The 57,671-nt window shown below is 71.3% G+C and carries 46 protein-coding genes and 1 pseudogene (1 of these 47 running past the window's edge); 25 read left to right on the top strand and 22 right to left on the bottom strand.

The genetic code is table 11. The features are described from left to right. The 4 genes from ABTY40_RS28000 to ABTY40_RS27985 all read left to right on the top strand — a co-directional run. Positions 1-380, top strand: partial view of an ABC transporter ATP-binding protein gene (locus ABTY40_RS28000; RefSeq protein WP_352062048.1) — the 3' portion only. The gene continues 1,423 nt to the left of window position 1, outside the view; 380 of the gene's 1,803 nt are visible here — the last part of the coding sequence; its start codon lies off the left edge, out of view; its stop codon occupies positions 378-380. Next, positions 371-1,630: an ATP-grasp domain-containing protein gene (locus ABTY40_RS27995; RefSeq protein WP_352062047.1), complete on the top strand. Its 1,260-nt coding sequence runs from the start codon at positions 371-373 to the stop codon at positions 1,628-1,630. The genes ABTY40_RS28000 and ABTY40_RS27995 overlap by 10 nt, the downstream gene beginning before the upstream one ends. A gap of 10 nt (positions 1,631-1,640) precedes the next feature. After that, positions 1,641-3,248: a PhpK family radical SAM P-methyltransferase gene (locus tag ABTY40_RS27990; RefSeq protein WP_352062046.1), complete on the top strand. Its 1,608-nt coding sequence runs from the start codon at positions 1,641-1,643 to the stop codon at positions 3,246-3,248. Positions 3,249-3,355: 107 nt separating this feature from the next. Continuing rightward, positions 3,356-4,084, top strand: coding sequence for a thioesterase II family protein (locus tag ABTY40_RS27985; RefSeq protein ID WP_352062045.1), 729 nt, complete (start codon positions 3,356-3,358; stop codon positions 4,082-4,084). On the opposite strand, the gene ABTY40_RS27980 is transcribed toward ABTY40_RS27985, so the two are convergent. Beyond that, a complete protein-coding gene (locus ABTY40_RS27980; protein WP_352062044.1) occupies positions 4,079-5,206 on the bottom strand; it encodes an aminotransferase class I/II-fold pyridoxal phosphate-dependent enzyme in 1,128 nt (375 codons plus the stop codon). The two genes, ABTY40_RS27985 and ABTY40_RS27980, sit on opposite strands and share 6 nt — an antisense overlap. Continuing rightward, positions 5,203-6,261 carry a fatty acid desaturase family protein gene (locus tag ABTY40_RS27975; protein ID WP_352062043.1) on the bottom strand — a complete coding sequence of 353 codons (1,059 nt, stop codon included), beginning with the start codon at positions 6,259-6,261 and terminating at the stop codon, positions 5,203-5,205. The genes ABTY40_RS27980 and ABTY40_RS27975 overlap by 4 nt, the downstream gene beginning before the upstream one ends. 461 nt (positions 6,262-6,722) lie before the next feature. Between ABTY40_RS27975 and ABTY40_RS27970 the strand changes: the two genes are divergently transcribed. The 6 genes from ABTY40_RS27970 to ABTY40_RS27945 all read left to right on the top strand — a co-directional run bounded on the left by ABTY40_RS27970 (position 6,723) and on the right by ABTY40_RS27945 (position 13,308). Beyond that, positions 6,723-7,070, top strand: coding sequence for a hypothetical protein (locus tag ABTY40_RS27970; RefSeq protein WP_352062042.1), 348 nt, complete (start codon positions 6,723-6,725; stop codon positions 7,068-7,070). Further along, positions 7,063-8,523: a pyridoxal phosphate-dependent decarboxylase family protein gene (locus ABTY40_RS27965; RefSeq protein WP_352062041.1), complete on the top strand. Its 1,461-nt coding sequence runs from the start codon at positions 7,063-7,065 to the stop codon at positions 8,521-8,523. Before ABTY40_RS27970 ends, ABTY40_RS27965 begins: the two co-directional genes overlap by 8 nt. A 15-nt stretch (positions 8,524-8,538) precedes the next feature. Continuing rightward, on the top strand, positions 8,539-8,856 hold the full coding sequence (locus ABTY40_RS27960) for a Dabb family protein (RefSeq protein WP_352062040.1): 318 nt from the start codon (positions 8,539-8,541) through the stop codon (positions 8,854-8,856). Positions 8,857-8,862: 6 nt separating this feature from the next. Next, entirely contained in the window at positions 8,863-9,777 is a 915-nt protein-coding gene (locus ABTY40_RS27955) for a phytanoyl-CoA dioxygenase family protein (RefSeq protein ID WP_352062039.1), read from the top strand. Between the two features lie 79 nt (positions 9,778-9,856). Further along, the gene (gene hppD / locus ABTY40_RS27950; RefSeq protein ID WP_352062038.1) at positions 9,857-10,870 is read left to right on the top strand and encodes a 4-hydroxyphenylpyruvate dioxygenase; all 1,014 of its coding nucleotides are present in this window, start codon (positions 9,857-9,859) and stop codon (positions 10,868-10,870) included. Further along, positions 10,867-13,308: an aminotransferase class I/II-fold pyridoxal phosphate-dependent enzyme gene (locus tag ABTY40_RS27945; protein WP_352062037.1), complete on the top strand. Its 2,442-nt coding sequence runs from the start codon at positions 10,867-10,869 to the stop codon at positions 13,306-13,308. Before hppD ends, ABTY40_RS27945 begins: the two co-directional genes overlap by 4 nt. A 10-nt stretch (positions 13,309-13,318) precedes the next feature. On the opposite strand, the gene ABTY40_RS27940 is transcribed toward ABTY40_RS27945, so the two are convergent. Continuing rightward, positions 13,319-13,753 carry a DUF6892 domain-containing protein gene (locus ABTY40_RS27940; RefSeq protein WP_352062036.1) on the bottom strand — a complete coding sequence of 145 codons (435 nt, stop codon included), beginning with the start codon at positions 13,751-13,753 and terminating at the stop codon, positions 13,319-13,321. Positions 13,754-13,985: 232 nt separating this feature from the next. Here ABTY40_RS27940 and ABTY40_RS27935 point away from each other — a divergent pair, with 232 nt between their 5' ends. Further along, positions 13,986-15,098, top strand: a complete 1,113-nt coding sequence (locus ABTY40_RS27935) for a DUF5954 family protein (RefSeq protein WP_352062035.1) — start codon at positions 13,986-13,988, stop codon at positions 15,096-15,098. Between the two features lie 148 nt (positions 15,099-15,246). Here ABTY40_RS27935 and ABTY40_RS27930 read toward each other — a convergent pair whose 3' ends face one another. From ABTY40_RS27930 to ABTY40_RS27905, 6 genes are all read right to left on the bottom strand, one after another. Beyond that, positions 15,247-15,819, bottom strand: a complete 573-nt coding sequence (locus tag ABTY40_RS27930) for a hypothetical protein (protein WP_352062034.1) — start codon at positions 15,817-15,819, stop codon at positions 15,247-15,249. 214 nt (positions 15,820-16,033) lie between these two features. Further along, positions 16,034-16,408: a VOC family protein gene (locus ABTY40_RS27925; RefSeq protein ID WP_352062033.1), complete on the bottom strand. Its 375-nt coding sequence runs from the start codon at positions 16,406-16,408 to the stop codon at positions 16,034-16,036. A gap of 509 nt (positions 16,409-16,917) precedes the next feature. Further along, positions 16,918-17,388, bottom strand: a complete 471-nt coding sequence (locus ABTY40_RS27920) for an ATP-binding protein (RefSeq protein WP_502990693.1) — start codon at positions 17,386-17,388, stop codon at positions 16,918-16,920. Between the two features lie 743 nt (positions 17,389-18,131). Beyond that, positions 18,132-18,617 (bottom strand): hypothetical protein, encoded by a 486-nt coding sequence (locus tag ABTY40_RS27915; protein ID WP_352062032.1) that lies wholly within the window; start codon positions 18,615-18,617, stop codon positions 18,132-18,134. Between the two features lie 41 nt (positions 18,618-18,658). Next, positions 18,659-19,159, bottom strand: coding sequence for a GNAT family N-acetyltransferase (locus ABTY40_RS27910; protein ID WP_502990692.1), 501 nt, complete (start codon positions 19,157-19,159; stop codon positions 18,659-18,661). Then, entirely contained in the window at positions 19,156-19,518 is a 363-nt protein-coding gene (locus tag ABTY40_RS27905) for an ArsR/SmtB family transcription factor (RefSeq protein ID WP_352062031.1), read from the bottom strand. Before ABTY40_RS27905 ends, ABTY40_RS27910 begins: the two co-directional genes overlap by 4 nt. A gap of 561 nt (positions 19,519-20,079) precedes the next feature. Between ABTY40_RS27905 and ABTY40_RS27900 the strand changes: the two genes are divergently transcribed. From ABTY40_RS27900 to ABTY40_RS27890, 3 genes are all read left to right on the top strand, one after another. Beyond that, positions 20,080-21,465: an NAD(P)-binding domain-containing protein gene (locus tag ABTY40_RS27900; RefSeq protein WP_352062030.1), complete on the top strand. Its 1,386-nt coding sequence runs from the start codon at positions 20,080-20,082 to the stop codon at positions 21,463-21,465. A 360-nt stretch (positions 21,466-21,825) separates the two neighbouring features. Then, positions 21,826-21,996: a 50S ribosomal protein L32 gene (gene rpmF, locus ABTY40_RS27895; protein WP_345278307.1), complete on the top strand. Its 171-nt coding sequence runs from the start codon at positions 21,826-21,828 to the stop codon at positions 21,994-21,996. Positions 21,997-22,003: 7 nt separating this feature from the next. Next, positions 22,004-23,164 carry a GTP-binding protein gene (locus ABTY40_RS27890; protein WP_352062029.1) on the top strand — a complete coding sequence of 387 codons (1,161 nt, stop codon included), beginning with the start codon at positions 22,004-22,006 and terminating at the stop codon, positions 23,162-23,164. 261 nt (positions 23,165-23,425) lie between these two features. Here the strand turns inward: ABTY40_RS27890 and ABTY40_RS27880 are convergent, their stop codons facing one another. Continuing rightward, positions 23,426-24,292, bottom strand: coding sequence for a GNAT family N-acetyltransferase (locus tag ABTY40_RS27880; RefSeq protein WP_352062028.1), 867 nt, complete (start codon positions 24,290-24,292; stop codon positions 23,426-23,428). Between the two features lie 605 nt (positions 24,293-24,897). Here ABTY40_RS27880 and ABTY40_RS27875 point away from each other — a divergent pair. Beyond that, positions 24,898-25,305 carry an FKBP-type peptidyl-prolyl cis-trans isomerase gene (locus tag ABTY40_RS27875; protein ID WP_352062027.1) on the top strand — a complete coding sequence of 136 codons (408 nt, stop codon included), beginning with the start codon at positions 24,898-24,900 and terminating at the stop codon, positions 25,303-25,305. Between the two features lie 80 nt (positions 25,306-25,385). Here the strand turns inward: ABTY40_RS27875 and ABTY40_RS27870 are convergent, their stop codons facing one another. Together ABTY40_RS27870 and ABTY40_RS27865 are read right to left on the bottom strand one after the other, a co-directional pair. Then, the gene (locus tag ABTY40_RS27870) at positions 25,386-25,589 is read right to left on the bottom strand and encodes a hypothetical protein (protein WP_352062026.1); all 204 of its coding nucleotides are present in this window, start codon (positions 25,587-25,589) and stop codon (positions 25,386-25,388) included. 167 nt (positions 25,590-25,756) lie between these two features. Further along, positions 25,757-28,924 (bottom strand): amidohydrolase family protein, encoded by a 3,168-nt coding sequence (locus ABTY40_RS27865; protein ID WP_352062025.1) that lies wholly within the window; start codon positions 28,922-28,924, stop codon positions 25,757-25,759. Between the two features lie 471 nt (positions 28,925-29,395). On the opposite strand from ABTY40_RS27865, the gene ABTY40_RS27860 reads away from it, so the two are divergent. The 3 genes from ABTY40_RS27860 to ABTY40_RS27850 all read left to right on the top strand — a co-directional run bounded on the left by ABTY40_RS27860 (position 29,396) and on the right by ABTY40_RS27850 (position 31,729). Continuing rightward, the gene (locus ABTY40_RS27860) at positions 29,396-29,974 is read left to right on the top strand and encodes a GNAT family N-acetyltransferase (RefSeq protein ID WP_352062024.1); all 579 of its coding nucleotides are present in this window, start codon (positions 29,396-29,398) and stop codon (positions 29,972-29,974) included. A gap of 208 nt (positions 29,975-30,182) precedes the next feature. Then, a complete protein-coding gene (locus tag ABTY40_RS27855; RefSeq protein WP_352062023.1) occupies positions 30,183-30,278 on the top strand; it encodes a putative leader peptide in 96 nt (31 codons plus the stop codon). A gap of 53 nt (positions 30,279-30,331) precedes the next feature. Beyond that, positions 30,332-31,729, top strand: coding sequence for a sulfatase family protein (locus ABTY40_RS27850; RefSeq protein ID WP_352062022.1), 1,398 nt, complete (start codon positions 30,332-30,334; stop codon positions 31,727-31,729). An 82-nt stretch (positions 31,730-31,811) separates the two neighbouring features. Here ABTY40_RS27850 and ABTY40_RS30955 read toward each other — a convergent pair. The 5 genes and pseudogenes from ABTY40_RS30955 to ABTY40_RS27830 all read right to left on the bottom strand — a co-directional run. Further along, positions 31,812-31,958: pseudogene (locus ABTY40_RS30955) on the bottom strand (DUF8825 domain-containing protein); the annotation flags it as partial. Positions 31,959-32,824: 866 nt separating this feature from the next. After that, positions 32,825-33,670: an ABC transporter ATP-binding protein gene (locus tag ABTY40_RS27845; protein ID WP_352062021.1), complete on the bottom strand. Its 846-nt coding sequence runs from the start codon at positions 33,668-33,670 to the stop codon at positions 32,825-32,827. Further along, positions 33,667-35,481 (bottom strand): dipeptide/oligopeptide/nickel ABC transporter permease/ATP-binding protein, encoded by a 1,815-nt coding sequence (locus ABTY40_RS27840; RefSeq protein ID WP_352062020.1) that lies wholly within the window; start codon positions 35,479-35,481, stop codon positions 33,667-33,669. The genes ABTY40_RS27845 and ABTY40_RS27840 overlap by 4 nt, the downstream gene beginning before the upstream one ends. Then, complete coding sequence (locus tag ABTY40_RS27835) at positions 35,478-36,419, bottom strand: ABC transporter permease (protein WP_352062019.1); 942 nt, start codon at positions 36,417-36,419, stop codon at positions 35,478-35,480. The genes ABTY40_RS27840 and ABTY40_RS27835 overlap by 4 nt, the downstream gene beginning before the upstream one ends. Before the next feature lie 77 nt (positions 36,420-36,496). Next, the gene (locus ABTY40_RS27830; RefSeq protein ID WP_352062018.1) at positions 36,497-38,026 is read right to left on the bottom strand and encodes an ABC transporter substrate-binding protein; all 1,530 of its coding nucleotides are present in this window, start codon (positions 38,024-38,026) and stop codon (positions 36,497-36,499) included. Between the two features lie 245 nt (positions 38,027-38,271). Between ABTY40_RS27830 and ABTY40_RS27825 the strand changes: the two genes are divergently transcribed. After that, positions 38,272-38,931: a TetR/AcrR family transcriptional regulator gene (locus ABTY40_RS27825; protein WP_352062017.1), complete on the top strand. Its 660-nt coding sequence runs from the start codon at positions 38,272-38,274 to the stop codon at positions 38,929-38,931. On the opposite strand, the gene ABTY40_RS27820 is transcribed toward ABTY40_RS27825, so the two are convergent. Then, positions 38,921-39,823, bottom strand: coding sequence for an SGNH/GDSL hydrolase family protein (locus ABTY40_RS27820; RefSeq protein WP_352062016.1), 903 nt, complete (start codon positions 39,821-39,823; stop codon positions 38,921-38,923). The two genes, ABTY40_RS27825 and ABTY40_RS27820, sit on opposite strands and share 11 nt — an antisense overlap. Before the next feature lie 354 nt (positions 39,824-40,177). Here ABTY40_RS27820 and ABTY40_RS27815 point away from each other — a divergent pair, with 354 nt between their 5' ends. After that, positions 40,178-42,490, top strand: a complete 2,313-nt coding sequence (locus tag ABTY40_RS27815; protein WP_352062015.1) for a glycoside hydrolase family 3 C-terminal domain-containing protein — start codon at positions 40,178-40,180, stop codon at positions 42,488-42,490. Then, entirely contained in the window at positions 42,487-43,704 is a 1,218-nt protein-coding gene (locus tag ABTY40_RS27810) for a serine hydrolase domain-containing protein (protein ID WP_352062014.1), read from the top strand. The genes ABTY40_RS27815 and ABTY40_RS27810 overlap by 4 nt, the downstream gene beginning before the upstream one ends. A 94-nt stretch (positions 43,705-43,798) precedes the next feature. Here ABTY40_RS27810 and ABTY40_RS27805 read toward each other — a convergent pair whose 3' ends face one another. Together ABTY40_RS27805 and ABTY40_RS27800 are read right to left on the bottom strand one after the other, a co-directional pair. Next, positions 43,799-44,377 carry a TetR/AcrR family transcriptional regulator gene (locus tag ABTY40_RS27805; protein ID WP_352062013.1) on the bottom strand — a complete coding sequence of 193 codons (579 nt, stop codon included), beginning with the start codon at positions 44,375-44,377 and terminating at the stop codon, positions 43,799-43,801. 10 nt (positions 44,378-44,387) lie between these two features. Beyond that, complete coding sequence (locus tag ABTY40_RS27800) at positions 44,388-45,689, bottom strand: glycoside hydrolase family 1 protein (protein WP_352062012.1); 1,302 nt, start codon at positions 45,687-45,689, stop codon at positions 44,388-44,390. Positions 45,690-45,962: 273 nt separating this feature from the next. Between ABTY40_RS27800 and ABTY40_RS27795 the strand changes: the two genes are divergently transcribed. The 3 genes from ABTY40_RS27795 to ABTY40_RS27785 all read left to right on the top strand — a co-directional run bounded on the left by ABTY40_RS27795 (position 45,963) and on the right by ABTY40_RS27785 (position 53,162). After that, entirely contained in the window at positions 45,963-47,606 is a 1,644-nt protein-coding gene (locus ABTY40_RS27795; RefSeq protein ID WP_352062011.1) for a family 20 glycosylhydrolase, read from the top strand. 911 nt (positions 47,607-48,517) lie between these two features. Beyond that, a complete protein-coding gene (locus tag ABTY40_RS27790; RefSeq protein ID WP_352062010.1) occupies positions 48,518-50,167 on the top strand; it encodes a phospholipase A2 in 1,650 nt (549 codons plus the stop codon). Between the two features lie 208 nt (positions 50,168-50,375). Next, positions 50,376-53,162 carry a S8 family peptidase gene (locus tag ABTY40_RS27785; RefSeq protein ID WP_352062009.1) on the top strand — a complete coding sequence of 929 codons (2,787 nt, stop codon included), beginning with the start codon at positions 50,376-50,378 and terminating at the stop codon, positions 53,160-53,162. A gap of 167 nt (positions 53,163-53,329) precedes the next feature. Here ABTY40_RS27785 and ABTY40_RS27780 read toward each other — a convergent pair whose 3' ends face one another. Together ABTY40_RS27780 and ABTY40_RS27775 are read right to left on the bottom strand one after the other, a co-directional pair. Continuing rightward, the gene (locus tag ABTY40_RS27780) at positions 53,330-54,220 is read right to left on the bottom strand and encodes a hypothetical protein (RefSeq protein WP_352062008.1); all 891 of its coding nucleotides are present in this window, start codon (positions 54,218-54,220) and stop codon (positions 53,330-53,332) included. Between the two features lie 240 nt (positions 54,221-54,460). After that, positions 54,461-55,264: an NAD-dependent epimerase/dehydratase family protein gene (locus ABTY40_RS27775; RefSeq protein WP_352062007.1), complete on the bottom strand. Its 804-nt coding sequence runs from the start codon at positions 55,262-55,264 to the stop codon at positions 54,461-54,463. 1,014 nt (positions 55,265-56,278) lie between these two features. Here ABTY40_RS27775 and ABTY40_RS27770 point away from each other — a divergent pair. Further along, positions 56,279-57,202, top strand: coding sequence for a hypothetical protein (locus tag ABTY40_RS27770; RefSeq protein ID WP_352062006.1), 924 nt, complete (start codon positions 56,279-56,281; stop codon positions 57,200-57,202). Positions 57,203-57,671 lie beyond the last annotated feature (469 nt).

The raw sequence follows: 57,671 nt of genomic DNA, 5'->3' as shown, positions 1-57,671 counted from the left end.
ACACCGTCATCGGCTCCGGCGGCATGGGCCTCACCCCGGCCCAGTCCCAGCAGCTCGCCATCGCCCGCCTCGTGGTCGCCGACCCGGAGGTCCTCGTCCTCGACGAGGCGACCTCCCTGCTCGACCCCACCTCGGCCCGCGACCTGGAACGCTCCCTGAACGCCCTCCTGGAGGGCCGGACCGTGATCACCATCGCGCACCGCCTGCACACCGCGTACGACGCCGACCGCATCGCCGTCATCGACGACGGCCGCGTCGTGGAGCTCGGCTCCCACACCGAACTGATCGCGAACGACGGCTCTTACGCGCGGCTCTGGCGGTCGTGGCACGGCGGGGCCCCAGAAGCGCCGGCCGGCAGGGAAGGGGAGCGATGCTCGTAGTGCCGTACACCGTCGGCCCCGCGAGCCCCGTGCAGATAGCGGAGGCGTGCGAAGGGCGAACCGACCTCGTCTTCCTCGTGGACGCCCACGACCCCCAGGCCGCCCCGCTCGTCCCCCTCCTGGAGGAACTGGCGCCGGTGGTGGTGCACGACGGGAACGCCTCGCGGGTGATCGAGGCGCTCGCGCCGCTGGGCCCGCGCGGCGTGGCGACCTTCGCCGAACCCACTCTGCGGATCGGCGCGGCCGTCGCCGGGGCCTTCGGCCTCCCGCACCACAACGAGGAGACCTGCGGTCTGCTCACCAGCAAGCTGCGGCAGCGCGAGCGGCTGAACGCCGCCGGAGTCGGCCACGTCCCCACGGCCGCGTTCCTGCTCGACGACCCGGCGGCGGTGACCCTGCCGCCGGGGTTCCGCTTCCCGGCGATCGTCAAGCCGGAAGAGGGCGTGGCCAGCAGGGACACGGTGTACGTGGCGTCGGAGGGCGACCTGCCCGCCCGGCTCCGCGAACTGCCGGCCGGCCGGACCTACGTCTGCGAGGCGTACATACCGGGCGCCGACCTCCACGGCACCGACTGGCTCGCCGACTACGTGTCCGTCGAGTCCGCCGTGTCCGGGGGCGCGGTCGGACACCTCGGGGTGAGCGGGCGGCTGCCGCTGGTGGCGCCGTTCCGGGAGGGCGGCCTCGTCTTCCCGGTGCCTCCGGAGGAGAAGACCGCGGCGGCGATCACCGACCTGGCCGAACGGGCCATCGCCGCCCTCGGCATCACCACCGGCCTCGTACACACCGAGATCAAGATGTCCCCCGACGGCCCGCAGGTCATCGAGGTGAACGGGCGCCTGGGCGGCACCATGTCCCGGCTGATCCCGCGCGCCCTCGGACTCGACCCGGTCCGCCTCGCCGTCGACCTCGCCCTGGGCGCCCCGCTGCCGTCCGGCTTCGGCACACCGAGCCGGGTGGCGATGCTGGTCTACGTCCAGGCGCCCATGGAGGCCACGGCACTGGCGGCGACGCCCCCCGCCGCCCGCCTCCGGGCCCTGCCCGGAGTGTTCGGGGTGGACGTCCTCGCCAGGAGCGGCCGGCCCGTCGACTGGCGGAGCGGGTCGCTGGGACGGATCTGCGACGTCTGGATCGACGCCCCGTCACCCGAGCGGCTGCGGGAGCGGTACCGGGCCGTCCTCGACGTCCTCGACAGCGGCCTCGCGTGGAGCCGCGCCACCGCACCGACTCGGGACGACCAACCAGCGGACTAAGGAGACGACCATGGTGGACTGCCTGATCATCGGGCACAACGAAGGGCACTTCCCCAGCGACGTCCAGATGGTGGAGCGCATGGGCGTCGAGTCCGGAGCCTTCCGCGACCTCGCCCTGAGCTACGTGCAGTGGGACGGGACGCCCACGCGCGCGCTGGACGTCTTCAACCGCCTGAACGTCCCCGACGCCCACGGGGACCGGAGGCGCTACCACAACTTCGAGATGCTCTGGCCGGCCGTCTCCTACCTCGGCTCCTTCCTGAGCCGGCACGGCTTCTCCTTCGACTACGTCAACCTCTTCCAGCAGGAGAAGGAGGACCTCAGGCGGAAACTGGAGGACAAACCCCTCACGGTGGCCGTCACGACCACGCTCTACGTCACCGCCGGACCCGTCATGGAAGTCGTCAGGACCGTCCGCGAACAGTGCCCCGAGACGACCATCGTCGTCGGCGGCCCCTTCGTCCAGAACTACCGCAAGCAGCTGGAGAAGAAGGACCTCAACGCCCTCTTCACCATGATCGGCGCGGACATCTACGTGGACAGCAACGAAGGCGAACTCACCCTCGCCCGCGTCCTGTCGGAACTGCGCGAGGGCCGCCCCCCGAGCAACGTGCCCAACGTCATCCACCGCGACGGCGACGAGTTCGTCTTCAACGCCACCGAACTCGAATCGAACCCCCTCGACGCGAACCCCGTCGACTACGGCGCGTTCTCCTCCTCGCTCGGCAGCTTCGTCTCGCTGCGCACCGCCAAGTCGTGCCCGTACTCCTGCGCCTTCTGCGGCTTCCCCGCCCGCGCCGGCAAGTACGTGTACCTCTCGCCCCAGCAGGTGGAGGCGGAACTGGACCGGATCAAGGAGTCCGGCGAGGTCACCAACCTCACCTTCCTCGACGACACGTTCAACGTGCCCAAGGGCCGCTTCAAGAAGCTCCTGCGCATGATGATCGACAAGCAGTACGGCTTCCGCTGGAACTGCTTCTACCGCAGCGACCACGGCGACCAGGAGGTCATCGACCTCATGGCGGAGGCCGGGTGCGAGGGCGTCTTCCTCGGCATCGAGTCCGGCTCGGACCGCATCCTGGAGTCGATGAACAAGACCGCGCGGCGCGCCGACTACCTCGCGGCCATACCCGCCCTGAAGAAGAACGGCATCGTCACCCACGCCAACCTCATCGTCGGCTTCCCCGGCGAGACCGAGGAGACCGTCGCCGAGACGCGGAGCCTGCTGGAGGAGGCCCGGCCCGACTTCTTCCGGGCGCAGCTCTGGTACGCCGACCCGATCACCCCGGTCTGGGAGAAGCGCGAGGAACTCGGCATCCAGGGCTCCATGTTCACCTGGTCGCACCACACGATGGACGCGAAGACCGCGATCGGCATCGTGGACGACCTCTTCGCGACGGTCCGCGAACCCCACTGGCTGCCGCAGACCGGCTTCGAGCTGTGGAGCGTCTTCTACCTGATGCGCCGCGGCATGACGCTCGACCAGGTCAAGGGCGCCGTCGGCGCGTTCAACTCCGCCGTGGCCGAGAACATAGGCCGCGGCAAGCCCGCCGAGATCAGCCCCGGCGCGCTCGCCCGGCTCCGTGAGGCGTACCGGTTCACCGAGGCGGGCGCCTGACGGCGACCCGGTCCACCGGTCACGCCGTCCCGAGAGCGGTCCGGTGCCCCTCCGCACGGAAGGGGCACCGGACCTCCGTCCTCACCCCCCCCGCAGAAGGCGCCTTGATGTTCACCACCTTCCGCCGCCCGCTCCGGCACCAGGACCGCCTCATCTGCTTCCCCTTCGCCGGGGGAGGAGAGAGCCACTACCGGGACTGGGCCGGGCGCGTCCCGGACGCCGACGTCGTCGCGGCCCGGCTCGCCGGCCGGGAGAGCCGCTTCACGGAGCCGCCCCGGACCGACTTCACCACCCTGCTCGACGAGTGCGTCGCGGCCGTCGAACCGTACCTCGGCGCCCGGACCACGCTGTTCGGCCACAGCTTCGGCGGGCTGCTGGCCTTCGAGGTCGCGCGGCGCCTGGAGGCCCGGGGGAGGGGGCCGGCGCTCGTCATCGTCTCGGGCTGCGACGCGCCCCGCACGATCGTCTCCGCGCCTCCGGGGGACCTCGGTGACGCCGCGCTGCTCGCCGCCCTCGGCCGGCACGGCGCGGTCCCCGGCGAGTCGGCGGCGAACAGGGAGCTGCTGGAGCTGACGCTGCCGGCGTTCCGCGCCGACCTCCAGGCCAAGGCGAGCTACCGCGTCGACCCGGCGGACCGGCCGCTGGGCCGGCCGGTCCGCCTCTACTACGGCACCGAGGAGCCGTTCGACCCGGACCAGGCGCGCGAGGGGTGGGCCGAGGTGGTGTCGGGGCCCGTCACCATGCGCGGGTTCCCCGGCGGGCACTTCTTCGTGAACAGCGCCCGCCGGCAGGTCCTGGAGGCCATCGCCTCGGACATGGCCCGGGCCCGGCTATGACCGGTAGCGCCGGGCCAGGTGGTCGTCCAGCCGCTCCAGGGCCTCGGGGAGGACGGTCCGGCCCAGGCCGATGCGGAAGCGCCGGTCGTCGAGGTCGAAGACGCTGTCGGGGAGCAGCAGCACGCTCTGCTCCAGGGCGAGGTCCCGCACGAAGTCCTCGACGGGGACGGGCAGGAGGAGCTTCGGGAAGCCCATGGGGGTGGCGCGGGGCGGCTCCCAGGCGAGCGCGTCCGGGTGCCGCCGGACGAACGCGTCGGCGAGCGCCAGGTTGTCGAGGATGATCCGCCGGCTGCGGGCGACCAGCCGCTCCCGCGCCCGCAGCGCGATGAGCGCCAGGATCTCCGACGGCGCCGAGGCGCAGACCGTGGTGTAGTCCTTGATGCCCCGCGCGGCCCGGGTCAGCGCCTTGTCCCGGGTGGCCATCCAGCCGACGCGCAGCCCCGCGAGCGCGTACGCCTTGGACAGCACCCCGATGCTGACGGTGTGGTCGCCGAGGTCGCTGGCCGCGGGCAGGGTGGTGCCGGGCTCGAACTCCAGGTAGCGGTAGACCTCGTCGGAGACGACGGTGACGCCGGCTTCCGCGGCCAGCGCGATCAGGGCCTCGAACTCGGCGCGGCTCGGCAGCGCGCCGGTCGGGTTGTGGGGGAAGTTGACGAACAGCGCGCGGGTGGTGGGCCGGAGCGCGGCCCGAACCGCGTCGAGATCCAGGCGCCAGCCGTGGTCGGCGTCCAGCCGGACCGTGGTGAACTCGGCGCCCAGGGCGGGGATGACCCGGTGCAGCCCCTCGAACGCCGGCCAGACGACCACGGCGTGGTCGCCGGGCCCCAGCAGGGCGTTGGTGACGAGGAACAGCGCCTCCACGGCGCCGCCGCCGCACACGGTGACGTGGTCGGCCTCGGTCCGCGTGTACTGGCCGGCGATCGCCTCGCGCAGCAGCGGATGCCCGACGGGGTCCGTGTAGCCCAGCTCCAGTCCCTCCCACAGGGCCAGGGCCTCGGGGTCGGCGAGGTCCAGGAGGTCGCGCATGCGGTAGCTGTCGACGTCCGAGGCGCAGGCCACGTACGTGACGGAGGACTCCCACTGACCGAAGAATTGCTCGATCTTGCAGCTCTGCGGAATCACCGCGCCTGGCCTCCTGCGTCGTCGGAACCTGCGGGACCCGGCGTGGCGGCCGCCGGGCGTGCCGGGGCGCTCGCGGGGCCGTCGGCGGGCAGCAGCTCGTAGATCCGCCGCATCCCGCCCAGCACGCCGTCGAGCCGGGGGAGCGCCGCGTACACCGGATCACGGCGCAGGATCGCGTCCACCTGGCGCAGCCGCCACATCGGGGTCCGCGGGAAGAGGTGGTGCACCAGGTGGAAGCCCTCGCCGTCCGCCTCTCCGAGCAGGAAGCGGGACACGAGACCGTACACGCGGTTCCAGGTCAGGTAGATGTCCACCCGCGGCGCGGTCTCGATCAGCGGGAAGTGCTCCATGAGTTCGGCCACGGCCCCGATCCAGACCTGCGTCGTGACCAGCGGCACGAACCACAGCGCGAGCAGCCACGGCCACCAGCCGCCGAGCACGGCCCACGCCACCACCGCGACCAGCAGCGCCACCCGCGTCCACCGCTCGGACGGGCGCTCGTCCTTCGTCACGATCCGGTGCCGCAGCAGGTAGAGCACGTACGAGGCGGTGGCCCGGGGCCCCACGACCGACCGCAGGTACCGGCGCAGGGACGCCCGCCCGAGGTCGTCGCCGCACAGCCCGTTGTCCCGGTACTGCCGGTAGTCGGGGTCGAGTTCGGGATCCCCGAGCCGGCCGTGGTGGTCGCCGAGGTGCGAGGCCCGGTAGCCCGTGAAGCTCTGGAGCACCGGATACCCGCCGAAGAGCGCCCCGATGACGTCGCCCGCGCGGTGGTGTGCCATGAACGCGCGGTGCACGGCCATGTGCAGCACTCCGGCGACGGCCCGCTGCCGGCCGCCGATGAAGAAGACGGCGACGACGTAGACCGGGACGGCCGCCCCCAGCGGAAGGTGGTGGAAGGCGAGCACCGAGGCCGTGCACCAGGCGGCGATCCAGAACCAGTGCTCGATCACTTCGAGTGGCCCGTGCCAGTTGTCCAGACGCGACACGGCCCGGACTTCGGCGAGGATCTCCGGCGAGAAACGGAATCTTTCGTTGCGGTGAGCTGTGGACACAGTCGTAGTCCTCCCCGGCGGGACCTTTCCATGGTGCCATGTGCCCGTCAAGGGCACCTCGGCTCGGCCTGAAGTGGTGCTCCGCCTGCGGTGGTCGAGGTCATCGGCGTGATACGGGGCGCATGCCGGGACGAGGCGGGTGGCACGGCTCCGGCACCGGCCCTGCACGGATGGCGAAACGTCTACAGATACTTCGCGAAATGGGCGCACCGGCGTCGTTGAGAGAGGTGTGCGACTCCTCGTCGAGTTTGACGGACTCTTGCTCGGAGCAGTGTTCGGACTGTAACTTTATGATCGCATGTCGTTTCGTGATCGACCCGTCACTGAATACACGGTAGCCGTCGCCCCCTCCAGGCCGGAATATCCCGGCAGCAGGCTCCACGGGCGGAACCGCATAGCTCCCGCCCCGGCATCTCGCTCCGCTCTCCGCTGTCCCAATCGACTGAGGATGGTTGTTCCGCATGGTCACGGTCATCGAGAACTGGCTGTTGAAACCCGAATTCGCCGAGCAAGCCCTCGAACTGATGCAGGAGATGGACGACATCGTGGGCCCCAACGCCCACGACGACTCGGGATGGTGCGAACACGGGCGCTTCTACCAGTTGCAGAGCCGGCCCGCGGAAGTCTGGATGATGTACACCTGGCGCTCCCGGGAGGCGCACGAGGTCTTCATCAAGAAGGAAGAAGAACTCCTCACGGAGTTCTACGAGCGATACTGCGCGCGGCCCCGGCAGATCGTCTACTTCACGGAACTCCCGGTCGACGTGGAAGCGCTCGCCGACCGGGCCGCCGATTCCCCCCGTGGCTGACGCCGTGCAGGACTGGTCACCCGCCGAGTTCGAAAAGCACGGCGCCGAGGTCCTGGCCGCGATACGCGAGCATTTCGAGCAGATCCGACAGGTTCCCGTCAGCCGCCCTTACGACACGCGGGTTCTGCTCGAAGAGTTCGAAGGCCCGATGCCGGACGACGGCGAGGAATTCACGACGATTCTCGCGGAGACGCGCGAGAAGGTCGTGCCGAACCTGGTGCAGTGGAATCACCCGTCTTTCTTCGGATACTTCCCCACCTGCGCCAGCTTCCCGGGCGTCCTGGCCGAGACCGTCACCGCCGCGCTCAATGTCAACACCATGCTCTGGAAGACGAGCCCCGCCGGCTCCGCCGTCGAGACCGTCGTGCTGCGCTGGCTGGCCGACCTCGCCGGGTACGACACGGACGCCGACGGCCTGCTGCTGGGCGGGGCGTCCCTGGCGACCCTGTTCGCCCTCGGCGCCGCACGCGACGCCGCGCTGGGCCCGGAGGTCCGCGAGCACGGCCTCGGCTCCGCGGGACGGCTCCGCGTCTACGCGAGCGACCAGGCCCACAGCTCGGTCGAGAAGTCCGTGATCGCCCTCGGATTCGGCGCCCGCAACCTGGTGCGCGTCCCCTCCGACGCGCACTACCGCATGCGGCCCGACGAGCTGGACGCCGCCCTGCGGCGCGACCTGGCCGCCGGAGCGAAGCCGGTGGCCGTCGTGGCGACCGTGGGCACGACCTCCACCGGCGCCGCCGACGACCTCGCGGCCCTCGCCCGCGTCACCGAACGCCACGGCGTCTGGCTCCACGTCGACGCCGCCTACGGGGGCTTCTACCGCGCCTGCCCGAGCCTGCGCGACCGCGTCGAGGACGTCCGGGTCGGCGACTCCCTCGTCGTGAACCCGCAGAAGACCCTCCTCGTCCCCCTGGACTCGACCGCCCTCTTCTGCCGCCGGAAGGGAGCCCTCGCGGAATCGTTCCGCCTCGTGCCCGACTACCTCACCTCCGAACGGCCCGCCGCATTCGACTACATGGACCTCTCCCCCCAACTCGGCCGGGGATTTCGCGCGTTGAAAGCCTGGTGGGTCCTGCGCACCTTCGGCCGCAACGGACTGACCGCCCACCTCGAACGCTCCGTCGAGATGGCCGGCGCCCTGCGCGAGAGCGCCGCCGCGCACGAGGACTGGACCGTCGTCGGCACGACGCCCTACCCTCTCGTCTGCCTGCGGTACACACCGAAGCGGGACGGCGAACCGCTGCCCAGGGACGCGCGCGACCAGCTCAACGCGGCCATCGCCCGCGCCGTCAACGAGAGCGGCCGGGCCTTCGTCTCCCACTCGGTGCTGAGAGACGGCTACGTGATCCGCGTCGCCGTGGGAAACGCCCGTACGACACCGGCGGACGTACGAGCACTGTGGCGGCTCCTCACGACGACGGCCGAAGCCCAGTACGCCGAGCAGCGGTTCTGACGGAGGGAACGGCACATGATCCAGCACATCGTCCTCCTCCGGCTCCGCCCGCCGCACACCCCGGACGAACCGGCGCTCCAGGAACTCGAACGGGACACCCACCGCCTCGGGGACGCCGTACCGGCCATCAAGGAGATGAGGTTCGGCAGGAACGTGACGCGGCGGGCCGACGCCCACGACTACGCGCTCGTCGCCCTCTTCGTGGACGAGGCCGCGCTGGCGGACTATCTGGACCACCCCGCCCACCGCGAGGTGTCCGCACGGTGGGCCGCCGTCAGCGACCGCGCCGTCGCCGACCTGTACGAGACCCCGTCCCCCCACGCGGAGGAGTAGGCTCCCTTGGACGACCAGTCCTTCCCTCTGACCGACGCCGACCGCGCCCTGCTGCCCGACGCGACGGACCTCGCGTTCTACGACGAGCACGGATGGTGGCTCTCGCCGAAGCTCCTCACCGACGACGAGATCGACACCCTCCTCGACGCCAGCGAACGCTTCTACGCCGGACACCGAGACCGGCGGCTGCCGCGCCGGCCGAAGCGCCTCTCCTACTGGGTGCCGGACATGGGCGACGTCCAGCGCCACAACGACTACATCCACTACGAGGACGCCACCATCGGCGCCCTCCTCCGCAAACCCCTGATCGGCGCCGTCGCGGCGCGCCTGGCCCGGACCGACGCCATCCGCATCTTCCAGGCGACGCTCATCTACAAACCGCCGCGCCGCGCCGAGACGAGCAACGTCGTCCCCTGGCACTTCGACCGCGACTACTGGGCCACCTCGACCAGCGACAACATGCTCACTGCGTTCATCCCGCTGCACGACTGCACCGTCGAGATGGGCACGATCGAGATAATCGACGGCTCCCACCGCTGGAAGGAACGCGACCGCGACGCCGTCACCTCCCGGCACTTCGCCGAGATCCGCCAGGAAGCCGACGCGGCGCTCCAGGCGACCGCCGCCCACAACGGCGCCGCGATCACGCGGGTCCCCGTCGAGATCCCCCGCGGCCACATGAGCTTCCACCACTGCCGCGTCTACCACGGCAGCGACACGAACCGCTCGCCGCTCCCACGACGCGCGATCTCCCTCCACCTCCAGGACCGTGCCAACGCCTACCGCACATGGATGCTCCCCGACGGGACGACCGCCGAGTACAACCACGACGTGCTGGTCCGGCGCACCCCGGACGGCCGGCCCGACTACGCCGACCCGGAGTTCTGCCCGACGATCTGGCGCGACCCCCACGCCGGCTGACCCGAGCGCGGCCGGCGCCCCCTCCCGCCACGGTCCGCCGAGCCCCCGGAACACCGGCTCCGAAAGGATGACAACCACCGTGCACGACATCGCCTACCTGGAGTTCTCCGCGACCGACCACACCTCGGCGGTGGACTACCTCACCCGGTCGTTCGGCTTCACCGAGGCGGCCTCCTGCGAGGAGCCCCACCGCTCGTCGACGCTGCTGCGCCAGGGCGATGTCCGGATCGTCGTCACCTCGGGCCCGGCCACCGAGCCCTACCTCGCCGCGCACGGCGACGGCATCTCCGACATCGCCTTCTCCTGCGCCGACATACCCGCCGCCCTGGCCCGGGCCGAGGCCGCCGGCGCCCGCCGGCTCGGACCGGCGACCCTCTCCGGCTTCGGCGACGTCCGCCACACCCTGGTCCCGCGCGGCCCGCACACGGACGCCCACCCCGGCCTCCCGGACGACCGCCCCTGGGTCACCGCCCCGTCCCGTCCCGGACCGGCGACCGAAGGCTTCGTCCGCGAACTGGACCACCTCGCGGTCCTCGTCCCGCACGGCACGCTCCACGACACCGTCCGCTTCTACGAGGACGCCTACGACCTCAAGCAGTACAGCAGCGAATACGTGGAGGTCGGCGCCCAGGCGATGGACTCGGTCGTCGTGCGCAGCGGCTCCGGCAAGGTGACCTTCACGATCATCGAACCCGACGCGACCCGCCAGAGCGGCCAGGTCGACGGCTTCCTCAGCCGCAACGCCGGCGCCGGCGTCCAGCACCCGGCGTTCCTCGTCGACGACGTCGTCACCGCGGTCCGCGCCCTCCGCGCCCGCGGCGTCCGCTTCCTCACCACCCCCGACGCCTACTACCAGGCCCTGACCGAGCGCGTCGGCCACCTCCAGGAGACCATCGACGACCTCCGCGACACCCACGTCCTCGCCGACCGCGACGAATGGGGCTACCTGCTCCAGCTGTTCACCGAATCACCCTACGAGCGGAACACCATGTTCTTCGAACTCATCCAGCGCCGCGGAGCCCAGGGCTTCGGCGCCGGCAACATCAAGGCGCTCTACGAGTCGGTCGAGCGCGAACGGGTGAGCGGAGCATGACCGGAACGGCACCCGAGCGGCCCGTCCGCACCCTCGCCGACGACGAACGGCTCGCCCGCGCACGCCTCGCCCCGGACGTCTGGGACTGGATCGCCGGCGGAGCGGGGGAGGAGCGCACCCTCGCCGCCAACACCGAGGCGTTCGACCACCTCCGCCTGCTGCCCCGCGTGCTGACGGGAGCCCAGGCCCCCCACCCCGCGACGAAGGTGCTCGGCACGCCCTGGAGCGCCCCGGTGGGCGTCGCGCCCATGGCGTACCACACCCTCGCCGACCCGGCCGGCGAGCTCGCCACCGTGAGCGCCGCCGGCGACGTCGGCCTCCCCGTCGTGGTCAGCACCTTCGCCGGGCGGACCTTCGAGGAACTGGCCGCCGAGGCGCGGGCCCCCCTCTGGCTCCAGACCTACTGCTTCCGCGACCGGTCCGTCACCCGCGACCTCGTGGCCCGCGCCGAGGCAGCCGGCTTCGAGGCCCTGATGCTCACCGCCGACGCCCCCCGGCTCGGCCGGCGCCTGCGCGACCTGCGCAACGGATTCCGGCTGCCCCCGGGCATCGTCCCCGCGAACCTGCCGGAGGCGGACTACTCCTCGCCCGGCGCGCACGCCGCGACCGAGTTCGACCCCGCGCTCGACTGGACGGTCGTCGACTGGCTCCGCTCGATCACCCGGCTCCCCGTCCTCGTCAAGGGCCTGCTGGCCCCCGGCGACGCCCTCCGCGCCCTCGACGCCGGCGCCGACGGCATCGTGGTCTCCAACCACGGCGGCCGGCAACTCGACGGCGTCCCCGCCGCGATCGAGGCCCTGCCCCCGATCGCGGACGCCGTGGCCGGCCGCTGCGCGCTGCTCCTCGACGGCGGCGTACGCCGCGGCACCGACGTCCTGGCCGCGCTCGCCTCCGGCGCCGACGCCGTCCTGATCGGGCGTCCGGTCCTGTACGGCTTGGCCGTCGACGGCGAAGCGGGCGTACGCCACGTTCTGCGGACCCTGTGCGACGACCTCCGGGACGCCATGGCACTGGCCGGGGCGGCCACCGTCGCGGACGTCACCGCGGACCTGCTCGCCCCGCCCCCGCGCCGGCGGCCGGTGCGCGGCGCCGACACGCCCCCGCCGTCGCCGCGCCTGCCGTCCCCGCCGGACGGCCGGATGCGCAAGGAGGACCTGCACGCCAGTCTGGCCGACCCGGTGCTGGACACGATGACCTTCCTCAACGAGATCACGGCGCGCTACCCCGACGCCGTCTCCTTCGCCCCGGGCCGCCCCTTCGAGGGCTTCTTCTCCGTCGAGGACGTGCACGGCCACCTCGACCGCTACCTGGACCACCTGAGCGGCCAGGGCAGGACGCCCGATGAGATCCGCACCTTCCTGTACCAGTACGGCGCCGCGGCCGGCCAGATCCGCGACATCGTCGCGGACTCGCTCCGCGCCGACGAAGGCATCGGCGTCGCTCCCGAGGCCGTCGTCGTCACCGCCGGCTGCCAGGAGGCCATGCTCATCACGCTACGGGCGCTGTTCCGCGACCGCGAGGACGTCCTGCTCGTCTCGACCCCGGCCTACGTCGGCATCACCGGAGCCGCCCGACTGCTCGACATCCCGGTCACGGGGATCGAGGAGGACCCCGTCACCGGACTGTCCTGCGCCGCCGTCGAGGCCGCCGTCCACGCCGAACGCGCGCGCGGCAGACGCCCGAAGGCCCTGTACGTCGTCCCGGACCACTCGAACCCGTCGGGCAAGACGATCGACGCGCCGACCCGGCGCGAGCTGCTGGCCCTGGCGCAGCGCCTCGACCTCCTGATCCTGGAGGACAGCCCGTACCGCGGGGTGAGCCCCGGCGAGCGCGTCCCCACCCTCAAGGCCCTCGACCGGGACCGCCGCGTCGTCCACCTGGGCTCGTACGCGAAGACCGCCTTCCCCGGCGCCCGGGTCGGCTTCGCGGTGGCCGACCAGACGGTCGTCTCCGCCGACGGCACCACCACGCTGCTGGCCGACGAACTCGCCAAGGTCAAGAGCATGGTGACCGTGAACACCTCGACCCTGAGCCAGGCGGTCGTCGCCGGCATGCTCCTCGCCGCCGACGGAGAGCTCTCCCAGGCGAACGCGCCCGCGGCCCGTCACTACGGCGACGCGCTGAAGACCCTCCTGTCGTCCCTGGAGGAACACTTCCCGGCCGCCCGGCGGAGCGCGCACAGCGTGCACTGGAACGCCCCGACCGGCGGCTTCTTCCTTGCCGTCCACGTCCCGTTCACGGCCGACGAGCAGGCCCTCGCCCGCTCGGCGCAGGACTTCGGCGTCATCTGGACGCCCATGGCGTACTTCCATCCCGCCGGCGGCGGAGAGCACACCATGCGCCTCTCCTTCAGTCTCCTGGCGCCGGACGACATCCGTGCCGGCGTCGGACGACTGGCCGCCTTCATCGCGGCGGAGACGGCGCGCACTCCGGGCTGACCGCCGGGCCTCAGTCGGTGTCGATGCCGCGGGCGGCGAAGACCTCCGCCGCGTCCGGAACGGCCAGGACGCCGTCCTCGACGAAGGTGACCTCCCGCAGGTGGGGCAGCAGGTCGAGGTCGTCGAGCGACCGCACGTCGAAGAGGTCGTCCTCGCCGTCCCAGGCCGGGGCGCAGTGCCGGAACACCTCCGCCCCGGCGTCGAAGCACAGCTCCTCGACGCCGGCGAGCAGTCCGGCCGGAATCTCCAGCGCCTCGAAATGGGCCCGGGCCTCCGGCAGCACCTCCGCGTGGAGGCCGTTCTCCAGCACATAGGAGACGGGGTCACCGATCCCGCGCTCCGCCAGCCGCGCGGGCAGGTCGAAGACCGGAAGGACGGGCTCGGGGCCGTACATGAGCTCCTCGATGACGAGCAGCTTGAGATTGAAGTCGCGGAACTGGCTCATGGTGCATGAGTACCACGGCGGTACGACAACACTTCCGGGCGGGCGTCCGGCGACGACGAGGCCACACCCCGCCCACTCCCTGGCCCACCTCCCTGGAAAGCGAGGCGAACGACGACCCGGCCCCCGGCCACCGCGGGCTGTCACGGCGCCCGGGGGCTTTCGCCGACAAAAGCCGAGGCGGAGATCCGGTGAAACGGCCATGCGAGTGCCCAAGGGCCGTCACGATGGTGACGTGAGCGAACAGGACGCGGGGCCGGGCAACTGGCCTGTGCTGGTGAGGATTCCGACAGAGCCGGTAGAGGCCGCGATGGAGGCCGATGCCGCCGACGCGGCGGCACGCCACAGCGCCCTGGCCATACGCGGCCCACTCTTCGGCGTCGCCTCACGGCACCGGGAGCAGGACGGCGGACGGCGGTGGCGGGTCGTCGTCGAGATCACCCACGGCTGTCCGCAGCAGGCCCGCGACGCCCTGAACTCCCTCCTCTGGTTCCGGGCCAAGGACATGGCGAAGACCCGCCAGGAACGCCGCGCGCTGCTGGCGGCGGTGGCCCGCCTGGAGAAGGAACCCGTGGACGAGCTCACCGTGCTCGGCACCCGCTACCGCGTGGTGCGGGCCGAGGAGTACGCGGCCCTCGACGACCGCGGCCGCATCGAAAAGCCGCGACCCACCGACCCCGAGCCCCTCACCCCCGACTGGCACCCCGGCGCCGGCGCCCGCGGTCCACGGGTCGACGACGGCCTCGTCCTGGACCCGGACGCACCCCTGTCCCCGCTGCAGGCGGTGGAACGCGTCGCCCTGCGCCCCCTGGCCTACAGCGGCACGCGCTTCCCCGCCCCCGTCCTCGCCGATTCCGCGCGTGCCGTCGTCAGCCATCCGGACGTCCTGCTGATGCCGGCGGCGTTCCTCATCGTCGAGCGCTCCGGCGACGGCCCCTGGTCGCCGGGCAGCGGGCTGCAAGCCACCGCCCACGACGCACGCCGCACCCTGGACTTCGCCCTGACCTGGATGGAACCACGCACCCGCGGCCTGATCCCCTACGACGCCGACCCCACTGTCGACGCCCGCCACCCGCCGGCCGGCACCACCGACGAGGCAGCCACCGAACTCGAAGAACTGGCCGAAGCCGCAGACAGACTGCGCGCCGGCCGCTGCGACGAGGTCGAGGCACACGGCACCATCTACCGGATCGCCCGCTCCCGACGCCTGCTGCGCTGGGGTCCCGACGGACCGGAGGGCCCTCGCCCGTCCGACATCAACACCTGTGCTCCCGCGGTGTTCCACCCGCGCCTCGACGAGGACGGCACCATCCGCTCCGACCGGCCCGCGGGTGACGAACCCGCCTGAGACGACAGGGTGCGGCGGGCGCCTACAGCGCCTGACGCGAACCCGAACCCATCGTCTCGCACAGGAACAACTCGAACGGGCGCAGGGAGAGGCGCCGCAGCGAACCCCGAGGACATGAGACAGCGGCCCGACGGCTCGGTCCGACCCTTCAGCCGGCGGGCGTCCGGCTCCGTGGGGGAGCGGTGGACAGCAGAGCCCAGATCCTGCGTCCTTCGTCCGAGGCGTCGACGCCGCAGCTCACCGCTGCGCCGATCCCGGCGAGCGCGGTCAGCACGCTCTGGTCGGGCTCGGCCTCGGTGTGGCTGAGGACCACGACGAGGAGCATGCCGTCCTGGTCAGCCAGGTGGACACTGACACGCTTGCCCGCGTCCTTGACGGCCGCGTCGACGAGAAGCCGTACGGTCTCCTCCAGACACCCGTCCTGGGGATGGCTGTACTCCCACCCGCGTACGGCCTGGGTGACATGCCGGGCCGCCTTACCGGCCGCCCACGAGTCAGCGTTCAAAACCCAGTTGCTGACGCGCCGGTTCCTCACCGCCATGCGAGGCCGGCGGGCCTCGAGAGGCGCCTGGCCGGGGCCGGGCAGGGGGAGCGCGGTGCCGCCGTACTTCGTCTTCGGCTCGGGCCGTGGGGCCTCGACCGGCTTCTTCTGCGGAGGCGGCGTCCGAGGCGGATAACTCGGCGGGACCTTCGGTCCCTTGTTCTCCGTCGGATCGTTCAACGGAACCTCCTCGCGCACTGTGGATGCCCCTACCCATCGTGACAGCAGTCCAGAGCCCACGTTTACCACTTCGCTTCATTCGCCCCAGCCCGCCGGACCTCCCCGCCCAGGCACTTGACGGTTCGGGACCCGACGGCTGACGGGTAGGCCCGGGTACGTCACTGTCCCAGGGCGCGGCCGGGTACCGCGTTCCGGGTACCCGGCCGGACACCGGTTACAGGTACTGGCGCGTGATGAGCTCGATCAGGTGACCGGCGGGGTCCTTGAAGTAGACCCCGCGGCCACCGTGCTCGTTGTTGATCTCACCTGAGCGTCGCATCTGCGGATCGGCCCAGTGCTCGATGCCGCGATCACACAGACGCCCGTAGGTTCGGTCGAACGCTTCGTCGTCCATCAGGAACGCGTAATGCTGCGTCTGGATCTCCATCGGCGGCTCTGCGAACTGCAGCAGCACACCGTCGGGGAGCTGGATGTTGGCGAACGGGCCCCAGGACGGCGCTTCTGAGATCTCCAGGAGCTCGCGGTAGAAAAGAGCCGACTCGTTGCGGTCTTTCGCCGCGATGATGGTGTGGTTGAACGTGACGGTCATGAGGATGGCCTCGCTGGTGGTTCGACACGGCGGGAAATGGGCTCGGGACGGGCGAGCGCTGGGGGTCCGCGTGACGAACGGGGGTGCCTTCTTCGCACCCGCCGAGGGATCAGCCCTCCACCGGGTGGCCGATCCGTGTATGGCGCAGGGCCGTTCCGGTGTTCACGACAACAATCCTACATGCGGGGCGCGGTGCGAGCCGTCGAATGACGGCCGGTGCTGGACCGCGCCCCGCAGCCCCGGTCCCACCCGCCGCCCGTACCGCTGTTCCGCCCCGGCGACCTCGTACCCCTCCTGTCCCACCCCACGATCGAGTGGGGCGCGGTCGGCCCACCGGGAAGGGCCTCACTATGAGGCTCTGAGAGTTCGGACAACCCGTGGCCGTGGCGATGACACTCGCGAGCACCCCGCGAGCTGAACCACCTCGGCGCACGGAACGCGAGGCGCGCACCGCTCGAGCCCCGAGGTGCCGGCGCTGATCCCCCTGCCGAGGCGCTCGGGCCAGGACCTCACGGGCCGGTTTCGTCTCCGAGCGGGTCGGTCAGGGCCACGGTGGCGGTGATCCGTTTGCCGACCGGTTCGCGGTGGATGGCGAAGCTGCGGCAGAGGGCCATGACGATTTCGAGACCGTGCTGGCCGACCCGTGCCGGATCGGCCGGGCGGGGGAGAGGCAGGTCCGGTTCGGTGTCCCAGACCGTCACCGCCACCGCCTGGCTGTGCACCTTCAGGGTGAGCAGGAAGGGGCCGGGGGCGTGCCTGCGGACGTTGGTGACCAGCTCGCTCACCACCAGCTGCACAACGTCCACCGCGTCGGCGGACACCTCCAGGCCGTGAACCGTCTGGACCTCCGTCAGGAACGAACGGGCCAGGGTCCGGGACACAGCGATCTCCTCGCTGCCCTCGAAGGCAGCGGAGACCGACACCGGCACCGGGTACTCCGCGAGCGTCCGAGAACCCTCGTCGCGTTCAAGCATGTTCATCCCGACCGCCTCACGTGCGAAGCACCCCCCAATAACGCACCCCGCATACCCCCGAATCGGCATCACATACCCCGCGCGGCACCAGCAACCCCATGAAGCCCGGTACTTCACCGGGCAACCCGAGGTCTCGGGGGCTCGGCGCCTGGTACGCCGACGTCCTCACCCCCCTTTCCCCGCCGGTCCGGACCGGGACGCCACACAGCTACTCCTCGGCCCACCACCGGGAGTTCGCCCGCCTCGCCGCTGCCTGCCGTCGGCGTGGCGGCCGCGGTGGTGGAGGCGCTGGCGAGGTCCACCCGGCCCCAGGTCGTCACCGTCACCCGGCTCCGTCGGCCCACCCGGTCGCAACGCCTCTCATCGCACTGCCCGTTGCGCTCTCACCCACGCAAGGGGCAACCCTCCCGGCGCCCGGCTCGGGCCGGAACCGTGGAGGGCATGCAGACACCCACCAGCTCGCAGTGCGTCTTCTGCTCGATCACTGCGGGCACCGCCCGGTCCGTCGTCGTCCGGGAGTGGCCCGACGCTCTCGCAATCCGTTCCCGCTCCGAAGGCGTGAACGACGGGCACGTCCTTGTTGGAACTGGGCATCGGCGTCTACGACCGGAACAACGACCTGATACGCCGGATCACCCTGGTTAATGCACGTGTGACCAAGCAGGCGAACGGAACGGAATACGACTGCCTCGGTGTCACGTACGGCCCCGCGCGGACGGAATGACCGTGCGTCACCGAGCTGGAGGGGATCACCGCCGACCCGGCCGGGGGCCTTGTTCCGCGTCTCGGCGCTGACCTTCCTTGCCGCAGCGGTGACCGCTTCGCGGAAGTGACCGCTCTGCCACAGCGCCCGCGCCCTGCCAGACCCACGGATGCATCGTCGGGGCGCTGAGCCGCGGAGCGTCGTCCCCCAGACGTTCGCGGATCACGGCATCCCGCTGGAGTGCCACGTCGGCGCGCTGAGCGGCCTCCCGGTGCCGACACCAGCGGTTGACCTCCTCGTTGCGGTCGCGGGGGACCTCGGTCTTCCAGCGCGGCAGCACCCGGCCGAGGATCTGCTCCACCACGTGGGCACTCGTGACGACAACCCGTTGTGATCCCCTGTTGGGCAGGCTGCTGCCGAAGAGCATCACGCCGGGCGGGTCCGGCGGCCGGTACCGCTCGGTCGGTTCCAGGGAACGGGTGAGCTCGCGGCGCCCCGAGTCGATGTCGACAGTCGTCTCGCCATCAGCCACACACCCGCCGACACTGAAACCCGCCCGGCCAGGACGGGCCTTCAGCGGACGGCGGGGCTGCGGCGCTCGACGAGTACGACGTCCCGCCACACGCCGTGGTGCCGGCCGATGCGCTCGCGGGTGCCGATGATTCGGAAGCCGGCCCGCTCGTGGACGGAGAGGCTGGCGGTGTTCTCCGGGAAGATGCCGGACTGGATGGTCCAGATCCCGGCCGCCTCGGTCGAGTCGATGAGCGCCTTCAGAAGGGCGGAGGCGACGCCCCGCCCGCGGGCTTCGGGGTGGACGTAGACGGAGTGTTCGACCACACCGGCATACGCGCACCGGTCGGAGACCTTGGTGGTGGCGACCCAGCCCAGGACCCGGCCGGCCTCGTCCACGGCGGCGAAGCGGTGCGCGGGCAGCTTGGCCGTGTCGAACTGCTCCCAGGTCGGAGCAGCGGTTTCGAAGGTGGCGTTGCCCTCGTCGATCCCGGCCTGGTAGATCGCGATCACTTCGCGGGCGTGCGCCGCGGTGAGTGGCACCACCAGGGCCGAGATGGTCACGCGGCGGCCGCCTTGGTGAGCAGCTGCCCCATCGCCGCGAGGACGGCGGGCTCGACCCGGTAGTACACCCAGGTGCCACGCCGCTCGGAGGAGAGCAGCCCGGCCTCCTTCAGCTTCTTCAGGTGATGGGAGACCGTGGGCTGGGAGACGCCGACGTCGGAGATGTCGCAGACACACGCTTCCCCGCCCTCGTGCGAGGCGACTGCGGAGAACAGCCGCAGGCGCACCGGGTCGCCGAGTGCCTTGAACATCTTCGCCGTCCGCTCGGCCTCGTCCGCGGTCAGCGGGCGTTCGGTGAGCGGTGGGCAGCACGGTTCGACGTCGGGCTGGAGCAGCGGCAGCACCTTCGCATTCGACATACGTCTATGTTGACACGTCGAACCAGGGGTCAGGAGGGCGAGGAGGCGTGGGCGGCGTGGTTACGGGGCGCTCTGGCGGGCGGCCGCGCGGTTCGCGGTCGATGTCTCGCCGGACCGACCGCCGACGACAGGCACGCGCTGTCACTCCAGCCGGCGTGCGGGAGGCGTGGGCGGGCGAGGACGGTGTTCTCCCGGCGTCCGGGTGGCCCGCGTCGTCGAGGGCTCCGGACGGCGGAGCGAGGGGATCGAGGTCGTGCCGGTAACCGGTGGGCGGGATGATCGCGCCCGTCTCCTCCGCCCGTGCCGCCGACCCGTGTGAGGCCGGGGCCGTCGACGCGGGTGAGCGTCGGGCGCCGGTCCGGTCGTCCGGCGACGAGGCGGCGCGGCAGCGGTCGCCGTCCGCGGTGCGCGGTACGGCGAACCCGGACGGGCCTCCTCGAAGACGGTCGAGGCGCTGCCCGCCCAGATTCGATGAATGTCTATGTTGACGTTTATCGATATCTCTTGCCATGCTGCAGGTGGCAGGAGATCGACAGACGTCGAAATACAAGGGGACTCGTCATGAACGCCACCACCACCGACACCGAGCAGCTGCCCGTCGTGGTCATCGGAGCCGGCCCGGCCGGCCTCGCCGCCGCCGCCCACCTGGTCGACCGGGGTCTGGAGCCGCTCGTCCTGGAGGCCGGCACGCAGGCGGGTGCGGCGGTGCGCGAGTGGGCGCACGTGCGGCTGTTCTCCACCTGGGGCGAGGTCACCGACCCGGCCGCCGAAAAGCTCCTCGCCCCCACCGGCTGGCAGAAGCCCGACGCGACCACCTACCCCACGGGCGGCGAATGGGCCGAGCAGTACCTCCAACCCCTCGCCGACGCCCTCGGCGACAAGGTCCGCCTCGGAGCGACAATCACCGGAGTCTCCCGCTCGGGCCGGGACCGGATCGTCGACGCCGACCGCCAGGCCCAGCCCTTCGTCGTCCACGTCACCTACGCCGACGGCCGCGAAGAGAGGCTGTTCGCCCGCGCGGTGGTCGACGCCTCCGGGACCTGGGCCACCCCGAGCCCGGCCGGCGCCTCCGGCCTGCCGGCCCTCGGCGAGAAGGCCGCCGCCGACCGGACCTCGTACCGCGTCCCCGACCTCACCGACCTGGCCACCCGCGCCCGGTACGCCGGCAAGCGCACCGCCGTCATCGGCTCCGGCGCCTCCGCCTTCACCGCGCTCGCCACCCTCGCGGACCTGGCCAAGTCCGAGGGCGGAGCGGGAACGAAGGCGGTGTGGATCTTGCGCCGCGGCATCTCCGGCTCCACCTTCGGCGGCGGCACCGCCGACCAGCTGCCCGCCCGCGGCGCCCTCGGCCTCGCCGCCAAGGCCGCCGTCGACCAGGGCCACGCCGAGGCGGTCACCGGTTTCCGCACGGAGGCCATCGAACGCGACGCCGACGGCCGCCTGGTCCTGGTCGCGGAGGACGGCCGCCGCCTCGACCCGGTCGACGAGGTCATCGTCCTCACCGGCTTCCGCCCCGACCTGTCCTTCCTCGACGAGCTCCGCCTCGGCCTCGACGAGCGCCTCCAGGCCCCGGTCGAGCTGGCCCCGCTGATCGACCCGAACCAGCACTCCTGCGGCACCGTCCACCCGCACGGTGTGAAGGAGCTGTCGCACCCGGAGGAGGGTGTCTATCTGGTCGGCATGAAGTCCTACGGCCGCGCCCCGACCTTCCTCGCCCTCACCGGATACGAGCAGGTCCGCTCCGTGGTCGCCGCGATCGCCGGCGATCGCGAATCCGCCGAGCGCGTCGAACTCGTCCTCCCCGAGACCGGGGTCTGCGGCGGCGCCGGCCTCTTCGACCAGCCCCACGCAGACGAGGCAACCGACACCGGCGGTGGCTGCTGCGCCCCGGCCCCGGCGCTGATCCAGCTCGGCACCGGGGACCCGGCGCCGTCCTGTGGCTCGTGACCGAACAGCACCCGCATGAGCGGGGCCGCGACCGGGGGCCGGCCGCGGCCGCGCTCGCGCGCGGAAGCCGCAGCGCCGCAGGCTCGCCGCGGGACCGGGACAGGATGCCGTACTCCGAGGGTGACGACTGCCCGCAGGGCGGCCGAACCGACATTGCCCTCGCGTGCGCCCGGGGGTCCCGGGTGTTCGTTGTCGGGTCCGTGGCCACCAGGGTTGGGTGATCAGGGCCGCCGAACTGCCGATGGACCGGGCGCCCCGGAGTGGGGGGCGACCCGATGGTCAACCACAAGGGCAAAATTGAGAATGGCAACCATTTTCATATAGCCTCTGGGGGAACACACCGGACCGAGGAGTCTCACGATGGCCGTCCCCAAGCGGAAGATGTCCCGCAGCAACACCCGCCACCGCCGCGCCCAGTGGAAGGCGACCACGCCCCAGCTGGTGCCGGTCACCATCGACGGGGCCGTGTACCAGGTCCCGCAGCGTCTGGTGAAGGCGTACGAGCGCGGCCTCATCCAGCCGGAGGGCTGAGCCCCTCATGGCGCCCACCCACCGGCTCCCCGTGACCGTGCTCTCCGGGTTCCTCGGGGCCGGCAAGACCACCCTGCTCAACCACCTGCTCGGCAACCGCGAGGGCCTCCGCGTCGCCGTCATCGTCAACGACATGAGCGAGGTCAACATCGACGCCGCGCTCGTCCGCGGCGGCGAGGCGGCCCTGTCCCGCACGGAGGAGCGCCTGGTCGAGATGACCAACGGGTGCATCTGCTGCACCCTGCGCGACGACCTCCTGGAGGAGGTCGACCGGCTCGCCCGCGAAGGCCGCTTCGACTACCTGCTCATCGAGTCCAGCGGCATCTCCGAACCCATGCCGGTCGCCGCCACCTTCTCCTTCCCCCGTGACGACGGCGCCACCCTCGGCGACCTGGCCCACCTCGACACGATGGTGACCGTCGTCGACGCGGCAAACTTCCTGGCCGAACTCGCGGAGGGCGACGAGCTCGTCGCGCGCGGCCTCGACCAGTACGAGGACGACGAGCGCACGGTCAGCGATCTCCTCATGGACCAGGTGGAGTTCGCGGATGTCATCGTCCTCAACAAGCTCGACCTCATCCGAACGGAGGAAGCTCACCGGCTCCGCGCCGTGCTCTCCCGGTTCAACCCCGAGGCGCGAATCGTCCCTGCCGTACGAGGCCGGGTCCCGCTCGAACACGTCCTGGGCACCGGCCTGTTCGATGTCGAAAAGGCCCAGCAGGCGCCGGGTTGGGTGAAGGAAATCAACGGCGACCACGTTCCCGAGACGGAGGAATACGGCATCTCCTCACTCGTGTTCCGCTCCGACCTGCCCTTCCACCCCGGGCGATTGTGGGCTTTTGTCACCGAGGGACTCGACAGCGGCACCTGCGGGCGGATCCTGCGCTCCAAGGGCTTTTTCTGGCTCGCCAGTCGGCCCCAGGTGACCGGCCTGTGGTCCCAGGCCGGCGCCGTCGCCCGCTTCGAACCGTCCGGCGCCCGCGGCCCGGAGACCACACAGGGACAGGAACTGGTCTTCATCGGCACCGGCCTGCGCGCCGACGCCCTTCGCACGGCCCTGCGCACCTGCCTGCTGGCGCCCGGCGAGGCCGTGCCCGCCGACGACGACTTCCCCGCCTGGGAGACGTACGGCATCGAGGACGCCTGCGAGCACGAACAGGCGGCGTAAAAGCCCCTACACTCCGGGCCGGACGGTGGTCGCAGCCACGGCACCGTCCGACCCGGCCCCTTCACCGCTCCGGCAGGACCCGCCTGGGTGCACCTGTGCGTATCTCCCACAAGAGCCCGTCCATGGCCTGGCGATGTTCCCGCCACCGGCGACGACGCTCGCTGGAGCGCGGCAACAGCGGAATCCGAACGTCCACAGAGGGCGTCCGGGGCCGGCCAGGTTCAGCGACGGGGCCTGTCCGATACCGTCGCCTGCCCATTCTCAGGCGGCTCGGCTGACGTCCAGCCGTTCGGGCGAGGCCTCGTAGCCGGCTGCCTTGTAGGCGGCGACGGCGGCGGCGTTCGAGGTCGGGGTGCTGACGAGTGCGCTTGACGCACCCAGTTTACGCAGCGCCGCCGCAGCGGCGAGGCTGATCGCCGTGCCGTAGCCGCGACCGCGATGGTCCGCGTGCACGCCCACCGGCTCCAGCAGGCCGGGCTTGCCGGGCCCGGCCGACCAGACCGTCGCCGCGGCCACCGCGTTGTCCTGGTCGTCGTAGCCGATCAGGCAGCGGGCGTCGGCATAGACCGGGCCGGCCGCGAGGACGTGCCAGAGCTCCTCGGTGAACGCCGGGCTGCCGAACGCCGAGCGGTGCACTGCGGTCCGCACGCCGGCCGTCTCCGGACCGGCCACCTCGATCCGCAGGCCGGATTCCTTCACCGGCTCGGAGAGGCCGCGGCGCAGTGGCGTCCACGACTCGTCAAGAAACCAGCCTGCCTCCAAGAGGACCTCGCGGAGCAGGGCACCGCTGGGGATTTCGAGGCCGACTCTCCCGGGCGGCAGGACCCCGCGCTCCGGATCATCGAGGTCCGCCAGCAGCCGGCGCGCCAGATCACCGTCCTGCCGCAGATCAGGCGCGGTCGTCAGGCGCAGCAGATCAGGCTCGTCCAGGTATCCGACGGCGATGATCCGTCCGTCCACGCTCCAGGTACGGATCGCCGCGGCCAGCCTCTCCGCGCCCAGCGCCCAGGCCCAGCCGAGGTCTCCTGGATGGAGTTGCAGCGGCGTGTGGTCGTCCTGCCATACCCGGAGGGCATCCACGACCCCGGCCAGCCCCCCGACTCCGGGCTCGTTCAGAACGATCGTCATGTCCCGCATCTCACACCATCGCGGTGACCGACCGCACCCGGTTTTACTCGGCCGGCCAACCCCTGACAGGCGGACAGGCCGCCCGGGCGCGGTCCAGTGGTAGGTCTGCGCCTCCGTCACTGGTTGATGGAGGAGCCAAGGGGGCGGCGGCATGGGTGTTGTGCTGGGCGGCTCAGGAGGTCCCGAAGGCGGGTGCGAGGAGGTCGCCCATGCCACCGGCGAAGGCCCGGGTCGCGGTGGTGAAGGGTGCGCCCAGGGTGGCTGTGGCCAGGCCCTGGCCGACGATGGTCGATGCTCCGGTCCGCCGCGGACTTCTATCCCGAAGAGCGGGACGAGCTGGCTCATGGTCAGGTTGGTGAGCCGGTAGACCGCGAGGAGTAGGGATTCCAGCTGAAGGCTCCCACGGCTGGCCCTTGCGGACGGCGCCCGCGTCCTGGCGCCGCAGGAGGTGTGCGAGGCAAGCGGGTGGGCACATGGGGCTGTCTTCTTGTCCCAGGCAAGGGAGAGAACAGCGGTCCATCCCCCGAGCAGCGTCCGTGACCGCCACGAGACCGGCATAGGCTGCCATGGAGAGTCCGTGTGTCCGCATGGTGTGATGAGGTTGTATGGGTGAGCAGACGAAGCCCGAGGTCGACGTTCCGAAGGGTGCCGCTCCCACCGAGCTGACCATCCGCGACCTCGTTGTCGGTGATGGGGCCGAGGTGAAGCCGGGCATGGTGGTCCGGGTGCACTACGTAGGGGTGACCTTCGAGTCCGGCAAGCAGTTCGACGCTTCCTGGGACCGCGGGGAACCGTTCAAGTTCGCCCTGGGCGGCGGCAAGGCCATCAAGGGCATGGACCGGGGTGTGCGGGGAATGAGAGTCGGCGGTCGGCGCGAAATCGTCATTCCTCCGCGTCTCGCCTACGGCAAGGAGTCCCCGTCACCGCTGATCCCGGCGCACTCGACCTTGGTTTTCGTGGTGGACCTGCTCGACTTGTACTCTCCGAGCGCCGGGTGGAGCAGCGCGTCCTGAGGTGGGTCGGCTGCCCCGCGCCGTCGCGGACGCGCGGCGGAACCACGGACAGCCGCCTCGACCTGGGCCTGGAGTTGACCTCAGCAGCGACGGTGTCCGGCCCCGACCGGGACGCCCAGCAGCTGCTCCTCGTCCAGCACCGGGAGTGCGCGCGTCTCGCCGCCACCGACCCGGGGCCCGCTGCGGGGGCGTGGCGCTGCAGTGGGCGAGGGCCCCTGCTGGTCCTGGCCGACGCTGAACGCGACGCCGGCCGCCGGGATGGCGGGCGGAGTGGACTGAGGCATACGAGTTCTACATGCCCGGCGGGGAGCAGTTTCTCGGCCCCTTCGGCCCTGGCGGGCCCGAGTGAACACCCCGCGTACGACCTCCTCGGCGACGCCGGCCCGCTGATCCAGCCGGTGCCTGTCACCCGGCGTGACCTGCCCGAGCGTCACGGGCCGTGGAAGACGGTCTAGGAACGGAACGCCGTGCCCGGCTGCGAGCACGAGCCCTGTTGCAGATGGTGGGCAACGTCGAGCCAGGTCCCGGACCGGGGGGTCGGGTGGGTGGTGGTCTCCCGGGAGCGGACCAGGTCCTCCTGGCGGTGGACAACCCCGCCGCGCAGGACCAGAGTCGTGTGCACGAGGCGGCCGAAGTCGGTGAAGGGGTCTCCGTCGACGATCGTGAGGTCGGCGATCTTCCCAGGTTCGACGGTGCCGAGGTCGCGGTCGACCCCGAACAGCCGTGCCGGGACGGTGGTGACACAGTGCAGCGCCCGCGCGGCGGTGAAGCCGTGCTGGTGAAGGGCGCGCAGGCCCAGGTGGAGGGAGAGTCCGGGCGGGACCAGCGGTGCGTCGGTGCCCAGGGCCGCCCGGGCACCGGCGGCGGTAAGGCGCCGGTAGTGGGCCATCTCGGTGGCCAGAGCCGCCCGCTGCGCACCGGTGGGCGGGGTGTGCGCGCGCTCGGCGACGGCGGCGGCGTCCCACGGGGGCATCAGGGTGCGCACCCGGGGATCGTCGGCCAGCGCAGGGTCCGCGCCCAGAAGGTACTGGGCCGAGAACGGGGTCATGACCAGGCCGAAGCCGCCGTCGGCATACTGCTCGACGGTGTCCTGGTACAGGTGGCCGGCCGGAGTCGTGGCGTGGCCGTAGGGCAGCCTCTGGGTCGCCTGGAGGTGGGTGGTCAGGCCCTGCCCGGCCGCGCGGCCGGGCGCGCACAGGTGGCTTCCGCTGGGCACCCCGAGCCGGTGGGCGGCCCGCGCGGCCTGGGCCATGACCTCGCCCGAGGCGCGGACGTAGGTCTTCACGAAGTCGACGTCCATCGTGGTGGCCCGCTCCAAGCTCCGCGCCACACCGGCGGCCGTCCGGTGGGCGCGCCCCATGGCGTACGCCGTCCGGGCACCGTCGATGAGTTCCGCGCAGGCCAGCAGCCGCGGACCGGTGCTGTGCCCACCCGCGAGGGACTCACGCAGCCGGACAGCCTCGTACAGGGACGCGCCCAGGCAGGCGGTGGTGGTGATGCCGTAGGCCAGCGCGGTCAGGGCGTGCCGGGCCCCGTAGATCGCGCTGTAGGGATGGGTGTGGCTGTCGAACAGGCCGGGCAGGACGGTGCCATGGGAGACGTCCACGGTCCGGTGGCCGGGGCGGCGGGCGCGGTGCGGTTCGACGGCGGTGATCCGGGAGCCCTCGATGAGGACGTCGACGTCGTCACGGAGCGCGGACCCGGTGCCGTCCCACAGCAGGCCGGCGTGGACGCGCAGCCGCTCCCGCTGGCGCGCCGGGCGGTGGGTGAGCGGTACGGGCAGGGTGCGGGGCCGCGCCGGAGCGGGACCGTCGGCGAGGTCCAGGAGGCGGAGCCGGCCCGCGGACAGGTAGAGCAGGGTGCCGGAACCGCCCCAGCTGGGGTGGTCGGCCGGTTCGGATGTGAGCCGGCGCGGGGGGCCGACGGGGGTGCCGTCGGCGGTGACGGGCAGGAGCCACAGCACCGACTCGGCGACCAGTGCCATCCAGCGGCCGTCGGGCGACCAGACGGGTCCCGCGGCGGCGCGGTCGGACAGGGACTGGTGCGGCGCGGGCAGGTGGCGCCTCTCGGTGCCGGTGCGGGTGTCGAGCACGCGGATGAGGTGGTAGCCCTCGCGGAAGCGGTGGTTGAGCCGGTTGCGGTCGCAGAAGGCGAGGTACCGGCCGTCGGGTGACCAGGTCGGCGCGCCCGGCGGGCCGTCGGTGGCCAGCGGCCGGGCCAGCACCCGCTCGTGGCCGCTGGTCAGGTCGCGCAGCAGCACGGTGCCGGTGACATCCCGGCAGGCGAGGACGGAACCGTCCGGGGACAGGGCCGGGTACAGCCGCCCCGGCCCGGTGACCGGCTCGTCGCGACCGGTGTCGGGATGCAGCCGGCGTACGGCGGTCAGCCCGTCCCGGTCGGTGCAGTACAGCAGACTCCGCCCGTCCGGAGCCCAGGCGGGCATCTGGAGGTGGTGCACGGCGGCGGCCCGGAGCAGCTCACGGGGCCTGCCGCCCAGGGGCTGCAGCCACAGGGCGTTCAGCGCGACGAACGCCACGGTGCTCCCGTCGGGCGACAGGGCGGGAAGATGGATGCCGCGCACCCGATCGGTGACGGCGGGGGAGGACGGCCTGATGTACCGCCGGGTCCGCGGGACCGCCATGTCGGCGGTGAAGGGCACGTCCCGCACCGAGCCCGACGGACCCAGCGTACGAATGCGCACGCTGCCGTCGGCCACGTAGACGATCCGGTCGTCACCGAGCCAGCACGGCGGCGCGGCCGCCACGTCCTCGTCCCCGGCCACGGCCCGGCCGTCGACGAGCAGCACCGCCCGGCCGGCCGGCAGCCCCGGGGCCGCGGCGATGCTCGTCAGGTACACGCAGGCCACCCGGCCCGACGGTGACACCGACGGACACATCAACCGTCCGTCCGCCACCTCATGCACCACCACCTGTCCCGCAGAGCCGTCGACCGGCACCCGCACCAGCGTCAGCCCGCCGTCGTCACCCCCGCCCTGCTTATGGGCGGCACGCACGCACACCACGGACCGTCCGTCCGGCCACCACGCCGGGTCGAAGTCCTCGAAGTCACCGCCGGTCAGCCGTACGGCCCGGCCGCCGTCCGGGTCGGCGGTCCACAGACCGAACGGCGCCCCGGTCACCGGGTCACCCCCGCGCTCGGAGGCGAAGACGAGACGGGTGCCGTCCGGCGACCAGGCCACACCCCGGTCGTCCCAGGGCCCGTCGGTGATACGCCGCAGCGCGCTGCCGTCGGTCCGCAGCGTCCACAGGTGGAAACCACCGCCCCGGTAGCCACCCACCGCCAGCGTCGCGCCGTCGGGTGACAACGCAGGACGGGTGGCCTCCAGCTCCCAGTCCGTGATCCGCGTCGCCGCCCCGCCCTGCGGCGAGATGCGCCACAGCACGCCCTGCACCTCGGCGATCAACACGGACCCGTCCCGCGATGCGGTGACCGACCCTCCCGTCACCTCGCGGAACCGGAGGACGGTTTCCCCGGCGTCGCCGGACCCGGCAAGGCCGGTGGCGGCAGCCGCCTCGGCCGCGGCCGGGACCGCCGTCACGGCCAGCCCCGCCGCGGAGGCCCGCAGCAGGCTGCGCCGGCTGAAGCGTCCCTCGCCCATCCTCGTTGCTCCCCTCACCACAGCCCCGTTTCGCGCCGGTCGTCCCGGGATCCGCCGACGGCTCACTCCATGCTGTCCGGCACCGTGGCCGATCGCCGCACGACGCACCGAACCCGGCCGGTTGTTCGTGCACCGGCCGCGGGAGCGCTCGGCCGCCCGGCCCCCGCTGTGGCGCGCGCGGCGGGCACGACGATCGGCTCCCGCGCCGCGCAGACGTCGCACGCCCACCACGCCGGAACGGCACCGGCGCCGCCCCGACCTCGACGTCGTACGGGACGGCGTAGAGGCCCAGGATGCCCTTCTCTGCCTCCAGCGAAGCAGGACCTGGCAGCCCTCAAGCCGGACCAGCGACGCAGGCCGATGAACCCGAGTGCGCAGGAACGTCGCGAGTGCGTCCCGGGGGCCGCAGAAGCGCAGCAGGACGGACTCGGCCGCGGCGCCGATGTGCGTGGCCCGGGTTACGGTGAGCCCGTGGACGATGACAAGCGGGCGGTACGTCTGGAGCCCTGGTCCGAGGACGACGCGGCACTGCTGCGGGTTTTGAACGCTGCGGAGTTGACGGCGCACCTCGGCGGACCGGAGACCGAGGCACAACTCACCCGCCGCCACCGCCGGTACGTGGACCTGAGCGCCGACACCACGGGTGCGGGACGCATGTTCCGGATCGTACTGCTGCCGCAGGAGGAGGTGGCGGGCTCCATCGGGTTCTGGTCCCGTGAGTGGCGCGGCACGCCGGTCTACGAGACGGGGTGGGCAGTGCTGCCCGGCTTCCAGGGGCGTGGTGTGGCGACAGCCGCCACGCGAGCGGTGGTGGCCGAGGCGCGGGCCGCTGGGTCCCGCCGCCATCTGCACGCCTTCCCGTCGACGGGGAACGCGGCCTCGAACGCGGTATGCAACAAGGTGGGGTTCGAACTGCTCGGGGAGTGCGCCTTCGAATACCCGCCGGGCCGTCCGATGCGCTGCAACAACTGGCGGCTCGACCTCGCCCCTGAGAGATCCTCACGCGATGTGTCGCCCCGGGATTGTCCGCTGACATCGGACATGAACTGAACGGCAGGGAACAGGGTGGCGGTCGACACCGGCCAAGAACAGGGGGCACAGGCTCCGGACGGGACGTATCGGGTGCGGGTGGAGGCCACGGCGGAGAGCCGCACGGTGCTACTCCCGAAGAAGGCCGGCCGACGCCTCGTTGCGGCTGCGTGAACTCGACGGCGATCTTCTTGACCGAAACCGGGACCGGCTGCCAACGTCCCAGGTCATGAGGCCCACTGCTGTCCGCCGGCACGTGTGCGTCGCGCTCGTGGAGCGCCGCCACGTCGACCTGTGCCGCCACTCCAGCGCCGTCTGTCGCTGACCCGCGCCCGCGTACGCCCCTTCTTTCTCTTCTTCACTTCGTCAGGATCACGCATGCCCGAGATATCCCGTCGTGTCTTCGGTGGGCTGGTCGGCGGCGGGGCCGTCATGGCCGTTGCCGGTACGTCCGCCACCGCGTCCGCCACCCCCGGTGAACGCCCGTTCCGCTCACGCCCCGCCGCCCTCCGGCCCCGCACACGTCCCAACGTCCTGTTCATCCTCGCTGACGACCTCGGCTGGGCCGACCTGTCGTCCTACGGAGCCCCGCACATCCGCACGCCGAACCTGGACCGGCTCGCCGCCCAGGGCATACGCTTCACCAACGCCTACTCCGGGTCGGCGACCTGCTCCCCGACCCGCTTCAGCCTCTACACGGGCCGCTACCCCGGGCGCACCGCAGGCGGGCTGGCCGAGCCCATCGGCAGCCGGACCCAGGGCCTGGACCCGAGCCACCCCACCCTGGCCTCGTTGCTGAAGAAGGCCGGTTACGCCACCGCTCTGATCGGCAAGTGGCATTGCGGCTGGCTGCCGGACTACAGCCCCACCAAGTCCGGCTGGGACGAGTTCTTCGGCAATTTCGGCGGTGCCCTGGAGTACTTCTCCAAACTGGGCCAGCTCGGCGACTACGACCTGTACGAGGGCGACGCGACCTACAAGGACCTGCGCTACTACACCACTGTCCTCACCGAGCGTGCTGTCGAGTACGTCACCCGCGACCACGACCGGCCCTGGCTGTTGAACCTCAACTTCACCACCCCCCACTGGCCGTGGCTCACCGAGGACGACCAGGAAACGGCTGCGGAGATCGCCGCGGAGATCCGCTCCGGGAACGTACTGGGCGCACTGCTGCACAACGACGGCGGCTCGGTGGAGAAGTACAAAGAGATGGTCGAGAACCTGGACGCCTCGGTCGGCAAGGTGCTCGCCGCGCTGCGCCGCTCCGGCCAGGAGGAGAACACGGTCGTCGTCTTCGCCAGCGACAACGGCGGGGAGCGTTTCTCGTACCAGTGGCCCCTCAGCGGCGGCAAATCCCGCCTGCTGGAGGGCGGCATCCGGGTGCCGACGATCCTGCGCTGGCCGGCAGGCATCGACGCCCGCCAGGTCAGCCACCTGCCCCTCTACTCGCCGGACTGGACGGCCACCCTGTTGGACCTCGGCGGCGCCCGGCCCGACCCGGCGTACCCGCTCGACGGGCACAGCCTCGCCGGCTACCTGCTGCGCGGCGAGCAGGTACCCGAGCGGGACCTGTTCTGGCGAGTGCGCGGCAACCGGGCTCTCAGACGCGGTGACTGGAAGTACTACCGCGACGCGAACGGCCGAGACCACCTGTACAACCTGGCCACCGACGCCCGCGAGCAGGCCGACCTCGCCGCGGACCGGCCCGCGCTGCTCGCGCAGCTGAAGGCGGCCTGGGAGAAGATCGACACCGGACTCCTGCCGTACCCGGCGTGAGGCAGGTCCGTCGCCGGCCAAGGATGCCGCGGTCGTAGACCGCCATCCGCACGGTCGCGCACGCAGGCTCCAGCTCCAGCCCGTTCCAGTACGGGTGCGTGGAGGCGGCCGCCGACAGGTCCGCGACCTGTCGGCGCAGCCGCTCCTCCTCCGCGGACCTGCTCGCGGGTGTAGCCGAGGGACGGCTCACAGCCGCCGGTGACCTCCCCGCTGTGGGAGTGGGTGGCACCCGGCCACTCCCGGGTGAGGCTCGACCGACCACGGCAGCGCCCGGCGAGCGGCCCCTCGGCAGCAGCCACCCCTGTCACTGCGGTGCTACGAGCCGGCCGGTCGGTGTCATGGTCCAGGCGCTCGGCGGCGTCCGGGCCCGTAGGCAGGGGGCCAGGCATCATGAGTTGATCGTCTTCAGATACCAGCCGGGAAACGCCCGTTCCCCGGGAAGCGGGCAGCGGCCACCCTTCGCGGATGACCCTGAACCGCATCGAGGACGACGTCCGCCTCGCCGACGCGGCGGCGTCCAAGCCGCCGGCGGGCGCGGAGTGGCGTTCGACGGTCGGGCGGGCGCCTTGGTACAGCAGGGCGGATGTCTGCAGCGGCCCGGGCACACGTCGGCCTGCCCGTTAGCGGCGCCCGCGCGGGCGCATCAGCCGCGGGTCGACTGCCCGGGCGATCGGTTTCACCGGAGAAACGCTCCTGCCCACCCCCGCCCGATGGCGTGCGGTGTGAGGCGCAGCTTCGGACGTCGGCACCGCCGTCATCGACGGATCCCCCCGAATCGTCGGGCCGACTCGGATACTCCGGCCCGTACACCGGCGCCGTCCTCAGACGACGTGCCAAGCATGCGCGTGCGCCCGCGCCCCCTTCCACCGGAGCCGCGGAACCGCTCCTCGTCCTCACGTGTGCCGTGCCCCCAGCCCAACCTGCCCAGCTGAGCGACGCCATGGTGCCTGCGGCGCTCAGCGCCCGCGGTGCGCCCGCCTGCCCGGCCCGGCCCGCTCCGTCATGTGAAGCCGGGCACGCATCCGCCGCGGGCGGGGGAGGGTATTGCCACGTCAGCCACCCAAGCGCGAAGGCGACGCATGACCGCGGCCGACGTCAGGCGCTCACGCGCCGCGCCTCCCGGCGTCGGCGCTGGGCGGCGACGTTCGCGACGGGTGCGGCGAGCATCAAGGACCGGGTGTAGGCGTGCTGCGGCTCCGTGGTGACGGTGTCCGCGTCGCCCGTCTCCACTATCTCGCCGCGGTGGATCACCGCCACCCGGTGGCTCATGAAGCGCACCACCGACAGGTCGTGGGTGACGAAGAGATAGGCGGTTCCGGTCTCCTCCTGAATCTCCAGGAGGAGGTCGAGGACGGCTCGTCGGGTCGTGAGGTCCAGGGCGGACACGGGCTCGTCGCAGATGACCAGCCGGGGGCGCAGCGCCAGGGCGCGGGCGATGGCGACGCGCTGGCGCTGGCCGCCCGAGAACTCGCGGGGCAGGCGGGCGGCGGCGTCGACAGGCAGATGGACGCGGTCCAGGAGATGACGCACCCGGCCTCTGGCCTCCCGGGCGCTCGTGCCCTGGCCGATCAGCGGCTCGGCGAGGATGTCCCCGATGGTGAGGGAGGGGTTCAAGGAGGAGTACGGGTCCTGGAAGACGACCTGGAGGTCGCGGCTCAGCACGCGGCGGCGGGCGGGGCCGGCCTGGTCGATCCGCTCTCCGGCGAAGGTGACGGTACCGGAGCGGACGGGGACGAGTCCGAGGACGGCGCGGCCGATGGTGGTCTTGCCCGAGCCGGACTCGCCGACCAGACCGAGGGTCTCACCCGGCCGGATGTGCAGCGACACGCCCTTGAGCACCTCGTTGAGCGGGGCGCGTCGGCCGGTGCCGGGGTACGCGACGCGTAGGTCACGCACCTGGAGCAGGGCCTGAGCGCAGACAGCGGCTTCGGTGGCGGTCATACGGTGGTGCTCCTCGCCTCTCGGGGGCGCCAGGAGGCGCGTGCCGGCGCTTCGTCGAGGACGGCACCGAGCAGGGTCCGGGTGTAGGGGTCCTCGGGGGAGTGGAGGACCTGTTCGGTGGGGCCGGTCTCCACGATCCGGCCGCCGTTCATCACGGCGACGCGGTCGCAGAGGTCCGCCACCACGCCCAGGTCGTGGGTGACCAGGAGGACACCGAGGCCGCGGTCCTTCTGCAGCCGGCGCAGCAGGTCGAGCACCTCCGCCTGGACGCGCACGTCGAGCGCGGTGGTGGGTTCGTCCGCGATGAGGAGTTCGGGATCGCAGGACATCGCGCCGGCGATGAGGACACGCTGGGCCATGCCCCCGGAGATCTGGTGGGGGTACAGACGCAGGGTGCGCTCCGGGTCGGGGATCTCCACCAGGCGCAGCAGTTCGACGGCGCGTCGGGCGGCCTGCGCGCGGGAGATGCCGAGAACGTGGCGCATGGGCTCCGTCAGCTGGCTGCCAATGGTGAACGCGGGATCGAGGTTGCTCATCGGCTCCTGCGGGACGTAGGCCACGGTGCGCCCGCGGAGCGCGCGGCGGGCCGGTTCGGGCAGTCCGACGACCTCCTGTCCCTTGACGAGCACGCTGCCGCCGCCGATCCGTCCGCCGTCGGGCAGGATGCCGAGCACGGCGAAGGCGGTCTGGGTCTTCCCGGAGCCGGACTCGCCGACGAGCCCGACGATCTCCCCGGCGCGCACGTCGAGGTCGACGCCGTGCACGACTTCCTTGCCGGTGCCGTCCGGCCGGGCGTAGACGACGGTGAGGCCGCGCACCGAGAGCAGGGTGGTGCGGTCGCCCGCGGGTGCCGCGTCGGCCGAGGGTGCTGCGTCGGTGCGGCGGCGCCCGGTCCGGCGGGGGCGGACCGGCTCCCCGGCGCGGTCCTCCAGTACGTCGCGCAGTGCCCCGGCGAGCAGCACGAGGGCGCCGTTGGTCAGCCCTAGGGCAAGGCCCGGCCACAGCATCAGCATCGGTGCGCGCTGGATGTTCTGGAACGCCTCGTTGAGCATGGCGCCCCAGGTGGCGGAGGATCCGCTGCCGACGCCGAGGAACTCCAGACCGGCCTGGAGTCCGATCGCGACGCCCGCGACGAGCGCCACCTGGATGATGACGGGCCCGCGGACCACGATCAGGATGTGCCGGGCCACGATACGGACGTCGGAGAGCCCGGACACCTTCGCGGCATCCACGTACAGCTCCTTGCGCACGCCCGCGACGATGCCGCGGACGAGGCGGAAGAAGCTCGGTGCCGCGAGCACGCCGAGCACGATCATCAGGGCCCAGACCTGAGGCCCGAGGATGGCGCGGGAGGCGAGGAGCACGACCATGGCGGGCAGCGCCATGACCAGGTTGACGGTCCACCCGGCGGCGGAGTCGAACCAGCCGCCGCGGTAGCCCGCGTACAGTCCGGCCGGCACGCCGAGGGCGAGCGCGATCCCGAGGGCGATCAGTGCCCCGCCGAGTGTGTTGCGTCCGCCGTGCAGCAGGCGGGAGAGGATGTCCCGGCCCGCGGAGTCCATTCCCAGGGGATGGGCGCCGCTGGGGCCGGCGAACGCGTCGCCGAGCGAGGACGCCGCGGGGTCCTGCGGCGCGAGCCAGGGCGCCAGGAGGACCGCGAGGACGAGGAGCAGCAGCACGGCGGCGGACACGGCGCCGAGCGGGTTGCGCAGGAGCCGGCGCAGGACGTCGCCCCGGCGGGCGGGCGGTGTTCCCCTCTCTGCCGCGCGGGCCGGGGTGGCGGGCACGTCGGCCGGAAGGTGCTCGCTCATGCGGACCTCGCCTTCGGGTTGAGCCAGCCGATCAGGACATCGACCAGGAGGTTGATCAACACGACGCCGATCACGGTGAGCATGACCAGCGCCATGATCACCGGGATGTCGCCGCGGGTGGTGTAGAGAACGGTCATGCTGCCGATGCCGGGCAGTCCGAAGATCTGCTCCACGATGACGGCGCCGCCCAGCAGTCCCACGAACTGCATGCCGAGGACCGACAGCGCGGGGGCGGAGGCGTTGCGCAGCACGTGCCGGAACACGATCCGCCAGGCGGGCAGCCCGCGAGCGCGCAGGGTACGGGCGTAGTCCTGGCGCAGTACGTCGATCACCGCGCCGCGTACCTGCTGGGAGACGCCGGCCACGGACGCCAGCGACAGGGACAGGACCGGCAGGGTGATGGTCGACAGCCAGCCGCCCGGCGACTCGGTGAACGGGATGTACCCGATGGCCGGGAACAGGTTCAGGCGGACCGCGAAGACCAGCACGATGACCAGCGTCACCAGGAAGCCGGGGAGCGCGTAGCCCACGACACCGAGGACCTGTACGAAGCGGTCGACGGCGCCGCGCCGGACGGCAGCCCAGACCCCGAGCAGGAACGACACGACCGTGGTGACGAGGGTGACACCGAGCATCAGACTGGCGGTGACCGGCAGCCGGCTCGCGACGGCCTGGCCGACGTCCTCGCTGGTGAACCAGGAGGTGCCGAGATCGCCGCGCACGGCGTGGGCGAGCCAGTCGGCGTACTGCCGGAGCACCGGCCGGTCCAGGCCCAGGGAGGCGTTCTTGGCGTCGACGGCGGCCTGGTCGGCGCCCTGGCCGAGGAGTTGACGGCCGACGTCCGTGCCTGGGACCGACAGCAGCAGATAGGAGAGGAACGAGATGACGACCAGGAGCACGGCCCCGGCCGTGATCCGGCGGGCGATGAAGGACAGCATGGCACTCGGTATCCGTGACCGGCCGTCGGGGGCGGGGCGGGTGTGCGTGCCCGCGGCGGACCGCCCCCGACGTGGCCTCACTTGGCGGGGGAGTAGTTGTAGATCGAGGGGACGGCCATGCCGGACTGCGGGCTGATCTTCACGCTGCCGTCGGAGACGTGCAGGTAGGTCATCCGGTAGAAGGGCACGAACCACCCCTGCTTCACCAGATGCTCGTTGAGTGCCCGCACCGACTGTTTAGCCTGCTCGGCCGTGCCGGTCTGGATGCGGGGGATCAGCTCGCGCACGGTCGCGTCACTGGTGCCGAACATGTTGAAGGCGCCGGGTGTGACCAGTTCGTTGACCACGACCCAGTCAGACGAGGACTGGCCTATGTTCATGACCATCCCGGAGTAGGCGCGGTCCGTGAACACCTTCTGCACCGCCGAGGCGCCGTCGAGGTCGTCCCAGACCAGGTTGACGCCGATGGCCTTGAAGTCGGTGGCGAGCGAGGCGGCGAGAGCGTCGTTGACGATGGCGGAGATCCGGGGGAGCTTCAGGGTGAACCCCTTGGCGTAGCCCGCCTGCCGCAGCAGCGCCTTGGCCTTGGCCGGGTCGTGGGAGTAGTACGTGTCCAGTGACCTGTCGTACCCCTGGGTGTCGGGGCCGAAGACCTGAGAGGTGATCTGGCCGCGGCGCTGGCGGATGGCACTGAGCATGGTCTCGCGGTCGATCGCGTGGTTCATCGCCTGGCGGACGCGCGGGTCCTTCAGCGCCGTGGTCAGCTTCCCGTCGCGGTCGAAGAGCAGCAGCCCCTGGAAGTCGAACTCCTGCTTGGTCGTCTTCATCCTCGGGTCCGACTCGATGCTGACCTGCTGGTCGGCGGCCTGGAGGAGGGCCGCGTTCACCTGACCCGTCTTCAGGCCGTTGACGATCGCCGTCTCGTTGTCGAAGAAGATGATGGTGATGTTCTCGTAGGGCAGCCGCTCGCCCCAGTAGTCGGCGTTGCGCCGGAAGACCCACTTGGTGCCGATCGTGGTCTTCGCCTTGTCGAGGCGGTACGGGCCGGTGCCGTCGGGAGCCGTCTTCAGGCTGTCGGCCTGGCCGAACTTCTTCGGGTTCGCCATCAGGCCGGCCGCGTCGCTCAGGTAGAAGAGCATGGCGGGATTGGGCCGCTCGAGGTCGAGCGTCACGTGCGTGGCGTCGGCGACCTTGACCGACTCCAGGTCCTTCAGCCACTTGGCGTCGGCGCCGCCGCCCTTCTTGAAGCGCTCCATGTTCGCCTTGACCGCGGCACCGTCGAAGGCGGTGCCGTCGGCGAACTTCACGCCCTTGCGCAGGGTGAGGGAGAGCTGGGTGCGGTCGGCGTTGTACTTCCACGAGGTGGCGAGCATGGGGCTGAAACGGCCGTCCGGCTCCCGCTTGACGAGCGTGTCATAGGCGGCCTGGAAGAACGGCAGGGAGCTGCCGACCGCCTGGGCGGGGTCGAGGCTCTGCGGGAACGTCATGGTCGCGATGTTCAGCTGCGACGAGCCCGCGCTCTCGGTGCCGGAGTCGGCGCATCCCGCCAGGGCGAGGGACGCCGCCACACAGGCGGCGACGGCCCCGGTTCGGGTGGTTGTGGTCATGAGGCGGCTCCGTCTGGAGGGCCGGGGAGGACGTCCCGGGCGAGATTGGCGGTGAGCTTACCCGCGGAACCAACCACTTGGTAGGTTCCTCACGGGCTCGTAGTTGACTGGCAGATGACGTGCGGCTGCGCCCGCGGGCCGGCGCGTTCCGGAAGGGGCCGTAAGGTGCTGCTTCGCGATCCACCGGTGCCGGCCGCGCCCGCGAGGCGGGGCGCACGGCCCGACGACGGCAGGAGACCGCCGACTTGAGCGCACGACCCGAGGGCACCCCGCGCCGCCTGCCGAAGGGCGAGCGGACGCGGACCCGCATCCTCGACTCCGCGACCGAGCTGTTCTCCCGCTCCGGCTTCAACGCCGTGTCGTTGCGGGACATCGCCGCGCACGCGGGTCTGACCCACGCCGGAGTGCTGCACCATTTCCCGGGCAAGGAGTCCTTGCTCATCGAAGTGCTGGACCGCCGCGACCGGGCCGACGCGCACGCCGTCTTCCCCGGCATCACCCACCCGGGCACCCCCGAGCCGGGCCCGGGCGTACGGCTGCGCATGCTGGTGGAGCTGGTCGCCCGCAACAGCGGGACGCCCGGCCTGGTCGCGCTCTACACGAAGCTCTCCGCCGAGGCGACCGACCCCGGGCATCCCGCGCACCACTACTTCAGGGAGCGCTACCGCATCCTCCGGGAGGAGGTGGCCGTGCTCGTCGAAGCCCTCCGGGCCGAGGCCGATCCGCCCGTCGACGTGGATCCGGCGGTCGCCGCCCGGCAGTTGCTGGCACTGATGGACGGATTGCAGACGCAGTGGCTGCTGGAGCCGGAGGCGGTGGACATGGAGGTCCTGGTGTGTGACTTCCTGCTTCGGCTCGGACTCGATCCGGAAGGCGGCGCGCGAGGGGGCGGCCTCAGCGCGTGAGGGAGGCGAGGATCGCATCGGCCGTACCGCGGTGCCCGGCCGCGTTGGGGTGGAATCCGACCGCCTCCGCGGTGTCCTCGGGTTCGATCCAGCGCACGCCCGCCGGCTTGCACACGTCGTGCCCGATCGACGGCCCGTAGGCGTCGACGTACCTGGCGCCGTGGGCGGCGGCCCGCTGGGCGAGCATGGTGTTGAGGTGCTTCTCCTTGTCCCGGAGCCAGGGGAAGTCCCCCTGGGCGAGCGCCACCGTCTCCCGGCAGGCGGTGCCGTCGTCGGGAAAGAGCACCGGGTACCCGACCAGGAGCACCCGTGCCTGCGGAGAGCGGGCGTGGATCTCTTTCAGTACGGCCTCGATCCGCGGTGCCGTGGCGTTGATGCGGGAGCCGATCTCGTCGGTGCCGAACAGGGTGTAGCTCTGCTTGCACGGCGAGCCGTAGGGCGCCACATACCCGAGGAGGACGCATCGGGTGATGACGCCGGGCAGATCGAGGTCGTTGCCGCCGATGCCGAGGGTGACCAGAGTCGTGTCGGGTCGCAGGGCGTCGAGCTGGGGCGGGACGGTCTCCTGCGGGCCCGTCAGGTGGCTGGTGGTGGCGCCCGCGCAGGTGACGTCGGTGAACGACGTCGCGCCGAGGGCGCGGGCGACCAGGGTCGGGTAGTTGGCGGACGAGCGCCCGCAGAGCGCGTCGGTCTGCTCGGGCACGCCGGGTCCGGAGCTGAAGGAGTCGCCGAGCGCGACGTAGCGCACCGCGTCGGCCGTTTCGGCCGTCGGGCCCGCCGAAGCGGCCGTGGTCGTGACGGCGAGTACGGCGAGGGCCGCCGCCGAGGTGACCGCGGCGCGTGCCGCCCGTGTTCCCGGGGGTGGGCTGGAGGGCTGACTGGTGGGACGCATGACCGTTCCTCGTCTCGTCGGTGAGCGGAAGGCAGGCGCGGTCGCAGAACGGCGGACGGTGTTCCGGAGCGACGCGGCTCGAGCACGAAAACCGTACGATGATCGGTTTCTGGCCGTCAATACGTTGCGCGGAGGTGAACAGGTCTGCGTCTCCGCGCCTTTACCGGCGGGTAGGTGAGGTCTTGACAGTGAAAACCGATCACTTTACGTTTTTTGTGTAGCTCGGTCGCCGACACGGCCCTCCGCTCCCTCCGGACGGGGACGCCCTCACCCCCCGTCAGCGGACGGCCCCCGTCCGGGTTTCGGGCGACGGGGCGGCTCCCCCCTTGCTCACGACCCCGATAGGTGCGCCGCATGACCCAGCAGACCCCGTCGACGCCCGCCACCGCCCCGGCGCCACCGCTCACCCTCGCCGAGAAGGCGTCGCTCACCAGCGGCGCGGGCGACTTCGTCACGCAGGCCGTCGCCTCCGCCGGCCTGCCCGCCGTCACCATGTCCGACGGCCCGCACGGCCTGCGCCTGCCCAAGGAGAGCGGCGACGGCGGCCAACTCGACCTGCACAGCACCGCACCGGCCACCTGCTTCCCGCCCGCGGTGGCGTTGGGCAGCAGCTGGGACCCGGACCTGGTCCGCCGCGTCGCCGGTGTCATCGCCGCCGAGGCCGCCGCCCACGGCGTACACGTGGTGCTCGGACCCGGCATCAACATCAAGCGGTCACCGCTGTGCGGGCGCAACTTCGAGTACTTCTCCGAAGATCCGTGGCTCACGGCCCAGATGGGCGGCGCCATGGTGCGCGGGCTCCAGGAGGCGGGTGTCGGAGCGGCGCTCAAGCACTACGCGGCCAACAACCAGGAGACCGACCGCATGCGGATCAGCGCCGACGTCGACGAGCGCCCGCTGCGGGAGATCTACCTGCGTGCCTTCGAACGCATCGTCCGCCGTGACCGCCCCTGGTCCGTCATGGCCGCCTACAACGGCGTCAACGGTGTCCCCATGTCGGAGAACACCCGGTTGCTCACGGACATCCTGCGCTCCCAGTGGGGCTTCGACGGCGTCGTCATGTCCGACTGGGGGGCGGTGCGCGACCGGGTCGCCGCACTGCGTGCCGGACTCGACCTCCAGATGCCGGGCACGGGCGGGCGCGGCGACCGGGAGGTCGTCGCCGCGGTGTCCGCCGGCGACCTCGACGAGACGGTGCTGGACACCGCGGTCGAGCGGCTCGTCCGCTTCGCCCGGCGCGCCACGCAGGCCGTGCACACCGGCGGCGACACGCGTGCCGGGGAACACCACCGCCTGGCCGGAGAAGCCGCGGACCGGTGCGTCGTGCTCCTGAAGAACGACACGGGGCTGCTGCCCCTCGACCCCGCCTCCGGCACGGTGGCGGTCATCGGCGAACTGGCCCGCACGCCGCGCTACCAGGGCGCCGGCAGCTCACAGGTGACGCCGACCCGGCTCGACACGCCCCTGGACGGCCTGCTGCGGCTTGCGGAGGGTGCTCGTGTGGACTTCGCCCCGGGCTACCCGCTCGCGGGCGTGACCGGCGGGGACACCGAACAGGACCTGGCGGAGGAAGCCGTACGACTTGCCGCCACCAGCGACACCGTGGTGCTCTTCCTCGGTCTGGCCGCACAGGACGAGTCGGAGGGCTTCGACCGCGACCACATCGACCTGCCGGCCGGCCAGGTGCGACTGCTCGAGCGGATCCTGGCCGTCAACCCACGGGTGTGCGTGGTGCTGTCCAACGGCGGGGTGGTGAGGACCGCCCCTTGGCACACGGAGGTACCCGCCCTGATCGAGGGCTGGCTGCTCGGCCAGGCGGGCGGCGGGGCCCTCGCCCGCGTGCTGTTCGGCGCGGTCAACCCGTCCGGGAAGCTGGCCGAGACCATCCCGCTGCGGCTGGAGGACGCCCCCAGCCACCTGTCCTTCCCCGGCGAGGAAGGCCGAGTGCGGTACGGCGAGGGGGTGTTCGTCGGATACCGCGGCTACGACGCCCGCGGCTGCGAGGTCGCCTTCCCGTTCGGCCACGGGCTGTCGTACACCAGCTTCGCCTACTCCCGGCTGCGCGTGGAGCCGCGCGAGGACGGTGAGGCGTTCACCGTCACGGTGACCGTCACCAACACCGGGCACCGCCCCGGGCGCGAAGTGGTCCAGTTCTACACCGCCGGCCCGGCCGGTTCCGAGGTCGCCCGGCCGCCCAGGGAACTGCGCGCCTTCACCTCGGTGTTCCTCGCCCCCGGCGAGAGCCGGGAGGCGGCGGTGGAGCTGGCACGCGCCGACCTGGCCCACTACAGCGAACGGGAGGGCGGCTGGCGGGTCGAGGGCGGCGCATACCGCGTCGAAGCGGGTGCCTCGTCGCGTGACATCCGGCTCTCCGCCGAGGTGACCGTCACCGGCGACCCGTCGCGCCTGCGCCTGAGCGGCCGCAACACGCTCGCCGAGTGGCTGCGGCATCCCGTGGGCGGTCCCCTGCTCAGGGACAGGTTCGCCCGGGCCAAGGGGCAGAGGGCCGAGTCGAGCGCCATGGACGACCCGGTGTTGCGGCGCTTCCTCGCCGGGATGCCGCTCGACGTGATCTCCGAGTTCCCGCAGAGCCCAGTGTCCCCCGAGGGCGTGGCGGAACTGGCCGCGCTCGCCGCCGCCGAACCGCCGCGAGGAACAGCCGGATGACTCGGCTCGCCGCGGTGAGGGGCACCGTACGGCCCGGCTGGGAGGGCGTACGCGAGGCCTTCGCCCGCGGGCAGGCGGACGATCCCGGCGCCGCGCAGCTGACCGTCCACCACCGTGGCCGGCAGGTCGTCGATCTGTGGTCTTCCGGCACGGCGGCGACGGCGCGGCCGTTCGGACCCGAGGCCATCGGAGTGCTGATGTCCGTGTCGAAGGGCATGGTCGCCGTCTGCGCCCATCTGCTGGCCGAGCGCGGTCTGCTGGACCTCGACGCGCCCGTCCCCCGTTACTGGCCGGAGTTCGCGGCGGCGGGCAAGGCAGGGACGACGGTGGCCGATCTGCTCTCCCACCGCGCGGGGCTGCCCGCCTTCACCGACGAGCCGGCTGGTGTCGCGGTGCCCGCCCTGCTCGACCGGGACGCGCGCGTCCGCGCCCTCGCGGCGATGCGGCCGGTGTGGGAGCCCGGTACGGCCTACCTCTACCACGCCCTCACCCACGGCCACCTGGTCGGTGAGGTCGTCCGCCGGGTGACGGGGACCAGCATCGGGGCGTTCTTCGCCCGGGAGGTGGCCGGGCCGCTGAGGCTGGACCTGTGGCTGGGGCTGCCCCGGCGGGAGGAACACCGCTTCGTCCCGCAGTTCGCCACCAGGCCGGGGCCCACGGCCGCGGACGTCGCGCGGGCGGTCGATGCCCTCGGCCTCCCCCCGGACGACCGTCTGACGTCCGTACTGAGGGCCGCCGCCTCCGAACTGGCCGCCGTGACGGAGGCGTTCGGGACCCGCCGGGGACGGGCACGGGAGTTCCCCGCAGCGGGCGGGATCGGCAATGCCCGCTCCCTCTCCCGGTTGTACGCGGCGCTCATCGACGAGGTCGACGGCGTACGGCTGCTGTCCCGTTCCACCGTCGACAGGGCGCGCACCCCGCACACGGATCACCTGCGGCCACCCGAGCCCCTGGACCGGTTCGACGGCCCCGACCGGTCCCGCTTCGGCCTCGGCTTCGAACTGCCCCGCCCCGGCGAACCGCTGCTGGGCGAGGGGTCCTTCGGGCACGCGGGAGCGGGCGGCCGCCTGGGCATGGCGCACCCTGAGAGCGGCCTCGCGGTCGGCTACGTCTGCACGGCCATGTCCTGGGAGCCGTCGGCGGGCCCCGACCCGCGCTGGACGGAGTGGACGACGGCCGTTCGGGAGGCGGCGGACGGCCCCGTACGGGGCTGATACCCGGGCCGGCGCCACTCGTCGTACGGAGCGAGGGCGGCACGTGGAAAAGGGGGCGGGACCCGGAGGCGCCGCCCCCTGGCCGACCCTCCGCTCAGGTGTCCCGGCCCGGATCGAGGAGCCGCATGATGTCGTCGATCGGCTGCTCCATGTCCGTCGAGCGGTCGATCAGCCACTGCAGCTGAATGCCGTCGGCCACCGCCAGCAGCAGGACAGCGAGCCGCTCGGGAGGGACCACGGTGGTCATTCGCCCCTCCTCCATGCGGGTGCGCACGTAGTCGGCGACCCGTTCGCGCAGCACCGGGTAGCGCTCGGAGAAGTGCGCGTGCGCCGGGTGGCCGGGGTCACTGGCGGCCGCCGCCATGGACACGAACAGCTCCACCAACCCGGGAGTCTTCGCCCCCTCCCGGATGATCTCCCGGTAGCTCTCCGGGCTGGTGCGCTCGTCCTGCCGCTGCCGCGCGGTCTCGTCGCGCATCCGCAGCACCTGGGTGAGCAGGTCCTCCTTGGAGTCGAAGTAGTGCATCAGGCCGGGCAGGCTGAGATTGCACCGGGCGGCGACCTTCCGCAGCGAGGTGCCCCGGTATCCCTCGGCCGCGAAGATGTCCAGAGCCGCGTGCAGGATCTCCGTGCGCTTCGCCTCGCCCTTCTCGTACGGGCCCCGTTTCGCCATGCCTGCCAGCCTAACCCGCAGGGGTGACGTCGGAGGACGCGGCGGCGGGGCAGCCGGGGGTGTCGGGGAGGCGCCCGGAACGGGCCAGCGAACCCAGCCAGCGGGCCGACCCCTTGGGCCGGCGCGCGAAGGAGTGCGGATCGACCGCGATCAGCCCGAACGTCGGCCGGTAGGAGCCCCACTCGTAGTTGTCCAAGGCGCTCCAGTGCAGATAGCCGCGCACGTCGACGCCGTCGCGCATGGCCGCGGCCATGCTCGTCAGGGCGCCCGTGGTGTAGGCGATGCGCAGGTCGTCGTCGTCCGTGGCGATGCCGTTCTCGGTGACCAGGATGGGGACGTGCGGGCCGACCACGGCGGCCGTGTGCCGCACCGCCTCGCCCAGAGCCTCGGGGTAGACCTCCCAGCCGGTCAGCGTGGTCGCGGCGCCCGGCGGCACGGGCAGCGGGCCGCCCGGCCCGATCCGGTGCCGGGTGTAGGCCTGCACGCCGATCCAGTCGTCCTCGCGAGCGGCCTCCAGGAACACGTCCTCGCGAGGGCCGGCGTACGCGGCGGCGACCTCCTCGGCTCCCGGTTCGGCTTGGTAGACCTGGTTGGCGACGGTCCAGCCGATCCGCAGCGCCGGGTCGGCCGCCTTGAGGACGTCGAAGGCGGCACGGTGCGCCCGGACCAGCGCCCGGGTGACCTCGGCGTCCGGTTCCAGGCCGCCGGGGTTTGGCGCGGCGGCGCCCGTGTCGCCCACGCCCCCCGCCGGGCCGGTACCGCGGTCGCTCCTGCGGGCGGCACCGCGCAGCACGGTGTGCATCAGCGCGATCATGTTCGGTTCGTTGATCGTCACCACGTGGCGGACGCCCGCATCGAGAATGTCCGCGGCCACCTTCGCGTAGGCCGCGAAGAGGTCCGCCGACTCGGGCGAGGTCCAGCCACCGAGCGCGCTGAACCACAGCGGTGAGGTGAAGTGGTGCAGTGTGACCACCGGAGTCAGCCCGCGCTCCAGGGCTCCGCGCACCATGGCGCGGTAGTGCTCGACGGCGGCCCGGGAGATGCGCCCCCGCTCGGGTTCGATCCGCGCCCACTCGATGCCGAACCGGTAGGCGTTGAAGCCGAGGCCGCTCAGCAGGTCCATGTCCTCCGGCCAGCGGTGGAAGCTGTCGGCCGCGTCGCCGCTGGGCTCGGTGACGAAGCTGTCCGGCCGGTTCTCGAGGGCCCACCAGTCGCTGGAGACGTTGTTCCCCTCGACCTGGTGGGCGGAGGTGGAGGCTCCCATGAGGAAGCCGTGCGGCAGCACGAGACCGGGCCCGGTCGGGGGTGTCATACGGGGGCTCCTTCCGCTGCGGAACCGGGGCGGCGCGGGGCCGGACGCGACTCCGTCAAAAGCGTTCATTGATCGGTTTTCGTGTTAGCGTACAGGCGGATCCACCCCCCAGGAAGGCGCGGCAGCGCAGGCGCCCTCCACCGCGGCCCGCCGCCCCGGACCCCACGCCCACCTGACGAGGGCGTTCGGCTTCCGGGGCTGGTGCGCGCTCACCGAAGGCCGGCCGCATGGATCCAGTGGCGCGAGAACCCGTACCAGCCCGGTGGAGGAGAAATGGACGTCGTCATCCCGTGCCCGGCGGTACGGACATCACCGGCCACCGGCGGGGAGCTGCACCTCGCCGGCCCCTGGCGCATCGCCACCACGGACCATCGGCTCACCACGGTCGCCAGGACCGTGCGCGCACTGCTCGAACCTCATCTGGGCGACCGCCTGCTGCCACCGTCCGCGGACGACGGCACACCGGACCACGGCGGTCCCGGCACCGGACCCGCCGTCCTCGTACTCGCCCTCGACGCCGAGTCGCCGGCCCCGGACCGCGCGCCCGTCGGCGTCTCACCGCGCGGCACCGCCGAACCGGTCGACGAGTCCCACCGCCTGACGGTCACCCGACGCGGGATCACCTGCCGGGCGGCCACCCCCGAGGGCGTGTTCCGCGCCGCCACCACGGCGATCCAGCTCCTTGCCGCCTCCACCGACCGCACGCCCTGCCAGGAACTGAGTGACGCGCCGCGCCACGCCTGGCGTGGCCTGATGGTCGACCCGGCGCGCGGTTACCTCACACCCGGCGAACTGCGCCGTGTCATCGACCTGGCGGCGCTGTACAAGCTCAACGTGCTACACCTGCATCTGACGGACAACGAAGGCTGGCGCCTCCAGCTGCCCTCCGTTCCCGAGCTGACCTCGGACCGGGCCGACGGCTCACCGGGCTCGCTGGGGGAGTACTACACCGTCGAGGACTACCGCGCCCTCCAGGACTATGCGGCCGACCGCTTCGTCACCGTCGTGCCCGAGATCGACCTGCCCGGCCACTGCGCAGCCCTGCGCGCGGCCCTGCCGGATCTGCCGGCGGCGCCCGCGCCGGAGGGACTGGCCGGCCGATTCCCCTTCGTCCCCCCGCTCGACCTTGCCGACCCCGCCACCAAGGCCGTCGTGACCTCCGTCCTCACCGAGGTGTGCCGGCTGACCGACGGTCCTTTCGTGCACATCGGCGGCGACGAGGCCGTCGGCATGACCGCGGACAGTTTCGTCCTCGCCGTGCGCGAACTGCGCGCCTGCGTACGGGCGGCAGGCAAGCGCCCACTGGCCTGGCAGGAATCCTCACGCGCCGGAATCGGGGCGGAGGACATCGTCCAGTACTGGGTGGACGTGCCGATGATGGATCTGCCCGACACGGAGGAGGAACTCGCGGGCCGCCCCGACCTGCTCGCGGCCGGCCACACCCTCGACCTCATCCGCGCTCTCAGGCAGTTCTTCGCCCCGGCCGACGAGGACCTGGCGCGCGTTCTGGACGGTGGCGGACGCGTTCTGCTGTCCCCGCAGTCCCACCTGTACCTGGACCGTCCTTACCCGCCCGACGTGATACCGGCCGAGCAGGCGGAGAGCGTGTCCCGGCTGGGATTCGCCACCTACCGGCCACGCGGGGTCCGGCCCACCGCCGCGTGGGACCCGACTTCCCACGGGGTCCCCGACGCGCGGATCGCCGGAATCGAGGCGACGCTGTTCGGGGAGTCGATCGAGGGGCTGGACGACTTGACCGTCCTGCTGCTACCGCGTCTGACGTCCGTCGCCGAAGCCGCGTGGAGCGGTCGCGCGCCCGAGTGGGAGGCCCACCGTGCCAGAGTCGCCCGGCACGCGCGACTCTGGCAGGACCGAGGACTGAGCTATCTGGCCTCCACCGAGATCCCCTGGCCATGACGCCGCACCACCCGCAGCCGCGGGGCATCGCCTTGAGGTCTGCAGCCACGACTCCGGGCCGGATGACCGGTGGTGCCTCAGGTGACGTGGCAGTCCTGGACGTCCTCAACGGCAGGGCCAGCGCGGAGCACGTTGTCGGCGATCATGTTCGGAGCCAGATCATGAGAGCTGCCACGGTGGCGGTGCGTCCCCGCGAGCGAGTTCTTTTGGCCGCTGGCCGCTCCCCCCGTTCCGGCGGCGTCCGTTCTCCCGTACGACGATCCGGTGCGGCGGCGACTTAAGCGGAAAAGGGGTTACGTATGCAACTAACCGCAGCAATCGTCCCTACGGCGGCTGCGCAAGGGTGACCACCTTCGACACACCTTCAAGCTCTTTGAATAAGAAGAGCTTTACAGTCATTTGCTCCGTTTTGGACGCGCCGAAGAGTGTCGATCCATAACCGGGGCGTAAGGGCCGAGCGTGTGACTTGGGTCACGAGATGCCATATCGCGAGACTCGAACTTTGCGATAGAGAACGAATACTTCCGAGGTGGTCTCCGCTGGCTCCCGTACCCCCGGTGACACTTTCCTGCTGAGCGGCGCTCGCACACCAGTCGCGTGCGTTCGACTCCACCTCCCGACCCGCCGCCGCAGCGACACGGCCGCGCCCGGGGCCTCCCCAATGACGACGGGCGGGTGGGTCATGAGGCGGTCCGCGCCGGAATTTCGGTCATGCGCACAGTCTCCGGCGGTAGCCCGTGGGCCACATGAGTACGCGTACTCAGTCGCATTCGAACACGCGGGGTCGCGGGATCTTCACGGGTGCAAGCGAACGGCGTTACTCCCGGCAACAGAACCTCCTTGTGGAGGTGATCAAGACGCGTCTAGCGTCCGCAACGACCACCAGCCGAGAACAAACTAGGGGGGAACTGGTGCGCAGAATCGCGCTTCCAGCCATCACCGCGCTGTCCCTGGCGCTGCTCCTGCCGCAGCACTCCGTGGCAGCGACGACCACCCAGCAGTCGAACGCCACCACGGCGGAAGTCCCGGAACAACCGACGGCCGAGGGCACGCTCTCCACCATCGGCCCCGGTCAGTACTCGACCGCGGACAAGACCTTCCAGATCGCCGAGAACGACGTGGCCGCGGCCCTCATAGGCCGCCGCCACACCGTCGCCGCGCAGCCCGACGGCGGCTTAGCCCGGCCCGAGTCCGCGCCCGCCACCCGCCCCGAGATGGGCGTCTTCGGGCCCAGCTGGGAAGCCGAGTTCGTCGGCGGCCAGCTCAACCGGAAGCTTGAACAGCAGGGCGACAAGGTCGTAGTGACCGACCTCGGCGTCGACGAGAAGGTCACGTACGTGCTGCAGTCGAGCATCGACTACCCCGACGGCGGAAGCGTCAAGAGGTACGCGAGCGCCGACGGGTCCCAGATAACGGCGACCTCCAAGTGGAACGACGCCACCGGGACCGTGGTGACGTCCATCGTCGAGGTGCTCGGCATCGACCTCTCCACCGCCGTGGCGGGCGACGACGTCTTCACCGACGCGGCCGGCAACCCCATCCCGGCCGCGGACCTCAAGCCCACCTACAAGTGGCAGCAGGCCGCCACCGGCACCGACAAGTGGCGTGTCATCAGCGTCGGCAACAACACCTACGCCACCGGGGTCCAGTACGACGCCAAGGGCCGGGTGTCCAAGATCTCGGCCCCCGCCGCCGGCGAGAGGCTCGCGACGTCCACCTCGGTCACCTACGCGGACTCGACCACGGCCGCCGGCACCTCCTTCGGCGACTTCGCGGGCCGCGTCAAGCAGATCAGCGTCACCGAGGGCGCCACCACGCAGACCCTCGCCCGGTACGCCTACGACTCCGCCGGTCTGCTGCGCACGGTGACCAACCCGAGCGAGACCGCCGAGCCGCAGGCCACCTACGCCTACGACGCCACCAACCGCCTCGCCGACATCAGCTCGCCGAGCAGCGGCAGCTGGGACCTGAGCTTCACGGCCGACTCCGCGGCCCCGACCGCCGTCGTCGACGGTGAGGCCATCCCGACCCCGGGCGTGCCGGTCGAGGGCGATGCCCCGGACGACAACGCCGGCGTCACCGACCCGCCGCCCGCCACCGACTTCCCCGGCGGTGAGATCACCGACCCGACGTCGTACCCGGCGAAGTGCAGCTGGGCGCGGCACTGGATGTACTACTGGAAGAGCGGCTGCACCTCAAAGGTGGCGCACTACGGCTGGCGTTCGCCCAAGTGGAAGACGACCAAGACCGGCTACAAGGTGCGGGGCATCAATCACGACCACTGCACCGCAGCGCTCGACAAGCCGCTCGGCTACAACTTCGTTCCCGCCTGCGACATGCACGACTACGGCTACGGCCTGATCGGCAACACGTACAAGGGTTACCGGTACTACCTGTCGCGCAACAAGGGCCTCGCCGTCGACGCCGTCTTCTACGACACGCTCTACAGCAAGACCTGCTCCGGCTACCTGATCAAGGGCCCCTGCCGCTCCCTCGCCAGCACGTACTACGGCGCGGTGACGGTCTTCGGCCGGGCCAAGAACGGTGCGAAGGCGACCTGATCCCGGACGCGGACTTCTGAGGTCCCCCAGTACGACCTCCTGACAGAGCACGTCCTTCGGGAAGAAACGGGCCGGGTGGCGCGATGTCGCCGCCCGGCCCCTTCGCACCCGGCCTCTTCACCCCCTTCCACGGACCAGGCATGCCCGCCGTCCGATCCGGCATGCCCTCTCCACGGGCCGCGTCAGGCCCCCTGCACCCCGAGGCAGCATGAAAAAAACGATCTGGGCCACGGTCGTCGCCGTCGCGATGACCACGACCCTGGGTTCGATACCGGCCCAGGCCGCCGCACCGACGAGCACCACCGCCGCGGCCACGGGCGAGGTCATCGACCCGCCGCTGTACGACAGGACCGCCGGCGGCCACACCGTCCGGGTCAACGTGCTCACCAAGAGCCGTACGGACATTCCCGAAGCGGCCACCGCGGGGGAGACGAAGCAGAGCTTCGCGGCCCTGCCGGTGGTCACCCTCAGGGTGGACAGAGCAGGCCTGGACCAGCTCGCCACCCAGCCGGGCGTGGTCAGCGTCACCGAGGACAAGCCCGAGATGGCGACCCTGGACGAGAGCGTCCCGCTCATCGGCGGTGACGCCGCCGTCCAGGCGGGCAAGACCGGTACGGGAAGTACCATCGCCGTCCTGGACACCGGTGTCGCCACCCAGCATCCGTTCCTGAAGGGCCGGATCAAGGCCGAAGCGTGCTTCTCGCCGATCGATCCCGACCTGGCCGCCACCAGCCTCTGCCCCAACGGCGCCGCGCAGCAGGAGGGCACCGGCTCCGCCGACTCCGACTCCGGACCGTGCGCGACCCTGACCGCCTGCGACCACGGCACCCATGTGGCCGGTATCGCCGCGGGCAAGGGTACGGGCGCCGCCGGTGCCCCGAAGAACGGTGTCGCCCCCGGCGCCGACATCGTCGCCATCCAAGTGTTCTCCCAGTTCAACACCGCCGATTCCTGTGCCGGCGAAGTGCCCTGCGTGGGCAGTTTCCCCAGCGCCCAATTGGCAGCCCTCGAAAAGGTGCTCGAGATCAAGCAGGCCGGGATCCCGATCATCGCGGCGAACCTCAGCCTCGGCGGCGGCTACTACACCTCCGCCTGCGACAGCGACCCGCGCAAGCTGGCGATCGACAACCTGCTCAGCTTCGGTGTCGCCACCGTGGTCGCGGCCGGCAACAACGGCTACACCAACGCCGTCAGCGTCCCCGGCTGCATCTCCTCCGCCGTCACGGTCGGCTCCACCACCGATGACGACGAGCTGTCCGCCTTCACCAACCGGGGCCCCCTGCTCGACCTGTTCGCCCCCGGCACGAGCATCGTCTCCTCGGTGCCCGGCGGCAACTACGCCCCCAGGAACGGTACTTCGATGGCGGCCCCGCACGTGGCCGGCGCTCTCGCCGTGCTCAGGCAGGCCTACCCCGCCAAGAGCACCGCGGACCTCGCGGCCCTGCTGAAGAGCAGCGGCCGGGGCATCGTCTACACGGATGCCACCACCCCCCGCATCGACCTCGCCGCGGCGCTCGGCGGCGGCGGTACCACCCCCAAGCCCGCCGGCATGACCGACTTCAACGGTGACGGTGCCGAGGACATCGCGATCTCCGACACCCAGGCCACCGTCGGCACGGACACCAAGGCCGGCCTGGTCCGCATCGTGTACGGCGGCGGCAAGGGCACCGCGGAGATCAGCCAGGACCTGGACTGGGTGCCCGGCGGCTCCGAGACGGACGACTACTTCGGCGAGACCCTCGCCACCATCGACTACAACAAGGACGGCTTCACCGACCTGGTGGTCGGCACCCCGAGCGAGGACATCGGCACCACCCCCAACGCCGGCATGGTCGACCTCCTCTACGGCGCCCCCGGCGGCCTGGGCACCGGCACGACCAAGGCCACGCACCTCGAGCAGGGCGCGGGTACCGGAGCGATCGCCGCCTCGGCCCCCGAGGCGGACGACCGGATGGGGCAGTCAATCGCCGCCGCGGTCAACGACGCTGGCCGGCCGTACCTGCTGATCGGCTCGCCCGGCGAGGCCATCAGCACGCTCACCAAGGCGGGCACCGCCTTCTACGTGCACGGCAACACGAGCCTGACGATCCACCAGGACAAGCCCGGCGTCCCCGGTGACCCCGAGAAGGACGACAATTTCGGCTTCTCCGTGACCGCTGACGCCAACTACATCGCGATCAGCTCCCCCAACGAGGCCCTCGGCGCCAAGGTGAAGGCGGGCAGTGTCACCATCTTCGACGCCAACGCGTTCGACGCCGAAGGCCGACCGGCTCCATTGGCCGGGCTCGACCAGGACAGCGCGGCCATCTCCGGTGACGCAGAGGCGGGCGACCAGTTCGGATTCGCGGTGGCCATCGCCCCGTACCGGCCCATGGGATCCCCCGCCCCCACCGAGTCGATCCTCGCCATCGGTTCACCCGGTGAAGGCGTGGTCGTAGGCACCGAGAACCGGCTCAACGCGGGCCGTGTGGTGCAGATCCGGATCAAGACCGACGGTTCATGGAGCTATCTGCGCGAACTCAAGCAGGGCACGGCGGACGACGAGGTCTCCGGCACCTCCGAGACCGGTGACCGCATGGGCGAGAAGCTGACCGCCGTCAACACCGCCCCGACCGCGGTGAGCACCGTGGCCTCCATGCGCCTCGCGGTCGGTACGCCCGGCGAGACCCTCGGCACCGCGACCAAGGCGGGCGCGGTCCACACGTTCTCCATGGCCGGCTCGGCGGGTCTGAACGACCGCTGGATCGAGGCGGGCGACGGCGACGGGATCCCCGGCACGCCCGGCGCCAACCAGGAGCTCGGCAAGAACATCCACTTCACCGCGACCAAGCTGTACGTGGGGATGCCCTTCGGGCCCAATGCCGCCGGTGCGCTGTACGCGCTGCCGATGTCCAACGTGACCCAGGGCGGCACAGTCGCTCCCGTGACCACGTACAGGCCCGGCTCGGGCGGCCTGCCGGCCAACGGCGTGGCCTTCGGGTACGCCGCCCGGTAGGCGCTTCCGAGCAGCCGTGACGCCGGGGGGCTGACACATCCGCCCCCCGGCGTTCACGTGCCAACCTCCCGAGAGGAGAGCTTGGCTCCGCGCCAAGCGCCACCACGCGAGCGGATGTGCAGATCGCTGGTCGGTGCTGCCTTCTCAGCTGCGCGGGGAGAAGGACCTCACGGGATGAAGACCTTCACGGAGTCGTCCGCCCCATTGTTTCGGTTGACGCCGATGAAGAAGTCGCTCCCAATGTGGGTGATATCTTCGATCTCGTCGATCAGGTTTCTCCCCGGAATCCCGATATCGCTCTCCACGTCACCCCCGGACCAGTTGTACTGGTACACCCAGTTCCAGCCGGTCTCGGGCGTCGAGCTGTTGATGGACTTGGTGTTCCAGATGTAGTTCTCGGAGCAGTCCATGCCCTGGTCAGAACGATTGTCGTGACTTGTCAGGTTGCTCTTCACCAGCGTCCATCCGCTCGTCAGCGAACCGGCGCCGGGATGGGTCCACAGGTTGCCCGCACGGCGGGCGGCGAATTTGCCGGCCCCTCCGGCCGCCGTCGGGCTGTAGCAGAGGCCACTGATGTTGCCGATGGGCAGATGGACAACCTCGCTTGCCCCCACGGCTCCCGACGAATCCAGGCGGACGATCGTCACATCGTCGCTCGGGAAGGCTGATTGACTTCCCTGGGTCGCAATCAAGGCAGGGCCCTGACCTTGGTAGTTCGGATGATAGGCGAGATCGTTACCGTGGCCGAGCGCGGGTATGGAGGTCGGCGCACCGGCGCAGGTCCAGCTGGACCCGTCCCAGGTTGAGCCGTCGCGCAACCACCTGGAGAGGACCGGCTCCTCCCCGGCCGCCTTGGTGAAAATGATGTAGAGCTGGCCGCCCGGCCCCGCGACCATGCCCTGCATGACGGTGCGGCCTGCCCTGCACGCACTGCTGGTCGGGATGCTGAGCCGTTCCTCTCCGCTCCTGTCTGTAGCGGCGTAGGTGGGCGTCGTCGAGGTAATGGCGATTCCGGTCATGAGCGCCAGTACAGACGCGAAACTCAGTAGCTTCTTCACTTGGTACCCCCCTTTGTGGTTGGGGGAGGAGGCTAGCATTACGCGTGTAACTTGCATCCGAGATGGTGTCGTCTCGTCGCCCGGGCGACGGCTGTGGGGGAAAAATCAGTCCCGTTGGGTGCGTCGTGCAAAATCAGGGAAGGGGGAAGCTCCGAAGCCGAAGTGGCAACCGGAGCACGGGTGACAGCACTGTAGACGTGGCCTCTGCGATGTCGGTGACTGCCGCCCCGCATCCCGGGGTCAAGGTCGAAGGTGCTTGAGGGTGAACTCAGGCAGGGCATAGGAGCCGGCCTGGGGCGCGCCGGGGTCGGCCGGGTGGTCCAGCATGGGGATGTCAGCTGCATGGAGCTGGGCATCGTCGACCGGTGTGTAGGCCAGTTCTCGCGGGTCGGGAAGTGCCCAGAAGCGGCGGGCGTTGTTGGAGACGGCGTACGTGGTGACGAAGCGGGTGGAGGCCGGTGCGGCGAGGGCGGCCCGGATGAAGCCGATGGCGTCGCGCGGGCTCAGCCAGGTCGCCAGGCGCCGGGGCTCGGTGGGCAGGTGCTCGAAGCTGCCGATACGCAGACAGACGACGGACAGAGCGAACTTGTCGGCATACAGCTGCCCGAGCGCCTCGACGGCGGCTTTGCTCACCCCGTAGAGGCCGTCAGGGCGTACCGGATCCTGCGGACCGGTCAGATGCTCAGTCGGGTAGAAACCGGTCACACGATTGCTGCTGGCCAGCACCACCCGCTCGATACCTGTGCGCCGGGCAGCCTCCAGGACGTGGTGCGTGCCGAGTACGTTGACTTCGAGGAGATCGGGGAGAGGCGCTTCGTCGGGCACGCCACCCAAGTGCAGCACCCGGTCGGCCCCCGCCAGGGCCGACTCCACAGCGGCGGCGTCCCGCAGATCCACGGTGTGAACGTCCTCGTTCTCGGCCTCCCGGCCCAGCGGCACACGGTCGAGGAGGATCAACCGGTCCACCTCGCCTCGCAGCGCCTCCCGCGCCACACAACCGATGGTGCCCGCCGCCCCGGTTATCGCCACCGTTCCCAGACTCACTGCGTCTCCCTTGGCTTGGACCATCCGTGCATCTTCGCGTCTGTTGATCCACTCATCAAGGTGTCCAACTTCGTTGCCACCTGCCCGGCGGGCCCATCGGGGGCGCGTCCCGGGCCGTCTACGGCCCGAGACGCCCCTGCCCCCTGGGGGCCCGCCGGGGCACTCCAGGGATCCAGACGGGCCGGGACGCCGCCCGTGGGGGAAAAGGGTGGGGGAGCGCCTGCGGGCCGCTGGCGCGCCGCAGGGTCTTTCCCGGGGCCGGGGCCCGTCGTCCCACCGCCCGTGGCGAGCGCTCCGCACTCTCACGCCCGTGGGGGCCGGCGCCGTCCGTACGGGCCGCACCCTACCGCTTCGCGCCGGACCGCTCGGCCGGGCCGTCCGGGGGGAGGGGGAACGGCGGGGTGCGCCATCCCCTCTGCCGCTCCGCGCCCCTGGACTCACCCGTCAGGACGCTCCGAGATCGGCGAGGTGCTGGGCTGGACACGGGAGTGCGGGGCAAGCTGGAGCCGCTGCGCGGGAAGATGACGAAGCTCGCTAACCGTGGCTGGCTGCATAAACGCCCCCGACGGACGCTTCGCCGCGCGCCGGTAATCGTGCTGAACAGGGCGTAACTGGTAGGCCCCCGGCGGCAGTTGAGTTTGGTGTGAAGAAAAACAACCATCACGCCGAGAGCCCTGACGGCCATGTCTAACCCCGACACCACGAACATGCACGGATACATCGCCAGACTCGGTCAACGTTCGTGGCCAACGCACTAGACAATACGCGAACGAATGTACGGTTGGATCTAGCTTGCGGGAACGCACCGCACGCGCGATCAAGCACGCCCAAGTACCTCCATGCCCGCGACCCCAAAGGGGAATCAACATGCTGACCACCCGAATAACGATGTCCATCGCGATCACCGCGCTAGTGGTTGGTGGTGCCGTCATGACCGCCCCCGCACAGTCGGCATCGGCATCGGCATCGACATCGGCATCGGTTTCGACATCGGTATCTACATCGGCATCGGCATTGGCCGAGGATGCCAACTGTCGTACGACGACGGGGACCCAGGACTTCTACCCCGGGCCGTCCGCCGGCGAGACGTACGACAGCACGTTCCACAACAGTGTGGCCGTGCCGCAGGGTCTGTACAGCGGCGGGTTCATTCCGCAGGGTCTGGCGTACTGGAACAACTGGGACGGGACGAGCGAAGACGTCCTGCTGATCTCGGCGTACCACCCGAGCGCTGGCGGCGCGAGCGCGATCTGGGGCATCGCCCTGAGCGGACCACGCCGGGGCGAGAGCCTTGGTCACATGCTCATCCCCAAGACCCATGCGGGCGGCATAGTCGTGACCGGCGGTCACGTGTACGTCAGCGGCGAGAGCAGCGTGAAGTACTGGTCGACCGCCACCGTGCGTGCGGAGCTGGCGGGCGCCAACACAAACAACGTGATCCAGCCGAAGGGTACGCAGGACATCGCCGGCAAGGGTTCGTTCCTCGGACTCGGCGGTGGCGAGGGCACCACCTTGTGGACCGGCGACTTCTCCGACACGAGCCACGAAAGCATGTGGCAGTACTCGACGAGCAGCACCGGTGCGCTGACGTACACCGGCAAGAAGCGCTGGGTGCCGGCGAAGACCCAGGGCATGGCGGTCGTGGGCGACAAGTACATCTTCGCCACGTCGTTCGGCCGCGACAACCGCAGCAACGTCTGGGTGCGACCCACGTCGTACGAGACAGACATCACCGATGGGACGGCTTTCTGCATGCGCGCCCCCTCGATGATGGAGGGCCTGGCGTACGGCAACTCCGACGGCAACGAGCACGTCTGGGCGCTCTTCGAGAGCGGAGCCGAGCCGTACGTGAGCGACCCGACGACGCTCAACAAGATCACGAACATCCACTGGGCCGGCGGATCCGAGCTGGCCGGGCTGTACGGCCAGGGCGACTGACACCATCGACGCTCCTGCGGCTGACCAGGGATGTCGAGCTAGACAGGCACAGGAGCGTCGTGCAACTCGGTGGGCTCCACCGGGTGGAGCCCACTCCGGTGCGCCGGGTGACCATGGACGCCCCCGTGCTGCGCGCACCACTCCGGTGCGCCGCACCACCGGCGTGACCTTCGCGGACGGAATGCCCCTCATCCGATAACCAATTACCCCCGTATTCCTGACTACGGGTCAGGAATACGGGGGCACCCCTGCCCCCTAGCCAGCCGCCTTTCCTGAATTCGCGGAGCGAATTCAGGCGGGGGATCGCGGAGCGATTCCCCGAAAGGGAAACTGCGGAGCAGGTTCCCGCAGGAATTGCGAAGCAATTCCCAACTTCGGCGCGCAGCGCCGAAGTTGACGACCCGTAGGGTCGTCGCGTCGCGTCTGCGGAGCAGACAGAGCGGAAGTGCACACGCTGTCATCCAGTCAC

The organism is Streptomyces sp. NPDC126503 (assembly GCF_040302405.1).
Taxonomy (GTDB): Bacteria; Actinomycetota; Actinomycetes; order Streptomycetales; family Streptomycetaceae; genus Streptomyces; species Streptomyces gulbargensis.
The sequence above is the reverse complement of the archived record's forward strand: the minus strand, read 5'-3'. Positions and strand labels throughout refer to the sequence as shown.

Excerpts from the sequence above, each read along its gene's own strand:
- ABTY40_RS27995 (WP_352062047.1), top strand. The coding sequence starts at position 371 with ATGCTCGTAGTGCCGTACACCGTCGGCCCCGCGAGCCCCGTGCAGATA.
- ABTY40_RS27990 (WP_352062046.1), top strand. The coding sequence starts at position 1,641 with ATGGTGGACTGCCTGATCATCGGGCACAACGAAGGGCACTTCCCCAGC.
- ABTY40_RS27985 (WP_352062045.1), top strand. The coding sequence starts at position 3,356 with ATGTTCACCACCTTCCGCCGCCCGCTCCGGCACCAGGACCGCCTCATC.
- ABTY40_RS27970 (WP_352062042.1), top strand. The coding sequence starts at position 6,723 with ATGGTCACGGTCATCGAGAACTGGCTGTTGAAACCCGAATTCGCCGAG.
- ABTY40_RS27960 (WP_352062040.1), top strand. The coding sequence starts at position 8,539 with ATGATCCAGCACATCGTCCTCCTCCGGCTCCGCCCGCCGCACACCCCG.
- ABTY40_RS27945 (WP_352062037.1), top strand. The coding sequence starts at position 10,867 with ATGACCGGAACGGCACCCGAGCGGCCCGTCCGCACCCTCGCCGACGAC.
- ABTY40_RS27940 (WP_352062036.1), bottom strand. The coding sequence starts at position 13,753 with ATGAGCCAGTTCCGCGACTTCAATCTCAAGCTGCTCGTCATCGAGGAG.
- ABTY40_RS27925 (WP_352062033.1), bottom strand. The coding sequence starts at position 16,408 with ATGACCGTCACGTTCAACCACACCATCATCGCGGCGAAAGACCGCAAC.
- ABTY40_RS27920 (WP_502990693.1), bottom strand. The coding sequence starts at position 17,388 with ATGAACATGCTTGAACGCGACGAGGGTTCTCGGACGCTCGCGGAGTAC.
- ABTY40_RS27905 (WP_352062031.1), bottom strand. The coding sequence starts at position 19,518 with ATGTCGAATGCGAAGGTGCTGCCGCTGCTCCAGCCCGACGTCGAACCG.
- ABTY40_RS27900 (WP_352062030.1), top strand. The coding sequence starts at position 20,080 with ATGAACGCCACCACCACCGACACCGAGCAGCTGCCCGTCGTGGTCATC.
- rpmF (WP_345278307.1), top strand. The coding sequence starts at position 21,826 with ATGGCCGTCCCCAAGCGGAAGATGTCCCGCAGCAACACCCGCCACCGC.
- ABTY40_RS27890 (WP_352062029.1), top strand. The coding sequence starts at position 22,004 with ATGGCGCCCACCCACCGGCTCCCCGTGACCGTGCTCTCCGGGTTCCTC.
- ABTY40_RS27880 (WP_352062028.1), bottom strand. The coding sequence starts at position 24,292 with ATGACGATCGTTCTGAACGAGCCCGGAGTCGGGGGGCTGGCCGGGGTC.
- ABTY40_RS27875 (WP_352062027.1), top strand. The coding sequence starts at position 24,898 with ATGGGTGAGCAGACGAAGCCCGAGGTCGACGTTCCGAAGGGTGCCGCT.
- ABTY40_RS27870 (WP_352062026.1), bottom strand. The coding sequence starts at position 25,589 with ATGCCTCAGTCCACTCCGCCCGCCATCCCGGCGGCCGGCGTCGCGTTC.
- ABTY40_RS27865 (WP_352062025.1), bottom strand. The coding sequence starts at position 28,924 with ATGGGCGAGGGACGCTTCAGCCGGCGCAGCCTGCTGCGGGCCTCCGCG.
- ABTY40_RS27855 (WP_352062023.1), top strand. The coding sequence starts at position 30,183 with ATGAGGCCCACTGCTGTCCGCCGGCACGTGTGCGTCGCGCTCGTGGAG.
- ABTY40_RS27850 (WP_352062022.1), top strand. The coding sequence starts at position 30,332 with ATGCCCGAGATATCCCGTCGTGTCTTCGGTGGGCTGGTCGGCGGCGGG.
- ABTY40_RS27845 (WP_352062021.1), bottom strand. The coding sequence starts at position 33,670 with ATGACCGCCACCGAAGCCGCTGTCTGCGCTCAGGCCCTGCTCCAGGTG.
- ABTY40_RS27840 (WP_352062020.1), bottom strand. The coding sequence starts at position 35,481 with ATGAGCGAGCACCTTCCGGCCGACGTGCCCGCCACCCCGGCCCGCGCG.
- ABTY40_RS27835 (WP_352062019.1), bottom strand. The coding sequence starts at position 36,419 with ATGCTGTCCTTCATCGCCCGCCGGATCACGGCCGGGGCCGTGCTCCTG.
- ABTY40_RS27830 (WP_352062018.1), bottom strand. The coding sequence starts at position 38,026 with ATGACCACAACCACCCGAACCGGGGCCGTCGCCGCCTGTGTGGCGGCG.
- ABTY40_RS27820 (WP_352062016.1), bottom strand. The coding sequence starts at position 39,823 with ATGCGTCCCACCAGTCAGCCCTCCAGCCCACCCCCGGGAACACGGGCG.
- ABTY40_RS27815 (WP_352062015.1), top strand. The coding sequence starts at position 40,178 with ATGACCCAGCAGACCCCGTCGACGCCCGCCACCGCCCCGGCGCCACCG.
- ABTY40_RS27810 (WP_352062014.1), top strand. The coding sequence starts at position 42,487 with ATGACTCGGCTCGCCGCGGTGAGGGGCACCGTACGGCCCGGCTGGGAG.
- ABTY40_RS27805 (WP_352062013.1), bottom strand. The coding sequence starts at position 44,377 with ATGGCGAAACGGGGCCCGTACGAGAAGGGCGAGGCGAAGCGCACGGAG.
- ABTY40_RS27800 (WP_352062012.1), bottom strand. The coding sequence starts at position 45,689 with ATGACACCCCCGACCGGGCCCGGTCTCGTGCTGCCGCACGGCTTCCTC.
- ABTY40_RS27795 (WP_352062011.1), top strand. The coding sequence starts at position 45,963 with ATGGACGTCGTCATCCCGTGCCCGGCGGTACGGACATCACCGGCCACC.
- ABTY40_RS27785 (WP_352062009.1), top strand. The coding sequence starts at position 50,376 with ATGAAAAAAACGATCTGGGCCACGGTCGTCGCCGTCGCGATGACCACG.